Genomic DNA, 56,612 nt, shown 5'->3' with positions numbered 1-56,612 from the left:
CCGCCGTCCTGCGGGTCGAGATCCACGACGAGCACGCGCTGCCCGTGACGGGCGTGCGCGGCCGCGAGCGTGACGGTGAAGGTGGTCTTCCCCACCCCGCCCGCCTCGCTCCAGATCGTGTATGCGATCGTCGCCATGCTCCTTCACTCACCGCGGCGGGGCAAGTATTTTTCGCCAACCCTGCTGGTAATACTGTCCAGTATTACCAACTACAGTCGATAAACCGTATGAAACGATATCTATGCTCGACTGCAAGCAGGTGCCCCGGATCCATCCGTTCGCATTCGGGGCTAGCAATCCAGTACACACTGCGTGAAGGCGTGACAGATACCTTCTCACGCGAGACTCCGTAATCGACCGAACGATTATACCGTACTAGTCCCGATGGCACCCTAATGAGCCCTCCACTTTCCCGCCGCGAGACGCTCGCTCTCGTTTCTACCACAGGCGTCAGTGTTCTCTCCGGGTGTCAAGGGCTAACCGCACCTCTCAGTCGATACACGGCGGACCCGCAGGAGCAAGAGAGGGATACCGAAACGACCGCACTTGTCTACGCCAAGAGTTCGAATGCGTCTTTTCCACGTGACGATGCGTCGTCTCCTAGCGGGTGGGTTCATATCGTCAGTGACGGAGAGTCAGCAGACCTCACGTTCGACGTCCGCTTGTGTAGTTCATTAGAGGATGTCGAACCAGAAGTGATCGATTCAAGCGGAAACGAGTACGTCCTGCGATTCGAGGTCAGTGCCGACCTCAGCGGGAAATCCGTATCTGATGAGTCGACCGGTGGATCGACGTGCGACTCTGTCACCCGACTTACCGGTAGCACAAACGTACCTAGTGATTGGGAAACGATATCGGTACGCGTGAACAATACAGAAGTTCAGCCGGTTGAAAAATCAGGGACGATGCCGGAACTACGGCGACTCCCCGACCCTATACACTTCGAATGACTAGGTACCGTCTAATTTAGAATCCCTTCGGCCGACGTCACCGTCGGACTCCCCTAATCCTGCGAGCGCGCCGACGCCGACTTCGCGGCGGCCGTCGAGGCGGTGCGGTCTCGCATCGAGTGGGGAGACCGCTCCCTCGAACGTTCGACCGCGATGTCCGCCACACCCGCTCGCCGGCCCGGCCGACATCCACGCGTCCGGATCGGACGACACTCGACGAACTCGTTCGGCATCCGACGTCTCCATCGAGACCCCCGTCCGCCCCGTTTCTTTTGTCGCGCCCGGGCTCCTCGGCGTCGACGCGGCGTCCCTGCGACGCGACGCTCCGACCGTCGCCGGCCGGCGGCTCCGTCACCACAAAGTACATACGACTTCTCGATCCCTGTGTACGTATCTCATGAACGCACAGTCCCCGCCAGCGACGATCACGGACGGCGTCGACCGTCAGTCTGCGGTGGCCTAAATGGCGAGTCGCTTCCCCCGAACTGGCCTCCTCGGCGCGTTCCTGGTCTGTCTCCTCCTCGGGTCGAGTGTCGCCGGAGTCGCACCCGTCGGTGCACAACAGGGGGGGAACTCCGGGCAAGTCATCGGCCAACCCGAACTCGACGTCTTCACGAACACGAAGGAGTTCGAACCCGGCACCGAGGCCGAACTCCGCCTCGGCATCTCGAATCGCGGCGACGTCGACCAGGGCGGTCCCTCCCAGTACGAACAGCGCGTGACGACGGCCCGCGGGCTCACCGTCGACGTCCGGGCCGGCTCGGCACCCATCGAGGTGAACACCGGTACCGTCGGCGTCGGGAACGTCCCGACCGGGACGTCGCCCGTCGACCCGATCGGTATCACCGTCTCGGACGACGCCGAACCCGGCACGTATCGCGTTCCGGTCACGCTCTCTTACGCGTACACGCGCGGCGTGAGCTACGACACGTACGGCGCCGAGTACCGCGACTTCGAGCGCGAGGAGACGCAGTACGTCACGATCCGGGTCCGCGACCAGGCCCGATTCGCGGTCGTGAACCGCTCGACGAGCGCGCAGATCGGCTCCACGGGGTCGCTCTCCGTGACGGTCGAGAACGTCGGGAGCCGCGCGGCGAGCGAGGCGAGCGCGACGGCGACCTCGCGGAGCGACGAACTGACCTTCGGCTCCGGGTCGGCGAGCTCGACCGCCCAACTCGGTGCGTGGGAGCCCGGTGAGCGCCGGACGATCGACTACGTGGTCGGGCTCGCGGACGACGCCGCGCTCCGCGAGTACACCGTCGACCTCTCGGTCGATTACACCGACCACAACGGGATCGCGCGCACCTCGGAGACGCTGAACGTCGGCGTCGACCCCCGCGACGAGCAGCGATTCGCCCTCCGGAACGTCTCGGCGTCGCTGCGCGTCGGCGAGGACGGTACGCTCCGGGCCACCGTGGTCAACACCGGCCCCGACCCCGTCCGCGATCCGGTCGTTCGGTTCGCGTCCAGCAACCCGAACGTCCAGGTCGACTCACCCGAGTACGCCATCGGTGACCTCGCGCCCGGCGAGCGTGCGCCCGTGGCGTACGCCGTCGCCGTCAGCGACGCCGCCAGCGCGAGCGTCCAGCAGTTCAACCTCACCGTCGAATACCGCACCGAGCGCGGCGACGTGGAGCGGAGCGACGGCCTGACGACGAACGCGGAGATCGGTGCCCAGCGGGACCGCTTCGTCGTCACGGTCGCCAACGACACGGTCCGAGCGGGCGGATCGCGCGCGCTCACCGTCCGCGTGACGAACAACGGCGACGAACCGCTGACGAACGTCGAGGCGAAGGCGTTCGTTCGGGACCCGCTCGGAAGCGACGACGACGAGGGCATCGTCCCGTCGCTCGCGCCCGGTGAGACCGACGAGTTCACCATCGCCCTGAGCGCCGGCGGGAGCGCGCTCGAAAAACGCTATCCCGTCTCGTTCGACTTCCAGTACGAACTGCCGGACGGCGACACCGAGGTCTCGCAGACGTACACGGTCCCCGTCACCGTCGTCCAGTCGTCCGGCGGCGGCCCCCCGATCGCCCTGATCGGCGGCGTCGTGCTCGTCGTGGCCATCGCCGCGTTCGTCCTCTGGCGGCGCCGGCGGGAGTGATCGATGGATCTCCAGATCGACGCTCAGCGCTACATCGACGCCGTCGACCACTGGATCGTGGACCGACCGCGGACCGTCATCGTCGTCTTCCTGCTCGTCTCGGGCGTCTTCGCCCTCGGCCTCGGCGGCTCCGACACCTCCTCGGGCACCAGTCAGTTCACCGAGGACGTCCCCGCACAGGAGGCCCTCTCCGACGTCAACGCCAACTTCGAGCGCGTGACGTTCGAGCCCGACACGGGAACGACGCAGCTGATCCAGTCGGAAACGAACGTCCTCTCGAAGCCCTCCCTCCTGCGGATGCTCCGCGCGCAGGAACGCCTCCAGTCGAACCCCGACATGCAGGTCGCCGCCACGACGAGCGCCGCCCGGACGGTCGCTCGGACGCTCGACCCCTCCGCGACGACGCTCGACGAACAGATCGACGCCGTCGAGCGGGCGACGCCAAGCGAGATCGACGGCGCGATCGCCGCGGCGGCCGCGGCGAGCCCGGGGTTCGCCGCGAGCCTCAGCACGGACTTCAACGCCCGCTCCGCCTCCGCGTCGGCGACCGTCGGGACCGTCACGCACTCCCTCTCCGCCGAGACCGGGGACGGCGCGGGGACGAGCGGCTCCAGCCCTCTCACCGACATCCAACAGCACGCGGTGTTCATCGTCGACTCCGTCGGCGGCGACATCACGGTGTTCGGGAGCGGCATCCTCTCCGAGGAGTTCGCCGCGGTGATCGGGGACTCGCTCGCCCTCGTCGTCCCCGCGGCGGTCGTGCTCATCCTCTTCTTCCTCGTGTTCGCGTACCGCGATCCGATCGACCTCGGGCTCGGTATCGTCTCGCTGGCCATGGCGATCCTCTGGACGTTCGGGTTCATGGGGCACGCCGGGATCGCGTTCTCGCAGATGCTGATCGCCGTCCCGCCGCTCCTCCTCGCCGTCGGCATCGACTTCGGCATCCACGCGATCAACCGCTACCGCGAGGAGCGCGCCCAGGGGTTCGGCGTGCGCGACTCGATGCGGACGGCGACCGATCAGTTGCTCCTCGCGTTCGTCATCGTCACCGGGACGACCGTCATCGGCTTCGCCGCGAACGCGAGCAGCCAACTCGGCCCGATCCGCGACTTCGGGCTCGTCGCCGCCGTCGGGATCGTCTTCACCTTCTGCATCTTCGGGGTCTTCCTCCCGGCCGCGAAGGTGTCCGCCGATGGCCTCCGCGAGCGCGTCGGCGTCCCCCGATTCGGCTCGCGACCGCTCGGTTCCGAGGAGTCGCTCCTCGGCACGCTCCTCCCCGTCGGCGTCCGGATCGCCCGGATCGCCCCGAGGCTCTTCCTCGCCGTCCTGCTCGTCAGCACCGCCTGGCTCGGCGCGTACGGCTCCGGCGTCGACAGCCGCTTCACGCAGGAGTCCTTCCTCCCGCCCGAGGACAACCCCGATTACTTGGAGTACTTCCCCGAAGCCCTCCAGCCCCGCGACTACACGGTGACGGAGACGACGAACTTCCTCGAAGAGCGCTTCCAGACGGGTGAGGAGGACCTCACGACGGTCTACGTCGAGGGATCACTGACGAACGACGGCGCGCTGGAGTCGATGTGGAAGGCCGGCGACGGGCCACCGGACAGCTTCGTCGTCGACGGCGGCCACGCCCGTGAGACGAGCATCATCACCGTCATCCGCGCGTACGCGGAGCGGGACGACTCGTTCGCGCGACTGGTCGCGCGCAACGACCGGAACGCGAACGGGATCCCCGACGACGACCTGAAGACGGTCTACGACGCGCTGCTCGACTCGCCCGCGCGCGAGCGGGCGCTCGACTACATCACCGACGACTACACGGCGGCGCGCGTCGAGTACGCGGTCGAGGCCGACGCCTCACAGGCCGCCGTCACGGACGACACGCAGGCCGTCGCCGACCGCTTCCGCTTCGAGGCAACCGCGACCGGTAACGTCGTCGTGCTGAAGGCCGTCTCGGACGTCATCGCCCAGTCGGCGTTCATCAGTCTGGTGTTCGCCCTGCTCGGGACGGCCGCGTTCCTCGTCCTGATCTACGGCCTCCTTCAAGGGCGTCCGTCGCTCGGGATCGTCAACCTCGTCCCGATCGCCGTGACCGTCGTCGGCATCGCGGCGACGATGCGCTCCCTCGACATCCCGTTCAACGTCCTGACGGGGACGATCCTCTCCATCGGGATCGGCTTGGGTATCGACTACTCCGCCCACCTCGTTCACCGCTTCGCGGAGGAGTACGACGAGTCGGCGGACGTCTTCGACGCGCTCACGCGGACCGTCCGTGGGACCGGCGGCGCGCTGACCGGGAGCATGCTGACGACCGTCACCGGCATCGGCGTTCTCGCCATCGCCATCACGCCCGTGCTCGGCCAGTTCGGCCTCCTCACGGGACTCTCGATCCTCTACTCGTACCTCGCGTCGCTGATCGTGCTCCCGCCGGTCATCGTCGTCTGGGCGCGGTACGTCGACCGCGGCGACGCCCGGATCACGGGGGGCGACGCGTCGGGAGACGCACCGGCGTCGGGGTGACGGCGCGCGACGGACTGGGACCGCCACCGTCGGCGTCCGACCCGCTTCGCCGCTCAGTCCCCCCTCGCGGCTGTGCCCTTCTCGTCCTCGACGTCCTCGAGGAGCCGATCGCCCAGGAGCCGATCGCCGAACGCGACGACGCAGAGGCCGCCGAGCGCGTCGAAGACGAGGTCGAGGGCGGTGTCGCGCGGTCCGTACGTGACGAGGAGCGGTTCGAGGCCGAACCGGCGGGCGGTCCGGTGGACGGCGTACTCCATCGCCTCCCAGAGCACGCCGAGGCCGAGCGTGGCCGCGAGCACGGTCCGGGTCGTGTCGTGGCCGCGCCGTCGCGCGAACAGGTGCGCGGCCGTGCCGACAAGCGAGGCGGAGCAGAGGTGCGTGAGGTGATCCCACCACCACGTCTCGTCGTAGGGACCGAGCATCCCGATCGCGTGGAGGAGGGAGGCCGCGGAGACCCAGACGCGGTGTCGCGGGCGGACGCTGAGCACCGTCCGCCGCTCGAGCACGTCGGGGAGGAACGTCGCCGCGAACCCGACGAGCGCGTTGACGAACGCGCCCGGGTCGCGCCGCCGGAGCCCGGCGACGGCGACCGCGAGGAGGCCGAGGCGGAGCGCACGGTCGGTCGCGCGCCCGGCGCGCGTCGACGGATCCACAGTCATCACCGATCGCCTCGCGCGCTACGGTATTAACTCCGCGGGTCGACGCCCGTCGGACCGATTGAGTGGTATTACTGACCAAATATACTGCCTACACATACTACCTGGACGCACTGTAAACCGCCCCCCCCTCGTCGCCCGCGCCGCCCGAGCGTCCCCCGGCCCGTCGTTCGCCTCAGAAGTCGTCGAGGCGGCGCTGCGAGTCGGAGAGCGAGTCGTCGTCGGCGTCGATCGGGTCGACGCCGAGGAGCCGCGGGAGGGCGGTGTCGGCGAACGTCAGCCCGACGACGAGCAGGATCGGTGCGAGGAAGAGCCCGTAGAACCCGAGGACGACCGGTCCGAGGGTGTACGCGAGCATCAAGAGCCCGACGTGCGTGTTCTCGCCGCTGAGGATCGGGCGGAGCACGATGTCGGGGATCGTGTCCACGACGACGACGGCGACGACGAGGAAGCCGACGACGTAGACGAGCAGGTCGGTCCGGCCCGTGAGCGCGACCGGGATCGCGGTGATCGCCGCGAGCGGGAGGTAGACGAGCTTCATCCCCACGACGGGAACGAGGCTCGCCAGGCCGGTGAGCGCGCCGGCGAGCGCCGGATACGGCACCTCGACGGCCTCGGGCGCGACGAAGTTGTAGAGGGTGAACGACGCGATGGCGATGAGCGCCACCGCGATGACGTTCAGGAGGTTCCCGAAGAGGACGGCTTCGAGTTCGACGTCCGTCGCCTCCAGGTAGTCCCGGACGATGGCGTCGTCGTCGAAGCGCAACAGCCACTCGCGGAGGCGTCCGCCGTCGATGAGCAGGTAGTAGGTGACGATGATGATGACGAACAGATCGAGGAACAACTCCGAGAGGAGTCCCGTGAGGAAGGCCGCGTGGTCGGTCGCGAAGGTGATGAACGGGCTGAGCTGGCCGGACTGGTAGGCGGTGTAGAGGCCGTCGATGGTGAGCGGCGGGAGGGTGCCGATCCCCTCGAACCACGGGAGGCGCGCCGCGGCGACGTCGAGGAGGGCGTACTCCATGATGAACGAGCGGGCGTCGACGACGAGGAGGACGACCGCGTAGCCGATCAGCAGGACGAGCGGGACGGCCAGCGACGCGAGGACGATCGCCGCGCGCGCCCGAGAGGGGAGGTGGAGGCGTTTGAGCGATTTGTGGTAGCGCCGCGTCGAGTAGTAGAGGAAGACCGAAACGGTCAGCGGCGCGATGAACCGGTACGCGAGGAAGGCCAGGGCGGCGGCGACGAGGACGCCGAAACAGGCGACCACGAGTCGCTTCTCGTTCATGCACGCCCGTCTCGTGCGCGCGTAGTAAAGCGTGGGGCCTAGCGTGCCCGTCGGCCGCCGCGACGGCGTCTCACCGGACTCGAAGGCGCGCCCGTTGGCGCGACCGAGACCCGCGTCGCCGCCGGTCGCCCCGCCGCCCTCCCGCGAACCTCGCATAGTAGGTTCCGCGCGCGGGGTGGGTAAGTGAATAGACGACGGTCTTTCTGGCCGGTGGGTACTCTCTTCGTTCGTCATGCGACTCAAACTCGCCGCCATCGCACTCGGAATCGTCGTCGTCGCCTCCGCCTTCGGGGCGAGCGCGTTCACCACCGCGACCGTGGACCGTGACGCCAGCCTCAACGTCGCCACGGACAGCGGCGGTCTCGTCGGCCTGCAGGCCGGGGACTCCAGCCTCGTCACGACGAGCAGCGACCAGCTCGCCATCGACGTCACGACCGGTACCGCCACGGGCATCAACCCGGACTCGACGCTGACCATCGGGAACGCGACCTCGCCGGCGTTCACCATCACGAACAACTTCGGGAACGCCCACACGTTCAACGTCACGTACGACATGAACTCCGACCCGGACACGAACACGGACAACGTGCAGTTCGAGCTCATCAACAACTCTGGGGGCACCGTCGCCACCGTGAGCGAGGACACTAGCTACGAGGGCGAACTCGCCGCGGAAGAGACGCTCGACGTCGTCGTCACCGTCGACTCGACCGGCCAGACGAGCAACGATTCCCTCACCGGGACGCTGAACGTCACGGCCTAAACGCCCTCACCCGTTTTCGTGCTCCGCACCGTCTCCCTCGCCGCGTTCCTCGTCGTCGCCGCGCTCGTCGCCGCGCCGGCCGGATCGCCGGTGCAGGTGTCCTACGTCTACTCGGACAGCATGAGTCCGACGCTCGGCATCGGCGACGGTTACGTGCTCGTGCCCGCCGGCGACGTCGACTCCGGCGACGTCGTGACGTTCTGGAGCGAGACGCGCGGAGCCTACACGACCCACCGCGTCGTCGCCGAAACCGCCGACGGCTTCCGAACGAAGGGCGACAACAACCCCGTCGCCGATCAGGCCGCCGGCTATCCGCCGGTCCCGCGCGACGCCGTCATCGGCCGCGTGCTGACGTGGAACGATGCGCCCGTCGTCATTCCGCACCTCGGGCGCGCCGTCCGCTTCGTCCACGAGCACGTCGCGCTCCTCGCCGGCCTCGTCGGCCTCGCCGCGCTCCTCGGCCGCGGCCGCGCGACAGGTCGCCCGTCACGACCCGCGAGTGCCCGCTCGGTCCTCGTCCCGCTCCTCTTCGCCGCGGTAGTCGGGACGGCCGGAGTCGTCGCGCTCGGCGGCGTGACGCACGCGGAGACGGTCCTCGCCGTCGAGAACCCGACCGGCACCGGGTCGATCCCGACCGTCGCCACCGGATCGTCGCACGCGCTGAACTACACCGTCGCCGTCCCGTCGCGGCCGTGGACCGACCGCGTCGTCCACACCGCGGGCCTGCGCGACGTCGCCGTCTCCCGGAACGCCACCGCACTGACGGTCTCCGGGCGGATCCGCGCCCCGACCGATCCCGGCGCGGTGCCCGTCGAGGTCGCGGTCCGGCGCTACCCTGCCGTGCTCCCGCACTCGCTCCTCGCCCGCCTCGACGCCATCGAACCGCTGCTCGCCGCCGCCCTCTCCGCGGCCCTCGCCTTCTCGCCCGCCATCGCGCTCGCGGCGTTGATCGACGGCCGCGAACGCCTCCGCGGGTCGCGATCGCGCTGGTGGCGCCTCCTCACGGAGGGGTTCGAGTGAGCCGGCACCGAACCCGCTCGCGCGGCCCCGCCGGTCGCGCCTTCACCGCCGCGCTCGCCATCGCCGTGGTCGTCGCCATCGCTCTCGGCGGCGCGGGGACCGGCGCGTTCGCCACCTCCGCCGTCGACCGCGACTCCGCGCTCCCCGTCGCCGCCGACGAGAGCGGCGTCGTCGGCCTCGACGTGAGTGCGTCCGTGGCGGCGAACGACACGACCCGCCTCGTCACCGTCACGAACTCCCTCGACGCGCCCGCGAGCGCGACCGTCTCGCTCCACGAGAGCGCGCGCGACGACGCCGACCTCGTCGTCGACGGCTCCATCGTCGGCGACTCGGCGACGGTCTCCCTCTCGTCCGGCGCGAGCGAGACCGTGGACGTCCGCGTCGCCTCGAACACGACGCTCGACGCGCTCGCCTTCGACGTCAGCGCGACCGGCGAGCGCGGCGTCACCGTCTCGGCACCCGACCGCTCCGCGACGATTACCACCTGACACACCGTGCTCCCACCCCGACTCAGATACGTGCTCGCCAAGCGCGGCCCGGCCGTCGCGCTCGCCCTCGCCATGCTCGCGCTCGCGGCGTTCGGCGCGGCCGCGTGGACGACCGCCCATCCCCCGACGACCACCGTCACCGATCGCGCGAACGTCCAGCACGTCGCACTCGACACGTCCGGGCGCGCGACCGTGACCGGCGACGGCGCGCTCCACGACCCGGGGACGGTCCTCGAAAACCCCGTCGTCTACCCGCGCGCCGCGCCCGATCTCGTCTTCACGGCGCGGACAGGGAGCGCGAACGCGTCGTTCGCGCGCGTCACGCAGAACGTCACGCTCGTCTACACGGCGACGCGGGACGACGAGACGTTCTGGACGCGCACCGTGCCGCTCGGGTCGAACGCGACGACGGACGCCGCGAACGTCACCACGACCGCGCGGATCGACACCGAGCGCGTCCGCGGACGCCTCGCCGCCTACCGGGCGGCCGCGGGCGACGCCGGGAGCGTCGACGTCGCCGTCAGGACCACGGCTACCTACCGCGTCGCGGGCTACGCGGACTCGCTCTCGGCGAGCGCGCCACTCGCGTTCGGCGACGCGTGGTACGACGTCGAGACCGCCACGGACACCCGACGCCACGATCGGTCGGTCGAGCGAACCGTCGCGGTGCCCGGGAGCTCCCCCGTGCCGCCGTGGGCGCTCGCCGGCGTCGGCGGACTCCTCGCGCTCGCGGCCCTCCTCGTCGCCGCGTGGTATCGCGCGTGGCGGCCCGCGCTCCCGCGTCTCGCCGAGGCCGTCCACCGACACCGCCACGACGAGTGGATCTCGACCGGCCGCGTCCCCGACCCCGGCGACGCGCTCGTCGTCGAGACGGCGACGCTCGAAGACCTCGTCGACGTCGGGATCGACGCGGGCGCGCGCGTCATCCACGACCCCGAGCGCGGTCGGTACGTGGTCGTCACGCCCGCCGCGCACTACCGGTACGACGCGCGCGTCGACGACGACGCGTGACTCACCGCTCGAAGCGGGACCGACCGATAGAAGGCCGCGGCCCGAACAATACGGTCTGGATGACGGACGTGTCCCCGACCCGCCTGATAGTGGTCGACGACGACGAGGCCTACCTCGACCTCCTCGAAACGGCGCTCGAACGGACCGACACGCCGCTCGACGTCACGGCGACGACCGACCCGGCGCGCGTGCTCGACGCCGTCGAGGCCGGAACGGTCGACTGCGTCGTGAGCGACTACGAGATGCCGGCGTCGAGCGGCCTCGAACTCCTCGACGCCGTCCGCGAACTCGACGAACGCCTCCCCTTCGTCCTCCTCACGGGCGTCGGGAGCGAGCGCGTCGCGAGCGAGGCCATCGACGCCGACGTCACCAGCTACCTCTCGAAGCACGCCGAGGAGTCCATCGCGGCGCTCGCCGAGCGCGTCGCCGAGACCGCGACCGACGCCGTCCGCGCGTACTACCGGCGGCGCGCCCTCGACGACCACCTCGCGTTCGTCGAATCCGTCCTCGGCGCGCTCGACGACGTCGTCTACGTCGTCGACACGTCGGGGACGCCGCTCTACTGGAGCGACGCGCTGCGCGACGTCACCGGCTACGCTGACGACGATCTCTCGCACCTCACGGTGTACGACATCGTTCCCGAGGGAGAACACGAGACGCTGACGGCCGCCCTCGACACGGTCCGGGGCGGCGCGTCAGTCACCGTCCGCCTCCCGCTCGCCCCGCGCGACGGCGACCCCGTACCCTTCGAACTCAGCGCCGCACCCCTCTACGGCGACGACGGCGACGTCGTCGGGATCGCCGGGATCGGCCGCGACCTCACGGAGCGCGAGCGCTACGAGCGCGGCCTCGAAGGCCTCCAGCGGACGACGAGTCGCCTCCTCGATGCGGACGACCCGGACGCCGTCGCCGCCGCCGTGACCGAGGCCGCCGAGTACGTCGCTCCGGACGCTTACGGCGTCGTCTACCGACACGATCCCGCGAACGCGACGCTCGTGCCGGCGGCCGCCACCCACGGCGTCGAGGACGAGGACTTCACCTACGACGTCGCGGAAGACGCTCCGGTGCCGCGCGCGTACCGCTCGGGCGACCCGGAACGCGTTCCGACCGCGAGCATCGACGACGACCGGGATCGGGGGCCCGTCGACAGCGTCGCGGCTTTCCCGATCGGTGACCACGGCGTCCTCGTCTTCGGCTTCGACGAGACCGACGACGACGACGCGGCGCGCGCGTGGACGCTCGCCGGCATCCTCGCCGCGAACGCGACCGCCGCCCTCGACCGCCTCGATCGGACCGCGGCCCTCCGCGACCGCGAACACGTGCTCGCCACGCTCCACGCCCGCTCGGCCGAGCTGGCGCGCGCGACAGATCCCGACGCCGTCGCGGAGACCATCGTCGACGCCGCCGGGGGCGCCGTCAACGCCCCCGGGTTCGCGGTCTACCGCTGGGAGGACGCGGCGGGTCGACTCGTCCCCTCGGCCGTCACGGGCGACGTCGACCCCCGCGTCGTGGACGCGACCGCGGACGGCTGGCTCGTCTGGGAGGCGTTCGTCGAGGGTGAGACGACGGTCGCCGCCGACCTCGCGGACGACCCCTCGCGGGCACCGTGGCCGGGCGCGCGGAGTGCCGTCGCGGCCCCGCTCGGCGAGCACGGCGTCTTCGTCGCCGCCTCGCCGACCCCGGACGCCTTCGACGACCGCGACGTCGAGTTCGTCGACCTCATCGTGACGTACGCGACGAGCTCGCTCGAACGCGCCGCCCGCGAGGCCCGCCTCCGGGAGACCGAAGACGAACTCCGCGAGCGCAACGCCGAACTCCAGCGCCTCAACCGTCTCAACCGGGTGATACGCGATATCACGGGCGCGCTCGTCGACGCCGAGTCGCGCGGCGGCGTCACGCACGCCGTCTGCGAGAACCTCGCCGCCGACGACCGCTACGCGCTCGCGTGGATCGGCCGCCGCGAGGGCGGCGAGACCCACGTCGAGGCGTGGGCGGGCGCCGGCGAGTCGTTCCTCGACCACGTCGTCGAACTCGGCACCGAACATCCGCTCGCGGCGACGCGCGCGCGAGACGACACGGAGGCGAGAGCGAGCGCCGGTGTCGAGGGACGGGGGAGTGCAGCGGGCACGGAGTCGGGATCGGTGGGTGGAACGGGATCGCAGCGCGGCGACCGCGTAACCGTCGTCGACGACGTGCTGCGCGATCCCGCGTTCGCGGGTCTGCGCGACGAGGCGATGCGCCGCGGCTTCCGGAGCGCGATCCGCCTCCCGCTTCGCCACCGCGATCGGTGCCACGGCTTCCTCGAACTCTACGCGCGCGTCCCCGGTGCGTTCGGGAGCGAGGAGCGCGACGTCCTCGCCGAACTCGCCGCGCACATCGCGGACGCGCTCGGCGCCGTCGAGCGCACCGAGACCCTCCTCTCCGGGCGATCGCTCGAACTTCGCTTCTCGCTGGCCGCGACCGACGACCCGCTCTTCGCGCTCGCGGAGCGGGCGGGGCGCGCGATCGACGTGACGTCCATCGCCCCGCACGACGGCGGGTGGCTCCTCCACGCGGCGGTCGCGGGCGAACCGACGCAGCTCGTCGAGGCCGCATCGGGACGCGTCGCCGTCACCGACGCCGAGGTCGTTCGCGCGGACGAGGACGGGTCGATGCTCGCCGTCGTCGTCTCCGACTCACCGGTCCTCAGCGCCTTCGCGGACCGCGACGCGACGATCCGCCACCTCCGCGCGACGCCCACCGGGGGGACGATCACGGTCGCGGTCAGCCCCGCGACGGACGTCCGGGCGTTCGCGGACGCGATCCGCGAGCGCCTCCCGAGCGCGGACCTCAGCCGCCGCGCGCCCGCGGGAGACACCGCGGCGAACGCTCTCCGCCACGACCTCTCGGAGATCCTGACGGACAAACAGTTCCAGGCGCTCCGGACGGCGTACGCCCGCGGCTACTTCGAGTGGCCGCGCGAGACGACGGGCGAGGTCGTCGCGGACGACCTCGGCGTCGCCGGGCCGACTTTCCACCAACACCTGCGCAAGGCGCTCGGGCGTCTCCTCGACGACGCCCTCGGAACGCCACCGCGCTGAGACGCGCATCGCGCGCGTTCCGATCGCGGGGCCTTTCACGGCCCGGCGTCTTCCCGGTGTATGAACCCCGAGGACCCCGAGACCCCCGAGGACCCAGCGGACGTCCGCGCGGACTGGGCGGAGCGCGAGGGCGAGTTCTCGCCGACCTACTACGCGCATCTCGGGCCGAACGAGGTGAGCGAGACGATCCGCGACGCCCTCGATCACTACGTCTCGACGGACGCGGCGATCCTCGAAGTCGGCTGTAGCTCCGGTCGCCACCTCGAACACCTCCGCCGCGGCGGCTACGAGAACCTCACCGGCATCGACCTCAACGACGAGGCCTTCGACGTGATGGCCGAGGAGTTCCCCGCCCTCGCCGAGACCGGATCGTTCCGCACCGGCGCCATCGAGGACGTCGTTCCCGAGTTCGACGACGACGCCTTCGACGTCGTCTACTCCGTCGAGACGCTCCAACACGTCCACCCGGACGACGCGTGGGTCTTCGAGGACCTCGCTCGCGTCACGTCCGATCTGCTCGTCACCGCCGAGAACGAGGGCAACGGCCCCCAGCGGGGCCGCGACGGCCGCGAGGTGAGTTACGTCAACGACGACTTCCCGCTCTACCACCGGGATTGGAAGGCGATCTTCGGCGATCTCGGACTCGCACAACTGCTGTGCGAACCAACGAAGCGCGACACGATCCGCGTCTTCCGCGCGCCCTGACGGATCGGCGGCGATCGAGGCGGGCGTGCGTTTTTTCGCCGCGCGCGCCGACGGGTCGGTATGGCCGGCGAATCCACGCGCGTGCTCGAACGCGGCGACGACGCCCCGGCGTTCTCCCTCCCGGGCGTCGACGGCGAGACGTACGACCTCGACGACTTCGCGGACGCCGAGGCGCTCCTCGTCGTCTTCACCTGCAACCACTGCCCGTACGCGCGGGCGAAACACCCCGCGCTGAACGCCATCGCGGCCGACTACGACGACGTCGCGGTCGTCGGGATCAACCCGAACGACGCCGACGCCTACCCCGCCGACTCCGTCGACGGCATGCGCGAGGAGGTCGAGTCGGGCCGGATCGCCTACGACGCCTACCTCCGCGACGAGTCGCAGGACGTCGCGGCGGCCTACGGCGCGGTCTGCACGCCGGACCCCTTCCTCTTCGCGCGCCGCGGCGACGCCTTCGAACTCGTCTACCACGGTCGGCTCGACGACGCACTCACCCCCGACGCGGACCCGTCCGGCGAACCCGGCTTCGAGATGCGACAGATCATCGACGACGTCCTCGCTGGCGAGGCCGTCGACGCCGGCTTCCGGCCGTCGCGCGGCTGCACGATCAAGTGGCGCGAGGGGAACGAACCCGACTACTGGGAGGCGCTCTGAGCGACGCCTCGACCCCAGACCTGTCGACAGCGAACTATTGACGAGAAGGTGATGATTGGGGTGGAGAAATCGACCTCGAAGCGCGCGTCCGTCGTATCGGCTATCACCTCTGGCGTACCGGAACCTCGACGGCGGTGGCCGGCACTACGATTTCCCCCTCGATACGACGTCGACGCCGCGGCCGTCGATATTTGTCGAGCATCTATCTGCCTTCTCGTTCAGTCGGGCGGCCGACATCGATCGGCGGCGCCAGCGACGTGCGGCGCCCGGCCGCGGGTGTGGGCGCCGGCGACGCGAGCCGACCTGCTCTGGTCTCGGCACGCCGTACTTAATTACGCTCGGTACGAAACGAATCGAAGCTTTATCGGGCTCGTGACGTCACCGTCCGGACGGGACATGTCGTCTGAGACATCGCACATCACGCGGCGAACCATCCTCCAAGCGACCGGCGCCGCGCTCGCCGGGCTCTCGGCGGCGGGTGCCGCGAGCGCCCGCGACACGCCGTGGACCGTGGCGGAGACGCCGACCGATCGAACGCTCTACGACGTCGCGTACACCGACGCCGGGGCTCACGCCGTCGGCGGCGCCGGGACCCTCCTGTCGCGGACGGCGACGGGGTGGCAGCGGGTCCTCGACGGGGGACCGACTGGCAACGGGAACGCGCTCTACGGTGCCGACGTGACCGACGACGGGAAGCGACTCTGGTTCGTCGGCGCGTCCGGCGCGATCGGGGAGTACGACGTCACGACGGGTTCCCTCCGTGACCATTCGGCCCCGATGGACGTGACGAACAACTTCAACGACGTCGCTGTCACCGGCGACGCCGGCGCCGCGAACGTCTACGTGGCCGGCGACTCGGGGAAGCTCTACTACAGCTTCGAGAACGGCGAATCCGAGACGTGGGAGTACGTCACCCCGGCGAGCGGGTCGAACATCAACGCCGTGGACTTCCACGGCGATCGGCGCGGACACATCGTCGACGGCAACAAGACGGTGCTCCACACCCGCGATGGGGAGACGTGGACGAAGATCGGTCTCGCCGACGCGAACGTCAACTTCTACGGCGTCGACAGCGACGGCCCCGACGACGTCCACGTCTCCGGCGGCGGCGGGATGGTGTTCCACTGGGACGGCGCCGAGTGGACGCCGAGCGACACGGGCGACGCCGACCTGCGCGACGTCGAGGTGAGCGCGGGCGGCGCCGGGCTCACCGTCGGCGGTGGCGGGGCGCTGTACGACCTTACCGACGGGACGTGGCGCCAGCAGTCCACGCCGACGGGCGCGAACCTGAAAGCCGTGACGAGAGGACCGACCGACATCGCCGTCGGCGCCGGGGGTCTCGTCGTCGAGCGCCGGACGTAACGGCACGGAAGGACATATACGTCGACCGGGTGTAGGTGCTCGCGATGACACAGGAGCCGGCGACCGTCACGCGCGTCGAGTTCGACATGGAGTGGCCGCCGGGCCACGTCGCGATGTACGTCCTCGACGGCGCGGAGACGATCCTGTTCGACGGCGGCGTGCCGCCCGAGCGCGTCGACGGGGCGTCGTTCGCGGAGCGCAGCGGCTACGGGCTCGACGAGATCGACCACGTCTTCCTCACGCACCCCCACCCCGATCACATCGGCCACCTGCGTGCGGTCGTGGCGGCCGGCGATCCCGTCGTCCACGCGCCGCTCACCGCGAGCGACCGCCTCAGACGCCCGCCCGAGGTCGTCGCCGAGCGGACGAGTCAGACCATCGCCGCGAGCGGGGCCGACGCGGACACGCAGGCGACGATGCGCGACGAGGAGCGTTCGATCCGCGACCGCATCCGGCGCGATTTCCCCCTCGACGCGGTCGACGACTGGGTCGTGGACGATCAGCGTCTCACCGTCGGCGATCGGGCCGTCGACGCCGTCTGGACGCCGGGCCACCAGGCCGATCACCTCTGCTACGTCACCGACGTGGGCGGCGAACGCGTGGCCTTCTCGGGCGACATCGCCATTGAGCCGTTCCGCCCCGCGCTCCTCAACGACCGTCTCGACCTCGAACGCCATCGCGCGGTCGCGGACTACCGCCGCTCGCTCGACCGACTCGACGGCCTGACGATCGATCGCGTTTATCCCGGTCACGGTCCGATCCACGAGGCGTTCGAGGCGACCCTCGAACGCGACCGTGGAAGCCTCGAACGCCGTCTCGCGGGCGTTCGAGACGTCCTCGCCGACGGTCCGGCGACCGCCGTCGACGTCGCGGACGCCGTCGTCGGCGACCACGACCTCGTCTATCTCTTCCCCGAGGTCCTCGCCGCGCTCTGCGATCTCGTCAACCGCGGGGTCGCCGTCCGCGAGGACGGACCGAACGGGGAGCGCTACCGCCTCGTCTGACGCCCGTCCGGTCTCACCACTCCCCCTCGAAGAGCGTTCGGTACTGATCCACGCGCTCGTCGTCCGGTGGAGCGGTGACGAGGGCGACCGCGACCATGACGACGGCCTGTGCGACGAGCACGGGGATGACGGGGAGGAACCCGACCGTGAGGCTACCCGGGAGGACCCCGAGGTGGAACGCCCAGAGACCGACGAAGCCGAGGACGAGCCCCGTACCGCTCGCGGCTTCGGTCACCCGCTCGGAGTAGAACCCGCTCACGATCGGGAGGAAGGTGAGCGCGTAGCCGCTGAACGCGAAGATCGTCGTGTCGATGATGGACTCCTTGGTGAGGAGGGCGGCGACGTACGCGACGGCGAGGATGGCGACGATGAACCCGCGCGTTGCGAACACCTCTGTCCGTTCGTCGATGTCCGTGAACGGACGGAGGACGTCCTCCGTGAGCATCGTCGCGAGCGTGAGCACTTGACCGTCGAGCGTCGACATCAGCGCGGCGAGGATGCCGGCGAGCGCCAGACCGACGAGCCACGTCGGGAAGTTCGCCTGGATGAGCGTCGGCAGGATGAAGTCCGGATTGGCGATGTCGGGGAACTGCCCGAGCCCCCAGAACCCGAGCATCACGGCCGGTCCCCACGAGAGGAGAATGGCGATCGGATAGACGACCGCCGTCCGACGTAGTTGCTTGCTCGATCGGCTCGTCATGTACCGGATGAACAAGTGCGGGAGGATGAACGTCTCGATGGAGACCATCACCGCGACCGAGAGGTAGGTCTTCCACCCGAGCGGTGGGAGTCCGGCGCGGTTCACGAGTGCGGGGTTGACGTCGAGAGTCGCGCGCGTCGCCGCCTCGAACCCACCGAGCTGTTCGGGAATGACGATCGCGAACCCGACGAGCGCGACGACGAAGACCGTCCCCTGAAACGCGTTCGTCCACCCCGTTCCCCGCATCCCACCGGTCGAGACGTACACGAGAACGACGAGCGTCACCGCCAGCCCGCCGAGCCAGTAGGGAACGGCGCCGCTCGTGAGTTGCTCGAAGGCGATACCGCCTCCCTGGATACCGACGAGGAGGTACGGCACCGTCCAGAACGTGAAGACGAGCATCGCCAACACGCCGAGGGTCGAGGACTGGAATCGGTGGTTGAGTACCTGTCCCGGCGTGATGTGGTCGAATCGCTTCCCGACGAGCCACACGCGGTGGCCGATGGTCATCACGAACAGCGGGAATGTGAACACGAAGAGACCGACGAAGTAGCCGTACGCGTTCGGTCCGATGTCGTAGGCGAGGCTCGGCGCACCGATCATCACCACCGCGGACATGTTCGTGGCGAACAGCGCCGCGAGGAGGACGAGCGTCCCGAAGGACCGACTCGCCATGAAGTACTCCTCTCGCGAGTCGCCGGTCTTCCGCGAGGCGTACTGTCCGACGGCGAGGACGATCAGTAAGTAGGAGACGACGATTCCGACGATGAGCGTCGTGTCGCCCGCGATCGCGGTCATTCCATCTCACCTCGGGTTCCGTCGACGACGCCGCTCGTTCCCGACTCCGATTTCGCCGTCCCGTCGGGTGCCATTCGATACACCCCGTAGAGGAGGACGACCGCGAGGACGGTGTACGCGAGGTCGTAGGCGAACTGCATCGGAAGCCACCCGAAGAGCAACCCGGCGTCCAGCAACCCGAACAGCTCCGTGAAATGCAACACGACCATCCCGGCGAGCATGACGAGGACCGCGATACTCCGCCGCGAATCGGGGTACCACACGCTGGTTCGAAAGAGCATACGGTACGCTATCCCACACGCATATACATAATTGTTATTGATTGACGTTTCACTAACCGATTAGTTCGTCGCGGGCAGCGGTGAGAGCCGTCCGAGACGGACCGTCCGTCGCGACCGACGTCGTGACGCCAGCCCACCTCGATCCGATCGTGATGGCCGTCGGTGAGCGGCCGAGTCTCCGTCGGAACGCCGTAGGCGGGCTGACCTACGAGGACGGTTCGCTCCGGACCGAAAGGACACGAACGATCGACACGGACCGACGTGATTTAAGAGGACGCGGGCGAACGTTCGAACGCATGAAGTTCGTCACGTTCGACGGCGACAGACTCGGTGTGGTGAGCGAGAGCGGCGACGGCGTCGTCGACCTCACGGATCGCCTCGGCCTGGAGAGCGAGGAACCGCTCGTCGAGTACATGGAGGGCGATTACGACGCGAGCGAGTACGCCGACGCGGACGCCGACTACGCGCTCGACGAGGTCACCATCGAGGCCCCGATCGACCGGCCGGGGAAGGTCATCGCGGCCCCGCTCAACTACGAGAAGCACATCGAGGAGGCCATCGCCGATCGGGACATCACGACCGACGAGTGGTTCTCCATCGAGGACAAGGGGTACTTCCTGAAGGCCCCCTCCAGCGTCATCGGTGCCGAGGAGAACATCGTCATCCCGTTCAACGACCGCCGGATCGACCACGAGGTCGAACTCGGCTTCGTCATCGGCGAGGCGACGAAGGACGTCGACAGCGACGAGGCGTGGGATCGCATCTTCGGCTACACGATCCTCCTCGACATCTCCGTGCGCGGCGATCAGGACCGCTCGAACCGCAAGTCCTACGATACGTTCACCGTCGTCGGTCCGTACGTCGTCACGCCGGACGAGGTCGGCGACCCGCAGAACCTCGACCTCGAACTCGCGGTCAACGGCGAGGTCAGGCAGTCCGCGAACACGAGCGACATGGTCTACACCTGCGCGGACGTCGTGCAGTACGCCTCCATCGGCGCGACGCTCGACGTCGGGGACGTCATCACGACCGGGACGCCCGAAGGCGTCGGGCCGCTGCGCGACGGCGACACCGTCGACGCCGAGATCGAGAACGTCGGCTCCATGACCGTCGGCGTCGAGGAGCGCGACGTCTCCTTCGCCGACGTCGATGTCGAGAAACACGGCACCGAATAGCGCGTCGAGCGCCGCGCGCGTACCGGAACGAGGACGCGGACCGCGACGAAAAACTGCGACTCGACCGCGTCAGGTCGTGTTCTCGCCCTCGGCCTGTGTGCCGCCGTCGCGGACCGCCGAGAAGTACTTCTCCTCGACCGTCGAGCGCTCCAGCGTCCCCGTGTCCGTTCGCGGGAGTTCGTCCGTCGTGACGACGTAGCGACGCGGGCGCTTGAAGTTCGCGAGCGATCCGTGATCGACGCAGAACTGATCGAGTTCGTCGGCTCCGATGTCGCCGCTCGTGGAGACGACGGCCGCGACGACCTCGCCCCAGTGCTCGTCGTCGAGCCCGACGACGCCGACGTCCTCGACCTCGTCGTGTTCGAGCAGGGTCTGCTCGACCTCTTGAGGATAGACGTTCTCCCCGCCGCTGAGGATCATGTTGTCGACGCGATCGACGATGTAGAGGTAGCCGTCCTCGTCGACGTCCGCGACGTCGTGCGTGCGGAGCCAGCCGTCGACGAACAGGTCCTCCTCGGCCTCGGGGTTGTTGAGGTACCCGTCGCACATCCCGTCACACCGCGCGAGGATCTCGCCCGTGCCGCCGGGCTCGACGACGGCCTCGGGGTCCGGGTCCTCGTCCGGCGGGACGGAGTCGACCACGCGGAGCTCCCACGCGTAGGACTCCTTCCCGACCGTCCCTGTGTGCTCGTCCTGTACCTCGGGGTGGGCGTACGCGAGGTTCGGACCGCCCTCGGTCATCCCGTAGCTGTTGTAGACGTTCTCGGTGAGGTGTTCGGCGGCGCGCTCGACGAGACGCGCACTGACGACGGCGCCGCCGGTCCGGATGTAGTCGAGCGTGTCGATGTCGAGGCCGAGGTCGGCCTGGCGGTCCGCGAGGACGTTGAGCTGGGTCGGGACCGCGAGCATCCCCGTGACGTCGTGTGCGGCGACGAGCTCGAGCGCCTCCTCCGGTTCGAAGGTGGGCTGGATGACGAGCGTCGCGCCGGTGAGGAGGTGGGGGAGGATCCACGCGTCGGCCGTCACCATGTGGTACCACGGCGTCGTCACGAGCGCGACGTCCGTCGGTTCGAGGCTCATCTCCATGACGACCTGCGTCGCGCCGAGCCACATCGACTCCTGATCGAACGACACGGCCTTCGGCCGGCTCGTCGTCCCGCTCGTGTAGAAGACGCCGTACTCGTTCGTGTCCGCGCGCTCGACGACGCGCTCGGTCGCCGCCGCCCCGACGAACTCGTCGTAGGACACGACGCGGCCGCCGGCGAGCGAGGCGTCGCCGGCGTGAATCGCCAGGTCGAGGTCCGCCCGCTCCGCGACGTCGAGCGCCAGATCTGCGTTCGCGTCGTCGAAGAGGAGCGCGCCGACGTCGGCGTCGTCGACCATCCGGACGAGCTCGTCCACTCCGGCGCGGTACGGGAGCTGGACGTTGCCGCGCCCGCGCTTTTGCCCCGCGAGCATCGACACGACCGTCTCGATACCGTTGAGCGCGAGGGTCGCGCACCGCCGCTCGGGGATCCGCTCGTGGACCGCGTTGGCGAGGCCCGTGCTCTCGCGGTCGAGTTCCGCGTACGTCCGCTCCGCGCCGCTCGCCGTGACGAGCGCCGTTTCCCCGCCGTAACACCGCACCGTTCGTTCGAACCCATCGATGTAGTTCATTTTCTTTAGCTATGGTCCTATCCACGACGATTGTACATAATTGTTCGGGTACACGCACAGAGGTCGAATCCGATCGCCGTACCGCGATTGATCGACACCGTCGACCTACGTTCGCTGTGAGGAAACCGTTTCGCCCGATCGTGGGTCCGCCCCGCCGCGCGTCGCGTACGGGATTTACACGGATATGCTCGTAAGACCGGACGGGGTTCCTCGACCTCACGCGCGAGAAGTCGGAATTTCGCTTCGGTATTCGCTCATAGGGAACACAATTTCGGTCGGGCGGCGAAGGTCCTAAATGCCTCCCCCGACCTGTGTTTGGCATGGAATCGAACGAATCGGGGGTCGAGACAGTCGGGTCGGACGAGACGTTGTTCGCCATCGTCGAACAACTACGTGAGCGCGACGGCGCCGGCGTCACCGAACTCGCCGAGAATCTCGGTCTGGCGAAGAGCAGCGTCCACAAGCACCTGCGGACGATGGTCGATCACGGGTACGCGGTCAAGCGCGACGGGACCTATCACGTCGGCTTGGAGTTCTTCCGCGCCGGCGAGTACGCCCGTGATCGATACGACATCTACCGCGCGGCCAAGACCCCCATCGACGACCTCGCCGCCGAAACCGGCGAGATGGCGTGGCTCATCGTCGAGGAGAACGGCCGCGCCATGTACCTCTACGGGTCGCGGGGCGACTCCGAGGTCAGCGTCGAGACCATCGTGGGGACGTGGCGCCTGCTCCACGTCAACTCCGGCGGGAAGGCGATCCTCGCGCACCTCCCCGACGACGAGGTCGATCGGATCATCGATGCGCACGGGCTTCCGGCGCACACGGAGAACACCGTCACCGACCGGGCGGAACTCCACGCGGAGCTCGATCGGATCCGCGAGCGCGGCTACGCCGTCAACCGCAGCGAGGACCTCCACGGGATCCACGCGATCGGGGCTCCCGTTCGCCACGACGGGGCCGTGCGCGGCGCGCTCGCGGTCGCCGGGGCTGCCCGCCGCCTCGCCCGCGACGACCGCGAGGCCGACCTCGCGGAGCGTCTGCTCACCGCGACCGACGACGTCGAAGTCAACCTCGCCTACCGGTAACCCCACGCCGCGCACGGCGGTCCGTCCCGGCGGCACGCTTTTGGTCCTCGGTCTGTCACCACCACCCATGGCGGAGTTCGACAACATCTACAGCGAGTCCGACCCGTTCGTCCGCGCGCACTTCGACTGCCTCGACTGCGGCGGGAAGCTCTGGGAGTACGCCATCCAACGGCGCATGGTCTGTGAGGACTGCGGCGCGCTCTTCGACTCCGACGACGTCTTCGACGCGCAGGTGGAGGCGTAAGTCGACTCGCACCCCGATCCGTCACCGCGCCCCGATCTTTATTATCGATGATGCAATAGATACGGTATGGCCCAGCCGGAGTCACGGGAAGATCCGGAGGATCTCCTCGAGTTGAGCGACGACACGCGGAGCCTCCTCGAAGCGAACGACCTCCGACCGCTGTGGGAGGTCGAGGACGACCTCGGGAACGAGACGGCGGACCTCGAGGCCGACATCTGGAAGTGGGAGGACATCCAGGCCGCGATCGACGGTATCGAGCGCGACGTGCCGATCGCCGACCTCCCGCCGGGGTTCCAGCGCCGCGTCGCCGTCCCCCTCAACACCGGCGGCTACAACAACGCCATCTCGAACACGATCTACGTCGGCGTCCAGACCGTCTCGCCCGGCGAGACCGCGCCGTCGCACCGGCACTCCGCGAACGCCCTCCGCTTCACCATCGACGGGAACGAGGATATGAAGACCGTCGTCGCCGGCGAGGAGTTCCCGATGCGCGACGGCGACCTCATCACGACCCCGCAGTGGGAGTGGCACGATCACGTCAACGACTCCGACGAGACCGCGACGTGGCTCGACGTCCTCGACCTCCCGCTCGTCCTCGACTCGTTGAACACCCGACAGGCCTTCGAGAACCACGAACTCGAACGCCAGCCGGTGACGAAGTCGCAGGGTTACTGGGAGTCCCAGTACGGCCGCGCGCGCCCAACGGAGTCCACCGAGGAGAGCGACATCCCCGGCCCCTTCCGGGGGAACCGCGAGGCGACGCCGCCGTATCGCTTCAGTTGGCAGGACACCGTCCAGACGCTTCGCCAGCGCGCCGAGAACGACGATCCCGACCCTCACGACGGCTACAGCGTCTCCTACGTCAATCCCGCGACCGGGGCCCCGCCGCTCTTTCCGACGATGTCCTTCCGCGCGCAGCTCCTCCAGGCGGAGACCGACCCCCACTTCCACAACACCGTCGACGTCTACTTCGTCATCGAGGGCGAGGGCGTCACCCACATCGACGACGAGGCCTTCGAGTGGAGCGAACGCGACATCTTCGTCGTCCCCCGCGACGCCATCCACCACCACGAGCCGGACGACGAGGCCATTCTCCTCGGCATGACCGACCGGCCGGTCTTCGAGTCGTTCAACCTCTACGCGGAAGCCGAACCGCGCTGACGACCGGCCGCTCGCGGTTCCTGTTCTCTCGTACACCGTCCTCGATCTCCGGCCTCGGCGCGTCGAATCCGTGTTCCGGCGTCTCGAAACGGGAACCTCTATCACCACCCCGAGAGCGAGCGCCCGTCCTGCCGCCGCAACGCCGCGTGTCGGGCCCGAGCGATCACGCCGCTCCCCTCCGGTCGACCGTCGCTCTCCTCGAATGCGTGGCCTCAACCTGGCTGTTTGAGAGTTCTACAAACGAGATCGAGTGATTTTGAGGACGAGTCGGAGTCTGTCGAGGAATGAGTCTCCCGTTGAGGAGAACCTGATCAAATCTCGATTAGTATCGTTCGTATGCGAGATACACGGTGCGCTCTCGGCCCGTACTGTCCGTGTACGTCACTGGGTCTTCGTCGGGTTCGGCGTCGGCCTCGGATTTGAACGGGGAGACCCAGAACGGCCAGTGCGTGATATCGATGGCAGCGTGAACGCGCTCGTGGAATCCCGCGCTCGCTCGCGTATCGTCCGTGAGCTCCGCCAGAATTTCCTCGACGCCCGCGTGGAAGGGCTCTAAGACGTGGTCTCGAATCCGCTGCCATTCCGGTATCGGCGCTCCGGCCGTGAATTCGTCGAACGTGAGTTGACTCTCGAGCGTGGTGACTTTCTGCATCGTCCGATTGTGCGAGGAGCTGTGCGGGACTTCCTCGCGCTCGCTGAGTCGGGCGAAGCGTCGGCGCTCGGAGGTCGCACTCGCGTTCGCCATGTTCAGGTAGCCTTGGCGTTCGAAGTAGGCGTCGGGGGCGTACTTCGCGTTACTCGCGCGGTCCGCCGTGAACTCTTGGAAACCGAGTTGGGTTGCCTCGCGGACGGCATCCGTGATGAGGTCCTCACTCACTCTCGTCCCCTGGATATCCTCCGGGTCGAGCGAGGGGGCTTCGTCCTGGATGATGTCGTGTTCGACGCAGACGTCGCTAATCTCGTCGGCGAGGTCGTGGAGGAGGCCTCGGTCGGCGAGGGTGAAGCGAGTGCGTTTGTTGTGGCTAATGACTGGCTGGCTGATCGGTTTGGGGAGTCCGAAGCGGAGGTAGATGTAGGTGGCTCCCTGGAGGCGGCGTTCGACTTCGGACTGCCCGAGGTCGAGGGCGTCCATGTAGGGGAAAGTCCGGACCATGGGTGAGGTCGAATGTCGCGCGTGCAGGTTCGTCGTAGCCGTCGAACCAGTCGGGATTGATGTCGAGGTTGGCGATGATGCGGGTGATGTGGTCGTGAATCCTGTAGAGGTCCGTCGTCTGGGCGCGAATCTCGCCCGGGGCGTCCGCGCTTGAGTCAGCGACTGGCAGAGGCGCGGAGCCACGGGCTCGTTACACTCGGGATGAACCCGGGTGAGACGTCAGTCCGGAACGAGTACCGAATCACGACGCGTGGTGAGCGCGTGGTGCGGCGGATGGATCGGCAGGGGATTACGCACGCGTGCCAGACAATTACTCGATTATACGCACCGGATCGGGGAGGAAATGGATGGGTTGTCTGAGTGGGTGACGACGCGCCAAGCGGAACTCGCCCGCCTCGACGATCAGCCCGCGTATGTGGACGCGTTCGGCGAATCAGTCACGATTCCAGTCGATGAGGAGGCCGAGTACGATGACGAATTCATGAGTCAATCCGGTGGCGGCCCAGATGACGACGATGGATCGGCGTAACAGTTCTCAGTAGTTTGTGTCCCGTTCAGACGCATCATCACTTGTGTCGCTGGCTCTCACCCCAGATTACCGCGGACTGGTAATCGTTATGTAGGGAGTGCTTTTTCGGCGAGTTGGGTGATCGCCTAACATTTGGTGGGGGTGGTGATTTTTTGGTGGGGGTCCCAGTAAGCTGGCATTTTTCGATTCCATAGCGTAATGATGTATCAACCAAATGCTGGTGACACTGTGTCTGATCTGGCTGGATACGGAGGGGGATTTCCTTGGAGCGTAGGCCGGTCTGAACTGCCAGTCCTTCAGTGGCGGGAGGGGACACTCCGGCGGATGGAGGAACACGATGGCTGAATCTCACTCGCCTATCTCTGGAGAGAGTGACAGTGGTCGTCCTGCCCCGTCGTTTGAAAACTGGTCGTGGGAGTGGCTCGAATACTTGGCACGGTCACCGAAGCGAATCCGTGTTCTGCATGTACTTGATGAGAATACGCACCGGAAAGGCGAGCTCTCTGATACCCTCAATATTCCACGGTCAACGTTGCTTCGGACCCTCAGGGAGATGAGAGAGTATGGATGGGTGATAGAACGACAGAACGGCCTGTATGAGATCACGCTGGCAGGGAGCGGGATCGTCGATATGTTTGAGGAATTTTACAGGCAGCTTCACTCGATCGCTGGTCTCACCAAGCTTGAGCAAGTGCTCCCCTTGAAACTCACCGACTGCCCAGAATTCCGTTCACTCTTACAGGGGGACATTGGATATGACGAAATTAGTACGTATGTCTCAACGGCCGATTCGCCATACGAGCCAATGAGGCAATTCGCTGAGGAACTCCGTTCGACCGACGTGGAATGTCTGTTTCTTGGAGTTGCAAACCCATTCTACAGTGACGCTCTTGAGAGAGCACTCGAAAGTGATTCAATTTCATCACTTATCGTCTCTCGAAATGTTGTGAATGAGCTTTCACGGATAAATACTTTCGACAATATTCGGGTCGAAAGGAGTGACTTGACGACTATTACGGAAGACCAATTTAGGTATAATGGATTCACTACCGCGCAGAATGTGGTTATTGAGGGGTTGAATGAGGATGATCTGATGACTCAAGTTGTGGTTGAACTATCCCTCACAGTAGACATAGTTAGAGAGTGGTTTGAACACATTGGCTCCACTCTATAGTAATATCCAGAAGCATCTACCCACACTTGTCTCAATATCTCTGCGTGCCGGCGGAATACAACTGTTTTCGGTTGGCGTTCATCTGTAGAAGCCGGTGCTTAGATTGACGGGTGCTCACACCTCTCGGAGATAGGCACTTGACCCGGTGAAGAAACCCACCTCGTATCGAGGTGTTCAGTTCTGCAAATAAGCGTTCGGCTGGGAACTCCGCAAAAACTTCCAGATTCTACTATAGTAAGTTGAAGACGTGCCCTTTCCATCTCGCTGCTATACAATTGCGCCCAAATCATCGAGGTTGACAAATGTACATTCTGGAGTAAGTGCAAGTTCAAGGATGAAGAAGACATCTGCTACTTTGATAGTGAAAAACTGGCTGTTATATTGGGTTCCGCCGGGACGGCGAAGGTCACCATACCGTTCCCGAATGAGCGTCTCCGAAACCGTCGTGAAATGGCAGGCAAAAAGTGACCCTCTCCTGATTATGTCGTCCCACCGTGGCTTGATGGACAGGCAGGCCGATGGCATGGCCCATGCTCGAACGCAGGAAAACCCGCGACGGGGGCCTCTCCGCCGTCTCTCCGAGATGAACAGGATGTACGGTGCAAGCGGATACTGCGTCTATTCGGACGCCGAATACGCCGCCCCCCCTTATGGGACCGACGTATCGTGCATGAACCCGGAATCGACTCGCTGGACCAGTTCGGCAGGCCAGAAGTTACCAGCGGGGATGTGGGACCGGGCTGTTGTCCCACGTTGGAATCCTCGCGCCTCAGCGCGGAGGGGATGTCACCCAAATGCGAGTATCTCGGCTGCGGTCACCGTGACGTCTAGAGTCGTAACCAGCCAAGCCGAAGCGCCGACTCCAACAAGACCGAGGGCCTCTTTGATGAGTTGCTTGTTCTTGTTCCAGAGATCGTTGGCGAGTTTGGTAGCAGATACCGTAGATGGTTCGTACGTCAGACAATAGCCACCGCCCACACAGGCTTCAGCCCCGTTGGTTGAAAATCTCATGTAGGGGCATTCAGTCACGGGATCGAGTGCTAACTCCATGCTAGCTTCGAAGCCCTTAGAAACTTCGACATTCCCACTGGAGATCTTAACCTCAGGACCTTTTCCGAAGTCCTGTGAGACATGAGGACCGTAGAATGTGTATCCATTACAGGACACTTCTCCCCACCCTTGTGCAGTTGTAGAAGCACAGAAGTTTGGGACGTCCGGGATGCCTTTCACACACCAGTTGAATGGAAGTGCGCTGGGGATCGTGGGGAGCCAGGATGGGAATCCTTCGGTTGTAACCGTGCTGTTTGGCTGATTCTTCTGAATGTAGTTATTCGCCTTCTCCTGAAGGGTAGCGGTTACAGCCTTCTGCTGGGTGGGCGAAAGCGTTGTCGAGGAGTGTTTGTTACTTGCAGCTGCTGCTCCGCCAACGGAGCTGAGAACGATTCCAGCGGTAGCTCCGGAACCGAGTAGTTTGAGGACCTTGCGCCGGTTCGTATATGGTTTGTTTTTATCTCCCATACATGCGGATTAAACTTCTGTCGGATAATGTACTTACCCACCAATATATCTCGTATCGAGGGATAATTCATACTCTCCCAAGAACCATGCCGTAGTACTTCTACACTCAATAGAATCTCAAGGCTTGATAGAACCCAGAGTCTGGTAGCAACCATGTAGTGATTACAATCACCCGTGAATTTTTTATTGTCCTCCTATTGAAAGATAAGTATGGCATGTGCCCTTCACCTATTTGGCGCATCTCACTTAGATCGGTATTCAAGCATCCAAGAAGAGATAGAATGCCGGGTTACTGAAACTGATGCAGAGGCAATCTGCATCGAAGCCCCAGAAGAACGGATTCAGATCAAATACTGGCTACTCACGCTCCTCCGACTTCCATTAGTCATTACGGGATTCGCAATGATTGGCTTCGGTCAACTTGCACTGTTTGCCCTTTTCGCTCGGAGCGTATTTCCGGGGGAAGTCCGCGCTGCTCAAGAAGTCCATACTGATCAAGGAATTCCGCTCCACAAGGTTGACCCGCATTTTCAACGCTACTTCTCAGCGGGAGGTCTCTGGTTCATCATTGTTAACTGGGTGATTCTGATCGGCATAGCCATTGTCTTCTCGCCGATTCAGGTGGCAGTAATTTGCATTCTCGCAAACATTGGGTTTTGGTTCCTTCGAGGGATTGGCCAAGTCTCGGAGCGGATAGCAGTGATTATTGCGGTTCCCGCCTGCATCATCGTGTATATTGCACTATTCCAGATTACTTCGATCTTACTCGTATTCGTCGTGTTTTTCACCGGGATTGCTACCCTTGTCATTGCTGCTAAGCTAACGGGTGCGGAACGTACTGATGAAATGATTTCGAAGACGAAGACTTCAATGGTAGAAAACGAGTACAAGAACGTACTCTACGTTACGGGCCAAGGGCGGATATCAACTCTCCGAGATCGCATAACTAATTTGAGTGACATCGAAATTGGATCGGTATGGCTCAAAGACCGTTTCGAAAATGGCGAACTCGAACAACCTACTCCTGACAAATGACAATCCATAATCCTGTCCTCAGGATTATCCGCGGAAGAATTCCCACAGTTTCAGCCGTGAGAGGAAAATTAAGAACTAGGAACTCAGAATTCATTATCATTCAATAGGAGCCAGAAACTGTAATGTCAAATCGGTCCTCCACGACGCAGCCCATAGGAGTCCTCGCTGTGGCAGTCCTCCTCGTGAGTGCGGGATGCGCCTCAGAGGGTCCACAATACCCACGTCGACACAGGCGAACACCTCCAGTACTGGGCACTCGGCAAATTCGACAGCGTCGTTGTCCCACGGTCCACGTGTTCAACCCTTGAAGGCAGACATCTATAGTAATATGTCTATACCCCTGCTGGAAACTATCTGAATATGACATCAAGATCAGCCTTTTACATCAGTCTAATCGTTGCCAGCCTTCTCTTCATTGGCGGAGCGGGATACGTGGCGTTCCAAGTGCATCAGGCAGACACCGCAGCTACGACACCCGGAACAATTCATTCAGCGTCAGTCGCACAAACACGGACGATTAGCTATCGCCCGTATCAGAATTACCGCGCGAACGTCACCTACTCGTATCTCGTACGTGGCCACCAATACACGGGCCACACGGTTTTCCCGGGGCACTATGCGGCGTTTGCAGTCGCTAAGCCAATTGCAAATGTCGCAAATCAATACCACTCTGGACAATCTGTCACCGTCTACTACCGGCCGTCGAACCCAGAGAGTTCGTATCTGATTCTTCGATACGCGTTCATACCCGGATTTGTTGGAATGATGGTTGCGCCGTATATTGCGGCGAGCGTACTCACACCAGGCTTCGAATGGTTCAGTATCATTAAGGAAGCTCTTTCAGAGTCTAGCACGGAGTCGGTATATTCACCGGATAACTCATCGTGGGGATCGCAGAGCAACGAGGATAGTGAATCGTGGGACAATCCCACGTCTCTCAACGAGGCTACCTCGCCACAGGGGTCTGCCAGCGATGTTATTGCATTTGAGGTGACCGGGTGGCTGGAATGGGTTGTGTGGGGTGGCGCAACCGCCATCGCACTCTCTGTCGTGGGTCTCTACTTGCTGCTCTCGACCGCCCAGTACAATCAGACCGCTTACCTTGGAGCGGTAGTCGCCATTATCCTGCCACTTGCCCGGGCAGCAGTGAAGTACCAACTGACCTAGCACGATTCTCTTTCTGTCTGTAGGTCGATAAAACTATCAGATATCCCATGCACCAACTGAAAGATTAATTGACGTGTCCGCTCCACGTTGAATAGCCGAAGAACCTCTCTTATCTCCCGAAGCGAAAATGGTCGCGTGGAGCCAGATGGTGAACGCCCTGACGAGCGTCGCCGTCCGCTCGTTCTTCCAAGCTTTTCTAACCCCCTGTCATAGCACTCGCTGAGCAGGTCTGCGAGCATCCTAGTTGATTATCCTAACGAACGGCTTACTTCTCAAACTGACTTAACTAGACAGTTCCCCTGGAAACTATATCTTATTGGTTGGTTACTTCACCAAATGAGATGTCTCATGCTATGGCTAATACCACTGCGTAAACTGATTATTGACTAGTCCATCACTTTACCTATGGCCCAACAGTTTCGATTTAGACAACCAAAATACACTGGAGAGAACAGATGCCTTCCCTGTACGACGGTTAATTCGGTAATCGGCCTTGTAATCGTGGCGGGATTGGCAGCTATTGATCCGATTCTCGCCATCGTCGTATTGACGTTTGAGGGACTCTTAATCTATTATCGCGGGTACTTGATCCCTGGCACTCCCGAACTCACGAAGCGATACATGCCCGCGTGGATGCTCAAACTCTTCGGAAAAACCCCTGTCGAAGAACGACTCCTGACACATACCCAACATGAGGAACCAGCTATCGACGCGGACCAGCTGGACCCAATTGTAGTCTTAGCAGAGGCTGGTGTAGCTACTGAGACTGCGGATGGAACGGACGTCACACTTACATCCTCCTTCCAGAATCGACTCAATCAACAAGAGTTCGCTGCACCCACCGAAGACGCGGAAGAGATCTTCACAGAGCTCTTTGATAGTGTCACAATCGAGGACACTGACGCATCCATCCACCACCTTACACGTTCGGGCGGTAGAGTCATTCTAACGTGGCCGTCACATGCAGCAATGCTTGGTGACGCAAAAATAGCACAGGCACTCGCCGAGACTGATACCCAATTCACCGAGCGAGACGAGATGAACCAACTCCAACTCGTCCAGAGCACGCGCACGCTATTAGAGACCTGCCCGGCCTGCAATGGCTCACTGAGCTTTTCCCAGGAAGAACGGGAAACGTGCTGCCAAACATACACGGCAGGCGTCCTCTCCTGCGACGCCTGTGACAGCACTTTCCTAGAAGTGAATGAATCCGCACTCGACGACGCCGCCACAGCATAATCACAACTCGGAAGATAATGAGCCTGTAAGCAGCGATATTACACTCGCTTCTGTGGTTGTCTACGGAAGGACACCGGGTCCGCAGACTGTCTGATGTGCTCGTATTGCTCCTCCGCCCAGCGCAGGGCTGCATCAGTATCGTTGACCAGGATCCCACGAACACCACTCTCCCCGAACACGAGTACGCCGACGTGATCGTGGTCAGCAATCCAGAGCCCGAACGTGTCGGGAACATCGGCAGTGTAGAAGGAGATTGGCGAATCCGTGACAGCCTCGTGAATGAGGTCTGAGAAGTGCGCACGCAGCTGCTCGAAGAGAGACATGGGGACGACGAGTTCGATGCGTGGATCGTCGCTGATGAGAGCGTTCTCATAGAACGATTCGACATGTGCTGCGAGGACACGCGGAGTGAACATCCGAAAGCGCGTCGCGTCCCTCGCGGCGTCTAATAGGACTTGCATGACGTCCTCTTGAATTATCCCATCCGTGGAGTGGACGTCTGCATCGATGAGGATCGAACAGTCGAACGCGGTTTCATCAGTCGGCATATCGACGAATGAAGCGGCTTTTCGCAGGTCTCGTAACTGTTCACGATATCGTTGATGGAGCGCGAAGGCGCAGTGACCGTAGACAGTCAGATGCCATTCTCCATCTCGATAGACGACTAATCCGGCGTTCTCCAAGTTCCGCGTGACGCTATCGAGTGTCGACCGAGAGATCTCAACCGCTGGGAGGAGCTCCTGCTTCGTACTTGGATGCGCTTCGAGGGCTTGAAGGACGTTGTAGCGGTCGTGGAGGAGCTTGATTACGTCACGGGGGTGAGCCATTTCGCCTACTAGTTGGAAGTCCAATCAATTAATCATATCTACGATATCGAGTGCGTATAAGCCCCACCTTCCCGGGCCACAATATCGAGAAGCACGCGACGGAATTGGGCTAGAAGCCGCAGTCGTCTTGGACGTCGCCGATTGGGGTATTTCGAGGGCACCGACTTCACGGGCGTTCTCGTAAGCTTCGTAGAAGGCCGTCCACGTCCGACTGATATGCTCCGTCTCGGGGGACGGTTTGCTACGCCTCGCGCTATTGTCCGTGAAACGAGACTAATCCCCTAGGATGTCCAGATGCCAACCGAGAGAGAGAAACTGTTAGAGGAGAGGTGGTTTGTAGAAATCCAAACAGCCAGGTTGGCATGGCCCACCCGACGGATTTGATATAGCTACATATACTTTATAGAGATTCGGCCGATATGCGACCCACATCGTCTTGCACGGTTGTCTGACTGCGGACAACGGTACAAGACAACTACTAAGTCACTTGACTGTCTCTCGCTACCTACCGGGATCGGCCGGCTTGAACGCCGGCCACCCCACCGCTTCCGCCATGACCGATCGCTACTCGACGATGGATCGCGCCGACTGCGCCGCCTTCCTCCGCGAGACCGTCGTCCCCGAGATGCGCGCCGATCCGGACTGCGATCGCCGCCCGGACGACGAACCGCCGACGTACCGCTGGCTCAACGGGCGTTACCCCGGCCTCGTCAAGCACCTCCAGCGCGCCTTCGACGCCTCGCCCGCTTCGTTCTACCGCGAGCGAGTGCTCGCGGACGACGCGGACGACGCGGACGACGGCTACGACTGGGGACTGCCCGACGACGACGCCGCCGCGCGCACGCGCGAGCGACTCGACGCGCACTTGGAGGAACTCCGCTATCGGGGCCATCCCGAGACGACGATCCGCCCCTATCGCTCCCGCCTGAAGAAGTACGTCCGTCTCTACTGCGACCTCCACGGGCCCGACGTCCTCGACGGACTGCGTGACGAGTCGCGGCGCGCCGCGGAGATCGACCGCGCGTTCGCCGTCTGCAAGGTGCTCGACCGGACGCTTGAGACGCCCGCCGCGCGGCGCAAGTACGTCGAGGACGTCAGACGCTTCTACCGCGAACTCCACGACGCGGGCTACGTCAGCTACAACCCCATGCGGCGGATGGAGACCCGCCTCGGCCTCGACGTTCCCGAGTGGGACAATCCCGCGCTCGCCGCCGCGGACGTCGAGGCGCTCTGGGACGCGGCCGACTCGGCCCGCGAGCGCGTCCTCGTCGTCGGCCTCTGCGGGTGGGGGTTGCGCCCCTCCGAACTGGCCGCGCTCCACGTCCGACAGGTCGTCCTCGATCCCGCGGACGACGACTACCCGTACCTCGACTTCCGCGACGGCGACCGGAAGAACGGTCCGGGAACGGTGGCGATGCTCGCCGGCGACGCGGTACTCGACCGCCGTCTCGACGGGGTCGCCGACCGCGAGGGGTGGACGGGGTACGTCTTCCCCTCCGACGCCGCGACGACCAGGCACGTCCACGTCGACACCCTGCGCCGGTGGTTCGCCGACCTCGTCGAGCGGGCGGGTGTGACGGTCCGCGACGAACCCCCGACGCCGAAGTACGGGCGACGGTTCTGGTACGCGCGCTACGGCGAGGCCGTCGTCGAGGTCGCCGAGCGCTTCACGCCGGTCGCGGAGGCACAGGGATCCGCTGACGCCTCCGTCGTGATCGAGAACTACCTGAGCGAGGCCGACCGACGGATGCACCTCCGGCGGGTCATGGCGAAGTCGCTCGCCGACCTCTTCGACTGACCTGCGTTCGATCCGATCGCCCCCGCGCCGGTTCTTGCACACTTTCGACGCCGGCATCTCACACGGATAATCATAGACTTTATCTTCTTCTACCACGATCTTTCGTTCAGTATGACCTCGAGAGACGGCGTGCTGGGACGACGCGCGTACCTGAAGACGAGCGGTGTCGCTGGCGTCGCGGGACTGACTGGACTGGCCGGCTGTACCCTCGGCGGCGGTGGCAACGGCGAGAGCGGCGGGAGCGGTGGCGGGGGGAGCGACACGATCACCATCGGTGGGACCGTCCCCCGGACCGGCCAGTTCTCCTCGCTGGGCGAGGACCTCGAACAGGGGTACCGGATCGGCGTCGACTTGATGAACCAGAACGGAGGGATCGACGGGCAGACGGTCGAGCTCATCCTCGAAGACGACGAGAGCGACCCGAAGAAAGTCCGCTCGAACCTCCAGTCTATCACCAGCGACAACGACGTCGACATGCTCTGGGGGAGCTTCTCCAGCCTCCTCGTCACGGCCGGGAGCGCCTTCGCCGAACAACAGGAGATCCCCTTCGTCGGCACGGCGTTCGCCTACATGGCACCCCACATCGAGAAGAACTACCGGTGGACCTTCGCGCCGATGGCGAAGTCGCGCGACGTCGCCACCGCGACCGCCGGCATGCTCGGAATGCTCCCGGACGACCAGCAGCCGACGAACATCGGGATCTGGGAACCCAACACGGGCTGGGGCGAAGAGCAGTCCAACTACTGGGACGACGCGCTCTCGTCGGCCGGCTACGATATCGTCCTGCGCAAGAAGTACAGCCTCGGGACGCAGGACTTCTCCACGCTCATCTCCCAATCGAAGAGCGCGAACGTCGAGGTACTGCTCTCCGTGCCGACGCCGCCCGGCGCGATCACCGCGATGAAGCAGATGAAGTCGAACGACTTCTCCCCGAAAGCCGTCCAGTTCGTCCGCGGCGCCGACCCCAACGCTTTCTGGTCGGCACTGGGCGCCACCGGCGAGGGCGTCACGATGTGTCCCGGCTGGGTTCCGGGTCTCACGGGCAACGGCAACGATACCCTCCAAGAGCTCCACGCCCGGGCCTACGACTACCCCGACGACAAGCTGTTGCCGGTGATGGTCGGCTCCTCGTTCAACGTCGCGCAGGTCGCCGATCAGGCCTTCCGCGCCGCCGGCTCCACCGACCCCGGCGCGCTTCGAGAAGCACTGCGAACCACGACGTTCGAGACCGTCCTGGGGACCTTCGGTTTCGAGGACAACGGGCTCCCCGAGGAGGGCCAGCTCACCGCGCCGATCGGTCAGTGGCGCGAGGGCGGCCAACACCTCGCCTACCCGGACACCGAGGGCGACGCGGCCGTCGACTTCGAGTACCCGCTGACGCCGTGGAGCGAGCGCTGACGCCGGCATCCTCGCGGCGATGAGCCGGACGCAGTCGTGGGTCGCCGCTCTTCTCGGCGCCGCCCTCGCGGCCGGCGTCGCGCTCGCGGCTCCGATGCCGACCGCCCAGGCGCGCGTCCTCGCCATCACCCTCTTCGCCATCGTCGCTTGGATCGCCGCGCCCGTCCCGCCGTGGGTGACGGGCCTCGCCGCCATCGGTCTCATCGGGGTGGCACAAACGCCGGCGCTCGCCCTCTCCGGTTTCGGTTCGCCGGCCACGTGGCTCATCGTCTTCGGTCTCGTCGTCGGCGAGGCGACGCGCCGTAGCGGCCTCGCCACCGCGACGCAGACGTTCGTCTTCCGGCACCTCGACGTCGCCGGCGCGGACCCCCGCGGGCTCTACTACCGGCTGCTCGCCCTGCTGTGCGCCGTCGCCCTCGCGTTCGCGCTCCTCCTGCCGGCCGCGCTCGTCCGGGTCCTCATCGCCATTCCCGTCCTCGTCGCGATCGGGACGGTCTTCGAGGACCGACGGCCGCGACTCGGCGTCTTCTTCGCGCCGCTGTTCGCCACCTACTACGGCGCGTCGGGGATCCTCACCGCGAACCTCCCGAACGTCATCATCACGGGGATCGTCGAATCGGTCGCCGGCGTCTCGATCACGTGGAGCGAGTGGTTCGTCTCGCTCTTTCCCGTCATGAGCCTCGCGCGCGTCCTCCTCATCTTCGCGGTCGTCGGCGTCCTCTATCGACCGTCACCGGACGCCGCGCTCTCCCCGCCGTCGGCCGCGGACGGCGAGACGGGCGACGCCCGGCGGATGCTCTGTCTGCTCTTCGTCGGCGTCGCCTTCTGGGCGAGCGACGCCGTCCACGGCCTCCATCCGATGTTCGGCGCGCTCCTCGTCGCCGTTCTCGCGCTTCTCCCCCGCGTCGGCGTCATGGACTACGGGGCCGTCGAGGACGTCGACTTCTCCGTCGTCTTCTTCGTCGGTGCCGTCTTCGCCATCTCCGCCGCCCTCGCCGAGACGGGGTTCACCGAGACCGCCGCGAACGCCCTCCTCCGCTTCATCCCCGCGGACGCGCCGAGCGCCGTCGTCCTCGGCTGCGTCTTCTTCGTGACGCTCGCGCTCACCTTCGTCATCGAGGGCGTCGCCGTTTCGAGCGTCCTCACCCCGATCCTCGTGACGTTCGCCGCGAGCGCCGGGATCCCCGTCGACCACGTCGCGTACGTCGAGGCGAGTGCGCTCGCGACCTTCTTCTTCCCGTATCAGTCCGCGGTCCTCGTCGTCATCCTCCGCGCCGACCTCGTCGAGACCCGAGACGTCATCCGCACCGCCTCGCTGCTCTCGATCGCCACCGTTCTCGTGCTCCTCCCCGCTGAGATCGGGTACCTCACGCTCTGAGACGTTCGGCCCCTCGGGGACGGCGAGTATGTGATCGGGGCGTGGCCGGGACGGGGGTTTTTGTCGCTACACGACCCAACGTCGAACGATGTCGTCACGCACTGTACTCGTCGCCGTCTCGCGCGACGAGAACGACGCGATCCGCGTCAGCGAAACCGTCGAACGGCTCTACGACGCCGACGAGGTCGAGGTCGGACTCGTCCACTGCTTCACGGAGAACCCCGAGGGCGCGAGCGCCGCTCAGCTCTCCTCGGTCAGGCACGCTAGCGAGCGCCTCGAAGCCGCCGGCTTCGACGTCGAGATCCACGAGCGAAGCGGCGACCCCGCCTCGGAGGTGTTGGAGGCGGCCGTCGAGATCGGCGCCGACCTCGTCTGTCTGGGCGGCCGCCGGCGCTCCGCGGCGGGCAAGGTGATGTTCGGGAGCACCGCGCAATCGGTCCTCCACGACGCAGACCGACCGGTCGTCCTCGCACCCGGCCCGACGTAGCGGCGCGGGCGACGAAGCGGACAGCGGGCCGACCTGCCGTGCACCGACTTTCGACGCTCCGCGTCGGGGTCGCGCCCTCGGCTCAGATGAGGTCGCGGAGGTTCCCCGCGTAGACGTCCTCGCGCGCCGCCTCGTCGAGGTGCGTGTTCTCGACGGCCTCGATCGTGAGCTCGACGGTCTCGCGACCGCGCTCGGGACTGAACGGGTAGTCGGTTCCGAAGAGCACGTTCCCCGAGCCGAAGAAGGACGACGCGCAGTCGATCGCGGGCGCCGAGCCCGACACTGCGGTGTCCGCGTAAAAGCGCTCGAAGTACGCCTCGGCGGGCTTCGAGAGCTCGGCGGCGTTCTCGTGGAAGCCCGCGTAGTTCTCCGGGTAGTTCTGGCGCTGGCGGTAGAACATGGCGATGCGCTCGCCGTAGAACGGGACCATCCCGCCGCCGTGGTGCGAGACGAGTTCGAGGTCCGGGAACTCCTCCATCACGCCGCCGAAGACGAGCCGCGAGAGCGCGAGCGTCGTATCGAACGGCCAGCCGAAGAGCCGATGCTCCATGTACTCGGAGGCCCAGTCGTACCACTTCCAGAGCTGGGGATGCATCCACAGCGGCGTGTCCGTCGCGGCCGCGCGCTCGAACAGCGGTCGGAACGCGGGATCGTCGAGCGGTCGGCCGTCGATGTTCGAGAACATCTGCACGCCGACCATCCCGAGGTCCTCGACGCATCGGTCGAACTCCACCATGAACGCCTCACTGACCTTCGGGATCGTCCCCACGGGGATGAACTCCTCGTGCTCGTCGGCGAGCCGCCGGATCTCGTCGTTGGCGAGCTTTGTGATCTCCAAAGCGAGGTCGTGTTCCATCCCTTGGAACATCGTCGGGAGCGCGAGCGTGATGATCTGCTTGTCGACGCCGTAGTCCGCCATGTCGACCTTGCGCTGCTCGATGTCCCAGAGGAAATCGGGGCGGCCGTCGAGACCCTGGAAGCCGAACTCCTCGGTGATCGTGTCGAAGAACTCCTCCGTCAGCACGTGGGTGTACCCGTCGATGATCTCCGGCATACGTCACGCTAAACCCAACGCGGCCATAGTTCTTTGGCTCCGACGCGGCGTCGCGGCGACACGCGTATCGTCGGATCCTGCAACGCCGGGCGCCATCGCCGTCGGGGCGTCGTCGAGCCCTACTCGTCGGGGTACGCGAGCCCGTCCCAGCCGGGGCCCTCGCCGACGAACTGGTGGTTCGTCTCGCCGCCGATCTCGGACTCGTTCCACTCGATCGGGTCCCAGTCCGGCTCGAAGTTGAGGTAGCCCGGGCCGGCGAAGAACTCGATGCAGAGCCCGCTCGCCGGGTCGGAGACGTAGAGGTAGTCCGCGCTCGTGATCGCGTGCTTACCCGGCCACGCGTCCGGCTCGATGCCGTGCTCGGCGAGCACCTTCCCGGCCTCCCAGAGGTCGTTCAGGCTGTCGAGGTGGTAGGCGAGGTGGTGGAACTGGGGGTCGCTCCCAGCGGGTTCGCGGTGGATCGCGAAGTCGTGCGGGAGCGGCGTGACGGAGAACCACCAGCCCCACGTCTCGTCGTCCTCGGTCAGGTACTTCTCGTTGAGCTGGAAGCCCAGCTCGTCGTGGAGCCAGTCCGCGTGCGCCGGCGAGACGCTGTCCTGCACGTGCGCGTGGTCGATACGCCGCGGGGAGATGCGGTTACCCGAGGCCTCGCTGTAGACGCGGTTCTTCAGACGCGAGCGCTCTCCCTCGGGCGCGGGCGGCTTCTTGACGTCGTAGTAGAACTCGAAGGGGTGACCGAACTTCTCGACGCGGATCGCCTCGCCCTGCCCGGTCTCCTCGCCGGCCTCGACGTACGTCACGTCGTCGCCGTTCGCCTCGAAGGACTCGGCGAGGTCGTCGACGGCCTCCGGCGTCTTCGTGCGGAAGGCGATGTGGTCGACGCCGGTCTGCCCGGAGTCGATGACGGCGAGGGTGTGGTGCTCCCAGTCGCGCAGGCCGCGGAAGTACGCGACGCCGTCCTCGCGCTCCGTGAGCTTGAGCCCCAGCACGTCGCGGAAGAACCACACCGACTCGTCGAGGTCCGTCGTGTGCGTCGCGACGTGTCCGAGTTTGGCGATCGGGGACTCCCACCGATTCATTCGATGCCCCCGCGAAGCGGCCGCGCGGTCGTTCCCCTGATCGTGAACGGATCGCTCCTCACGTCTGTGTTCATCTATCACAGTAGTTCCGACGATCTATAATAAATATTGTGTGTGCGTCGTGAGCGCGAAGCGGCCGAACCCGATCGATTTATCATCGCCGCTCGTGTCCGCCCGGGCATGGACGTGCTACACAGCGCCCTGTGGGTGTCGGACCTCGAATCGACGCTTGAGTTCTACGAGACGGAAATCGGCCTGACGAAATTGAACGAGTTCGAGGGCGGCGACGGCGCGACGAACGTCTATCTCGAAGGCGACAACGGCGTCGTCCTGCAGTTCAAGCACCACCCCGATCGTGACAACGACGAGCCGATCGAGCCGACCGCGCTCGATCACCTCGCCTTCGGCGTCGACGACGTCGACGCGACCGTTGAGCACCTCGTCGAGGAGGCGGACTGTACGCACGTGCGCGGTCCGCTCGACTCCGAGGGCGCGAGCGCGCGTATCGCCTTCATCGAGGACCCGAACGGCTACGGGATCGAACTGATCGACGACGACGCGTTCGACGACTGAGGCGGACGCCTCAGTCGTCGGCTTCGACGGCGGTTCCCCGTTCTTCCGCGAGGCGCTCCGCGACGTCCGTGATGAGGTCCTCCTGTCCGCCGACGACCTCCATCTCGCCGAGTTCGACGAGGATGTCGCGCGGGTCGACGCCGTAGCGCTTCCCCTCGCGGCGCGCGTGCCGGAGGAAGGAGGAGTAGACGCCCGCGTAGCCGAGCATCAGCGAGTCGTTGTCGAGCTCTGGCATCGTGTCCTCGTCGAGCATCGGCAGCAGGACCTCCTCGGCGGCGTCCATCGTGCCGTAGAGGTCAGGGGTGACGTCGTAGCCCGCGCGTTCGAGCGCGCCGACGAGCACCTCCATCTGGGTGTTGCCCGACCCGGCGCCGAGCCCGCGCAGACAGCCGTCGACGGTGACCGCGCCCTCGTCGAGCGCGGCGAGGGTGTTGCCGACGGCGAGTCCGAGGTTGTTGTGCGCGTGGAAGCCCACGTCGATGTCGAGCTCCTCGACGAGCAAGCCGACGCGCTCGCGCACGCCATCGGGGAGGAGCGCGCCCGCCGAGTCCATGAGGTAGACGACGTCCGCGCCGTACTCCTCCATGAGCTGGGCCTGCTCCAAGAGCGTCTCCGGCGCGGCCATGTGCGAGAGCATCAGCAGGCCGTTGGCCTCCAGCCCGCGCTCTTTGACGTACTCGAAGTGGTCCTGCGAGATGTCGGCCTCGGTCGCGTGCGTGGCGATCCGGCAGATGTCCGCGCCGTGATCGGCCGCCATGTCGAGCTCCTCGACGGTCCCGATGCCGGGGAGGAGCAGGACGGAGAGTTCGGTGTCGGTGAGCTGGGGGGCGACGGTTTCGAGGTACTCCTCCGTCGAGGCCGCGGCCATCCCGTAGTTGATCGAGGAACCGCCCATTCCGTCGCCGTGCGAGACCTCGACGACGTCCATGTCGGCGTCGTCGAGCGCGCCCGCGATTTCCGCCATCTGCTCGGGCGTGAACTGGTGGTCGACGGCGTGCATGCCGTCGCGCAGCGTCATGTCGACGACGCGCGGTGACTCAGTCATCCTGCTCACCCCCGACGGCCGCCTCGGCCTCCCACTGCTCGGCGACGCGCTCGGCCGCACCGAGCGCCGCGCTCGTCATGATGTCGAGGTTGCCCGCGTACGGCGGGAGGTGTTGGCCCTCCCCCTCCACTTCGAGCTGCGTCGTGAGGATCACGGTGTCGCCGAGGTCGAAACCGACGTCGTCCTGATCCTTGACCGTCGGTTCGAGCGTGACCTCGTAGCCCGGGACGTACGACTGGATCTCCGCGGCGATGTCGTCGACGGAGGCCCGGACCTCGTCGACGTCGATGCTGTCCGAGACCTGGGTGTGGACGGTGTTGCGCATCATGATCGGTGGTTCGGCGGGGTTGAGCGTGATGATCGCCTTCCCGTCGTCCGCGCCGCCGACTTCCTCCAGTCCGGCGGCCGTCGTCTGCGTGAACTTATCGATGTTCTGCCTCGTTCCGGGCCCCGCGGACTTCGAGGCGATGTGCGAGACCATCTCCGCGTACTCGACGTCCGCGACGCGGTCGACGGCGTGCACCATCGGGATGGTCGCCTGCCCGCCGCAGGTGACCATGTTGATGTTGTTCGTCTCGCCGAGGACGTCCTCGACGTTCACGACCGGCACCGTGTAGGGGCCGACGGCCGCGGGCGTGAGGTCGATGGCGAACAGGCCGAGCTCCTCGTACACCGGCGCGTTCTGCTCGTGGACGCCGGCGCTTGTCGCCTCGAAGACGACGTCGAACTCGTCGGCGTGCTCGCGGACGCTGTCGATGCCGTCCGTCCCGACGTCGATCCCCTCGTCGACGGCGGCCTGGAGCCCGTCGGACTCCTCCACGGGGAAGATGCCGATCATCCGCTGGAGGTCGACGCGCTCCCCCCGATCCAAGATCTTGTACATCAGGTCGGTCCCGATGTTCCCGGGTCCGACGATGGCCGCGTCTACGGTCATGTATAAGGTATATTTATGAAGCTTTCTCATAAATCTGCCGGTCACGCGAGACGGCTTGCGCGGGACCGGGCGCGCCGGCCGCCCTCGACGGCGACGAGGGACGACTCGGGGACAGCGGTCGGGAGCGGCCCGCGGCGGTGGCGTGGTCGGGTCCGCACGCGAACGCGGCTGGAGGCCGCGCCGTGGTCGGCGCTAGAACGGGTAGCCGCGGTCCTCGCGCTGGACCGACGTCCACTTGACCTCGGTGAACTCGTCGATGATGTACTCGCCGTTGTAGCGGCCGATGCCGGACTCCTTCATGCCGCCGAAGGGCATGTGGGGCTCGACGTTGACCGGCTGATCGTTGACGTGCATCATCCCGACATCGATCTGGTCGGAGACGTCGCGCGCGCGGCCGAGGTCGCCCGAGTGGACCGAGCCGGCGAGGCCGTACTCGGTGTCGTTGGCGATCTCGACGGCCTCCTCGTCGTCGCTGAAGGGGATGACAGGGACGATGGGGCCGAAGTGCTCGTTGCACGCCGCCGCCATGTCGTTCGTGACGTTCGTGATGACGGTCGGCTCGACGAACAGGCCGTCGGCCTCGCCGCCGGTGAGGACCTCGCCGCCGGCCTCGACGGTCTCCTCGACGTACTCCATCATCTGATCGCGCTGGCTCTCGTTGATGATCGGACCGACGACGACGTCGTCGTCATCGACGGGGTTCCCGACCTTGAGCTCCGCCGCGCGCTCCGCGAGGCGCTCCGCGTACTCGTCGTAGACGGACTCGTGGACGATGTGGCGGTTGATCGAGATGCAGACCTGCCCCTGGTTCCAGAAGGAGCCGAAGGTCCCCGCCTCCACGGCCGCATCGAGGTCGGCGTCCTCCAGGACGACGTGGGGGTTGTTCCCGCCGAGTTCGAGCGCGGGGAACCCGAAGTGGTCGACGACGTTCTTCCCGACGATCCGACCGGCCCGCGTCGAGCCGGTGAACGCCATGACGTCGCAGTCGGGGTGGGAGGCCGCCTGGTCGCCGGCGGTCGCGCCCTCGCCCGGAACGACGTTCAGGACGCCGTCGGGGAGGCCGGCCTCCTCGAAGAGGCGCGCGAGGAGCAGGCCGCCGGAGATGGACGTGTCTTCGGCGGGCTTGAGGACCACGCTGTTCCCCGTGGCGATCGCGGGCGCGACCGCGCGGAACGAGAGCTTCAGCGGGACGTTCCACGGCGAGATGACGCCGACGACGCCGACGGGCTTTCGCTCGACGATGTTCTCCTTGCCGGGGATCTGTGACTGCGCGTGGCGGCCGTCGGCGCGATACGCGTACTGCGCGGCGTCGTAGCCGAAGGAGACGGAGCCGCCCCACTCGATGTCCTGCTTGGACTTCGCGCTGCCGCCCTCGGCGGCGAGGATCTCGCGGACCTCGTCCTCGTACTCTTCGAGGAGCTTGGCGACGGTGCGGACGACGGACGCGCGCTCCTCCAGGGGCGTGTTCTCCCACTCGACTTGCGCCTCCTTCGCGGCCGCGAACGCCTCGTCGACGTCGTCGCGCGAAGCCGCGGGGACCTGCGTGATGACCTCGCCGGTGGACGGGTTGGTCACGTCGATGCGCTCGCGCCCCTCTAGGCGGCGCCACTCCCCGTCGATGTAGGCGGCGTTCCAGTCGGCGTCCAGTGCGATCTCGCTTCCCTCCACGGTTGGGGCTGCGTCACTCATCTTCGTGTTCACACGTCGGATCTCACGCATATAGGGATACCGGAAGGAACGGTTCGGGTCGACTGACGCGGACGGTACGATTAAGTAGTGGCTCCGGCCACTGTGCCGTATGGCTCTCAGCCAGTCGGAGCTCGACGAGCTCGCCGACACACTCTACGAGGCGTACGACACCAAAGACCCCATCGAGCCCCTCAGCGACGAGACGGAGTTCACCACCGAGGAGGCCTACGAGGTCCAAGCGCGCGTCTTCGATCGCATCAGCGACGGCGGCACGCTCGGCCACAAGCTCGGTCTCGTGAGCGAGGCGAAACAGGAGCAACTCGGCATCCCCGAACCCATCTTCGCCCCCGTCGTCGAGGAGACCCTCCTCGAGGGGCCGGTCCAGGTCGACGAGATGATCTCGCCGCGGATCGAGGCCGAGATCGGTCTCGTCCTCGGCGAGGACCTCGAAGCGCCGGTCACGCCGCTCGACGTCGTCACGGCCACCGACGCGGTCGTCCCCGTCGTCGAGATCCTCGAAAGCCGCTTCGCCGGGTGGGCCATTCCGTCCGCGCAGGACGTCATCGCCGACCTCACCTCCGCCGGGGGCGTCGTCCTCGGCGAGTCGATGAGGGACCCCTCCGAGGTCGATCTCGTGATGGAGAGCATCGCCGTCTCCGTCAACGGAGAGCTCGAATCCTCCGGCATCGGCGGCGACATCATGGGCAACCCCGCGCGCGCCGTCGCGTGGCTCGTCAACCGCCTCGCCGATCGCGGCGAGAAGCTCGAGGCCGGCGAGCTGATCATGACCGGCGGCATCCCCGCCGCCATCGACATCGAACCCGGCGACGTCTACGAGATCGAGTTCGCCACCATCGGCTCGATCTCCGTCCGCGCCGAGTGACCCCCCTCAGCCGTCGTAGCGGTATTTGAGGTCGAGCGCGAGCTCGTTCGCGGTGCTCTCGACCTCCCCGACGATCGCCTCGTCGAACCCCTCGTTCCCGAGCCGTTGCGTCGGCGCGGAGATGCTGATCGCCCCGAGGATCTCGTCGTCGAGGCGGATCGGCGCGGCGATGCAGGCCAACCCCTCCGTGCGCTCCTCGTGGTCGGTCGCGTAGCCGCGCTCGCGGATCCGATCGAGCTCCGCGTGGAGTTCCGCCCGGTCGGTGATCGTGTTCTCAGTCTCCATGGGGAGCCCCCACTCGTCGACGATCTCGTCGACGCGCTCCCGATCGAGGTACGCGAGGATCGCCTTCCCGACCCCCGTGTAGTGCAGACGGATGCGGTAGCCGACGTGCGTATCGAGGTTGACCGCGTAATCGCCGCGCGCCTGATAGAGGTAGACGCCGCGCCCGTTCTCCTCCGTGACGAGGTTCGTCAACATCCCCGTGTCGGCGGCGAGCTGATCGGCCTTCGCGCGCCCGTAGCGATAGAGCGGCGTTCGCCCGCGGGTGTGTCCGCCGAGCGTGAGGAACTGGAGGCTCAGCCGGTACTCATCGCCGTCCTTCGTGACGTAGCCGTGCTCGCGCAGGGTGCTCAGATGGTTGTGTACCGCTCCCTTGCTCAGTCCCTCGACGCCGACGAGGTCGCGGATCCGCGCACCGTCCGCGTCGCGCAGTCGCTCGATCAGCGCCAGCGACTTCTCCGTCGTCCGAACGGGGTGGTTCGCTTCCTTCGCCATACCGACCTCCAGACGCCCCGCGAGTAAATAGGTTGTTTTCCGTGTGAAAACTTGGGCGGGTTCGCGTCTCAGTTCTCGCCGACCCGCGTGGTCACGGACCCGATGGAGGTGAACTCCGCGGTGAGGACGTCGCCGGCCTCGATGTCGAGCGCGGGCGTGAGCGAGCCGCTGAGCACGAGGTTCCCGGCCTCGATTCGCTGATCCATCTCGTCGAGCGTGTTCGCCAGCCACGCGACGGCGCGCGCGGGGTGACCGAGAACGGCGCTCCCGACGCCCGCGTCCGCGACGGTGCCGTTCCGATAGAGCTTGACGGCCTCGAGCGAGAGATCGAGGCCGTCGACGGGCGTCAGGGTCTCGCCCGTGAGGTAGAGCGCCGAGGAGGCGTTGTCCGCGACCGTGTCCTCGATGTCGATGTCCCACTCGCGCACGCGGCTGTCGATGATCTCCAGGACGGGGAGGACGCCGCGGGTCGCCTCTAACACGTCGAGGTACGTCACCGGCGGCTCCAACGTCTCCGCCATGAGGAAGCCGACTTCGGGTTCCACGCGCGGCTCGATGAGGTCGCCGGCGGGCACTGCTCCCTCCTCGACGAACATCGTGTCGAGCAGCCGCCCGAAGTCGGGTTCGTCGACGCCGAGTTGGGTCTGGATCCCCTCGCTCGTCAGTCCGACCTTGTGGCCGACCACGGACGCGCCGTCCGCGACGTGGCTGTCGACGACGCGGGACTGGATCGCGTACGCGTCCGACACGTCGAAGTCGTACTCGTCCGTCAGCTTCGCCACCGGCTCGCCGCTCCGATACGCCTCGTACAGCGACGCCGCGATGTCGTCGATGGTCCGATCGTCGAGTGTCACGATCTATCAGAGACCCGCCGTCCGCAAATACGTTTGTGGTCGCGTCCGCGACAGTGCGTTTTCTCATCCAAAACGATTCTCGGAGCCAATTCATTACGGGTATATCTATGTAAAAGACGGCCGTCGGTGCCGCGATCCGACGGCTCGAACCCGGTATCGCGGCGTTCGTCTGTCGATCCCCGGATCGACGACCGCTGGCGTTTTCTCCTACAAAACGACTCGTCGCCGTTCCGATCGGCACGTCGCCGTCGCTCCTCGCACGGTCGGGGTGGACACGAACACGGACGCGGCGAAAAAGCGACCGCGAGCGCGGGTCGACGAGCGGCGGGTCTCAGCCGCTGGTGGCGGCGTCGTCGCTCTCGTTCCGCCCCGCGACGTACGACTTGAGGGAGCCGTAGATCCCGTCGGGGAGGAAGATGACCACGAGAATGATGATGACGCCCTCGACGGTCGTCGCCAGACCGCCGAGCACGCTCGTCAGCCCGTTGTCGATGACCATGAAGACCACCGTCCCGAACAGCGGACCGGCGACCGTCCCCATCCCGCCGAGGATGACGATGACGAGCGTATCCACGGTCCACGTCACCGCGAGCGTCGAGGTCGGATTGATGTAGAGGGAGTTCAGCGCGTACGCCGCCCCCGCGAGACCGGCGATGAACGCCGAGATGAGGAAGGCGTACATCTTGTAGCGCAGGGGGTCGACGCCGAGACCGCTCGCCGCGGTCTCGTCGTCGTGGATCGCGCGCATCCCGAGGCCGAGGCGGCTGTTCACCACGAGGTAGACGCCGACCGTGGCCAGCGCCGCGACGACGACCGTGAGGAGATACGTCGGGATCTCGCCCATCCCGGCGTTGAGGTAGTATCCGGTCGACCCGCCGCTGATCGAGCGCTTGTCCGTCAGGACGAGGCGGATGATCGCCGCGAGCGCGAGCGTCCCGATGGCGAAGTAGTGTCCGCGCAGGCGGAACATCACGGGCCCCGTCACGAGCGCGACGAGCGCCGCGCCGACGCCCCCGAGGACGAGCGCGACGATCGGATGCGAGAGCGGGAAGGGGATCGCGGGGAGTCCCGCGGCCGCCGGCGTCGTGAGCCACGCGGCGACGTACGCCCCGAGGCCGAAGAAGGCGGCGTGCCCGAGCGAGATCTGCCCGGCGTAGCCCGCGAGCAGGTTCCACGAGACGCCGAGCATCAGGAAGACGAGCGCGGTCATCGCCAGCCCCGTGTAGTACGGCGTCGTCACGAACGGGACGACGAGCATCGCCGCGAGCACGACGAGCGAGGCCGCGACGGTCCGCTTCGAGGACGGGACGCCGAGCGTGAAGCGCTCGGTCCTCATTCGCCACCACCCCCGGTTCCGAAGAGCCCCTCGGGCTTCAGCAGGAGTACGAGCAAGAAGATGGTGAACGTCATCACGTCGCGGTAGCTCCCGCCGAGGAACAGCGCGGTGACGTTCTCAGCCGTGCCGAGGATGACGCCGCCGACGAGCGTCCCGATGATGCTTCCGACGCCGCCGAGGACGACCACGGCGAAGGACTTCAGGAGGTACGACCAGCCGACGTAGGGGTCGATCGGGAACAGCATCGAGAGCAGCGACCCCGCCGCCCCGGCCAGCGCCGCGCCGACCCCCATCGTCAGCATGTAGATCCGGTCGGTGTCGATCCCGACGTACCGGGCGGCCGCCCGGTTCTGCGACGTCGCGCGGATCGCGTGCCCCGTCGAGGTGTATTCGAGGAACAGCCACGTCAGGACGACGAGCAGGACGGCGACGACGAACGTCACCGTCCGCGACGGGGAGAGCAATACCGGACCGAGGTCGATCCCGCCGATGCCGAGCGTCAACTCGGTGGACTGCGCGTCCGAGCCGAGGAAGTGCTGGCCGAGGTTCTGGAAGACGAGCGCGACCCCGAACAGCACGAGGATCGGTTGCTCGATCCCCTCATCGACGACGCGTTCGAGCAGGGCGCGCTGGAGAACGATCCCGATGACGAACAGCACGAGCATCGCGGCGAGCATCCCGACGAGCGGTGAGAGGCCGGCCATCGTGAACAGGACGATGGCCACGTAGCCCCCGAGCATCAGCAGATGTCCGTGTGCGAGGTTGACCACGTCCATGATTCCGAAGATGAGCGAGAGCCCCAGCGCGGCGAGCGCGTAGATCCCGCCGAGGAGGACGCCGTTACTGACCGTCTGTGCGAGGAGGTCGATTGATACCATGAGTTCGTTGGGTGGTGTCGGTCTGCGTGGTGAGTCGGCGGTACTGCGGGCGGTCCGCGGTCGCGGACGTGGGTTCCGGCGATGTTCGCGGTGCGTATGGTGGGTTCACGTACTACTCACCAAGATAGGAGGCCTCGACGCGCTCGTCGCCCGCGAGCTCCTCGGCGCTCCCGGAGAGCTCGATCCGGCCGCTCTTGAGGACGTACCCCCGGTCGGCGACGCGCAGCGCGTTGTGGATGTCCTGCTCGACGAGGAAGACGGTCGTCCCCTGCTCGTTGATCCGCTGGATGGCCTCGAAGACGTCGTCGACGAGCACGGGGGCGAGCCCGAGACTCGCCTCGTCGAGGAGGAGGAGGTCGGGCTCGCTCATCAGCCCGCGCCCGATGGCGAGCATCTGCTGTTCGCCCCCGCTGAGCGTCCCGGCGCGCTGGCCCGCGCGCTCTTCGAGTCGCGGGAAGATCTCGTAGACCCGTTCGAGGTTCTCCCCCATCGCCCCGCGGTTCGTGTACGCCCCGAGTTCGAGGTTTCGTTTGACCGTGCTGTCGGCGAAGATCTCGCGGCCCTCGGGGACGTGCGCGATCCCCCGTCTGACGGCCTCCTCGGGGGCGATCTCGGTGATCGACTCGCCCCCGTAGACGATGTCGCCGTCGAGTGGCGAGAGCACGCCGCAGATGGTCTTCAGGATCGTCGTCTTCCCCGCACCGTTCGCGCCGAGGAGCGCGACCGTCTCCCCGGCGTCGACGGAGAAGTCCACGTCCCAGATGACGTGGATGTCGCCGTACGCCACGTCGAGGTCCGTGACGTCGAGAAGGGCCATCTACGCCTCGCCCCGCGCCGGGCCCTCGCGCCCCGCGCTCGTCCCGAGGTAGGCCTCGATCACCTGTTCGTCGCTCTGGATCTCCGTCGGCGTCCCCTTGGCGATGAACTCGCCGTTGTTGAGGACGAATACGCGCTCGCTGACGTTCATCAGCGCCCGCATCACGTGGTCGATGAGGAACACCGTCTTACCGCGCTCCTTGATGTCGCCGATGAGGGAAACGATCTCCTCGGTCTCCTCGGGGTCGAGGCCGCCCGCCACCTCGTCGAAGAGGAGGATGCCGGGGTCGGTTGCGAGCACGCGCGCGATTTCGAGGCGTTTGAGCGCGCCGACGCTGAGTTCGGTCGGCGTCTCGTGGGCGCGCTCGGCGAGGCCGACGAACTCCAGTGCCTCGTACGCCCGTTCCTCGACGTGCTCCGGGCGTCGACCGCCGAACTCGGCACCGACCTCGACGTTCTGGAGGATCGAGAGGTTCTCGAACGGGCGGACGATCTGGTGGGTCTTCACGAGCCCCTCGTGGCAGATGTCGTGGGGCGTCCACCCCGTGATGTCCGTCCCGTCGTAGCGGACGCTCCCCTCCGTCGGCGCGTGCGACCCGGTGATCACCTTGAACAGCGTGGACTTCCCGGCCCCGTTCGGACCGATCAGTCCGACGGTCTCCCCCTGCTCGATCTCGAACGAGACGTCGTCGAGCGCGACGATCCCGCCGAATCGCTTTGTGACTCCACTACAGTTCAACAATGACATGGACTATCGTGAGAATATGGTTTCCCCAGTATAAACCTATCCCACTCGTGGTCGATCGATCATGTCGTTTCTCGAATCGTGGAATCGTACGACCGGCCCGGTGCGATGAGAGAGCAGTCGATTTATCGAAATGTATCGTGATGTGTGTATTCGATTTATCTCACGAGCTCGTGCCACGTCGATCGGACTGGCCGCGTCGGGTCAACCTCGGCCTCCCGACCCGATTGACGATCGCGGTGACGGGGGCTCTCACCTCGTGTCGGACCGTGAAACGACTCATTCCGGATCGCGGTTCTTCGAGAACCGATCCCGCTCTCCGGCGCTCCGCGCTCTCGACGACTGACTGTGGTGTCGAACTCACTCTCCTCGACTATCTCATTTTCATCAACTATATCTGTAATTTTCTTAGATTAGTAACTATATGTACTACCGTATTCGACCGGCGCCTCGCAGGCGCTCGCGTCGTCGCTCGCGGACGGCCCGCCCCGCGGTGCGTCGGTGGTCCAACGTTTATGCGGCCGGCCGCGTACGGGTCCGTATGAGCGACGGTAGCGACGGCGGCGACGGTGACGGTGACGGCCCGCAGTGGCGGGTGATCGGCGAGGAGCGCCGCTCCGGGCCGCTCACGATGGCGCTGGAGGAGGTGGCGGCCGAGACGGCCGTCGAGGGCGGTCCGGCGACCGTCCGCGTCTACCGGTGGCCGGACACCCTCTCCCTCGGCGTCGCGCAGGACGCGGCGAGCGTGGACTGGGCGTCCTGTCGGCGCGCCGGGATCGACGTGACGCGCCGCCAGACGGGCGGCGGCGGCATCTATCACGACGCCGTCGGCGACATCTCGTACAGCGTCGTCGCGCCGAGCGACGCCGTCGCCAGCGACCTCTTGGAGAGCTACCGCGACATCTGCGGGCCGATCTTCGACGCGCTCTCGGACCTCGGCGTCGACGCCGACTTCGTCGGGGAGTCCCGGGACGCGATCTACGACCCCGCCTGCTACCTCCGCGGGCTCAACCCCGCCCACGACGTCGTCGGCCCCGACGGGCGGAAGCTCAGCGGAAACGCGCAGTACCGGCCGCTCGACGCCGTCGTCCAGCACGGCTCCATCTCGTTCACGCGACGCGCGGAGCGCCACTGCGACTGCTTCGACGCGGCCCTCGACCCCGACGCGTTCCGCGAGCGCGTCGGCGCGATCGACGACTACGCGGACGTCACGCGCGGGGACGCCGTGGACGCCCTGCTGTCGTCGCTCGCGTCGTGGGCGGACGCCGACGAGGGGTCGTGGACCGCGGCCGAACTCGACCGGGCGCGCGCGCTCGCCGACGCGAAGTACGGCGCCGAATCGTGGGTGCGCCACCGCGAGGGGTGATCGAACGGAGACAGGTATTAGTAACTCTCCGTGTTCGGTGGAGGCATGGAGTCTCGCGCGCGGAAGCCGGATTGGCTACGGATCCGTCCGCCCGGCGGCGAGCGGTTCGCGGAGATCGAGGGCGTCCTCGACGATCACGACATCACCACGGTCTGCGAGGAGGCCAGCTGTCCGAACCGCAGCGAGTGCTGGAGCGGCCGCGACGGCCCGGGGACGGCGACGTTCATGCTGATGGGGCGTCGCTGCTCGCGCGGCTGTAACTTCTGCGACGTCGCCACGGGCGGCATGGAGCCGCTCGATCCCGACGAACCCGCCGAGGTCGCCGCCGCCGTCGCGGAGATCGGTCTCGACTACGTCGTCCTCACGTCCGTCGACCGCGACGACCTCGACGATCAGGGCGCGGCGCACTTCGCGCGGACCGTCCGCGAGATCAAGCGCCGCGACCCCTCCGTCCTCGTCGAGACGCTCATTCCCGATTTCCGGGGCGAGGAAGCGCTCGTCGGCCGGATCGTCGACGCCGGCCCGGACGTGATCGCGCACAACGTCGAGACCGTCGAGCGCCTCCAGCGCCCGGTCCGCGACCCCCGCGCGGGCTACGCGCAGTCCCTCTCCGTCCTCCGGCAGGTCGAGCGCGAGTCGGACGTCTACACGAAGACGTCTCTCATGCTCGGCGTCGGCGAACGCGACCACGAGGTGTACGAGACGCTCGTCGACCTCCGCGACGCCGGCGTCGACGTCGTCACGTTCGGCCAGTACCTCCAGCCCTCTCCGAGCCACCTCGACGTCGAGACCTACGTCCACCCCCACAAGTTCGAGACGTGGAAGGCCGTCGCGGAGGAGGAACTCGACTTCCTCTACTGCGCGAGCGGCCCGATGGTCCGCTCGTCGTACAAGGCGGGCGAGCTGTTCGCGTCGGCGCTCATCCGCGACGGCGCGTCCGTCGCCGAGGCCCGCGAACGCGCCGAGCGCGCACGTACCGACTGATACGATACCGTACCGGAGATCCCGGCCCGACCGCCCGAGATCCCCACCCGACGCTCCAAACCTTTAGGGCGGCTCGCGCGGTCGTCTCGGCCATGCTGCAGCGCGACTTCACGCTCATAGACGTCCTCGACCGCGCGGACACGCTGTTCGCCGATCGGGCTGTCGTGACCGCTCGTCCGGACGGGAGCCGCCACCGCTACACCTACGGCGACGCCGCGGACCGGATCGCCCGCCTCGCGGGCGCGCTCGACGACCTCGGCGTCGGTTCGGACGCCCGCGTCGGCACCCTCGCGCGCAACCACTACCGGCACTTCGAGCTCTACTTCGCGCCCGCCTGCTCCGGGCGGAGCCTCCACATGGGTAACGTTCGACTCCCCGAAACGGACCTCGTCGAGACGATCCGGGACGCTGGCGACGAGGTGCTGTTCGTCGACCCCGCGTTTCTCGATCGCGTCGAGGCGGTCGCGGACGACCTCGACACCGTCGAGCGGTACGTCGTCCTCGCCGAGACGGTTCCCGAGACGACGCTCGACCCCGTCGTGGCGTACGAAGACCTGCTCGCGGCCGGGTCGCCCGACTACGACTGGCCGGCGCTCGCGGAGGATCGGGAGTGTGGGCTCTGCTACACGACGGGGACGACCGGTCGACCGAAGGGCGTGACGTACACCCACCGCGCGCTCGCCCTCCACACGATGATGAACGGGCACGTCGACACGTACGCGATCGGCGCGCGCGACACCGTCTGCCCCGTCGTTCCGATGTTCCACGTCAACGCGTGGGGGTTCCCGTACGCGGCGGCGTTCGCCGGCGCGGACCTCGTCCTCCCCGGTCCGCACACGGACCCCGGGCCGCTCGCCGCGCTGCTCGCCGAGGAGGGCGTCACGGTCGCCGCCGGCGTTCCGACCGTCTGGCGGCGTCTCGCCGCATACCTCGACGAGACGCCCGCGGCGGACATCGACCCCGTGGAGCGCCTCGTCGTCGGCGGCGCGTCCGTCCCCCCGTCGCTCGTCCGGAGCTACGACGACGCACACGACGTCACGGTCCAGCAGGGGTGGGGGATGACCGAGACGTCGCCGCTCGGCCTCCTCACGCCGCTCGATCCGAGTCCGGGCGACGACGCGGCGCCGCGGACGACGGACGGCCGCCCGGTTCCCGGCATCTCCGCGCGCGTCGTCGACGAGGACGGGATCCGGGTCGCCCGTGACGGCGAGGCGATGGGCGAGCTCCACGTCCGCGGGCTGTGGGTGACCGAGGGATACGCCTCGCGGACGCGCGACGTCGAGTCGCCGCTCACCGACGACGGCTGGCTGCGCACGGGCGACGTGGCGACGTGGGACGCCGACGGCTACGTCGACGTCGTCGACCGCACGGACGACCTGATCAACTCGGGCGGCGAGTGGATCTCCAGCATCGAACTGGAGGACGAACTGATGGCGCACGGGGACGTCGCCGAGGCCGCCGTGGTTCCGGTCGCGGACGAGACGTGGGGCGAACGCCCGCTCGCGGTCGTCGTGCCCCGCGGGGACGATCTCCCGGAGACGGACGCGCTCGACGCGCACCTCCGGGCGTCGTTCCCCTCGTGGTGGCTCCCCGATCGGTACGTCGTCCGCGAGTCGATCCCGCTGACGACGACCGGGAAGTTCGATAAGCGGGCGCTCCGCGAGCGGTTCGGGGACGCGGACGCCCGCGCCGACGACTCGACCGCCGGCGACGCGTAGGGGGGCAAGATTCACGGTCCTGCTGGCCGCAGAACGGGCATGGCGGTTCTCACCGCGGTCGACGGCGAGTCGATTCCGAGCAACCCGGTCCGCGAGGGCCAGACGTTGGCCGATCGCTTCGAGGAGCCACACGTCGTGTTGCACGTGATGCCCCAGGACGTCTTCGAGGAGTTCCGCGGTTCGACCGGGAGCGGCGGCGCGCCGTTCGCGTCCGCGGCGTCGTACGGCGACGGTGACGGTGCGGTCGGCGGCGGGCGCGGCGGGGAGTACACGGTCGAGGACGCGGAGCGCCACGCCCGCGGGGTCGCGCGTGACGTCGTCGAGGGGACGTTCGACGACGCGGCCGACCGGAACGTCGTGATACAGGGGCGCGTCGGCGACCCCGTCGCGGAGATCCTCGCCGAGGCCGACCGCCGCGACGCCCGCTACCTCGTCATCGGCGGTCGCAAGCGGACGCCGGTCGGGAAGGCGCTCTTCGGGAGCACGACGCAGTCGATCCTCCTCGACGCCGATCAGCCCGTCCTGACCGTCATGTCGGAGGGGTGAGCGACCGACAGAGCTAACCCGCACGGACTTGTGCCATCGTTTATGACAGTACGGGACTTACGCCGCTTCGAGTCGTCGCTCGATGCGGCCGGCGTCGCGGCGACCCGCGTCGACGCGGCCGACGTCGCCGACGCGCTCGACCGACTCGTCGAGACGCCGGCCGTCGGCGTCCCGCTCGGCATCGACGGCGTCTCGCTGGACGAGACGGTCGTCGACCTGCCGCCCACCCCTCGTCTCCTCAAGACCGCACGGACCGGCGTCACGCCCGTCGCGGCCGGCGTCGTCGAACACGGAACGTTCGTCCTCCGGAGCGACGCGGACGGGACCGAGCCCGTGAGCCTCTATCCGCCGACCCACGTCGGCGTCCTCCGCGCGAGCGACCTCCACGCGGACTTCACGGCCGCGTTCGACCGACTGGACGGGACGCTCGCCGAGGGCGGGAGCGCGATCCTCGCCACGGGCGCGAGCGCGACCGCCGACATGGGGGAACTCGTCCACGGCGTCCACGGACCCCGAACCGTCCACGCCGTGATCGTGGAGGACCGCTGAGATGAGAGACGAGTCGACACGCGCCGCCACGGCCGCGCACATCCGCGACCTCCTCGAAACGGAGGGCGACGCCGTTCACAAGAACACCACCCACCTGAACCGGGTGCGCTACGAGGCGAACGCGGCCGGCGGGGACATCGACGCGCTCCGATCGGAGGCGCGCGCGATCAAGGAGGAGGCCATCGAGCGCCTCCCGGAGCTCGTCGAGCGGGTGCGCGAGCGCGTCGCGGCGAACGGCGGACGGGTCTACGTCGCGGACGACGCCGCGGACGCGAACGACTACATCGAGCGCGTCTGCGCCGACGCGGACGCGGACTCCGTGGTGAAGTCGAAGTCGATGACCACGGAGGAAATCGGCGTGAACGACGCCCTTGAGGC

General features: G+C 66.4%; 52 protein-coding genes (2 of these 52 only partly in view). 32 read left to right on the top strand and 20 right to left on the bottom strand.

Annotation, left to right across the window (positions count from 1 at the left end):
- Positions 1-137: the 5' portion of a ParA family protein gene (locus IEX91_RS03975; RefSeq protein WP_188877236.1), read on the bottom strand. It extends 748 nt beyond the left edge of the window; only the first 137 of its 885 coding nucleotides appear in the window; the start codon lies at positions 135-137; the stop codon falls past the left edge of the window.
- A gap of 1,276 nt (positions 138-1,413) precedes the next feature.
- On the opposite strand from IEX91_RS03975, the gene IEX91_RS03970 reads away from it, so the two are divergent.
- Positions 1,414-3,054, top strand: coding sequence for a COG1361 S-layer family protein (locus IEX91_RS03970; RefSeq protein ID WP_229772778.1), 1,641 nt, complete (start codon positions 1,414-1,416; stop codon positions 3,052-3,054).
- Positions 3,055-3,057: 3 nt separating this feature from the next.
- Positions 3,058-5,574 carry an efflux RND transporter permease subunit gene (locus IEX91_RS03965; protein WP_188877235.1) on the top strand — a complete coding sequence of 839 codons (2,517 nt, stop codon included), beginning with the start codon at positions 3,058-3,060 and terminating at the stop codon, positions 5,572-5,574.
- 53 nt (positions 5,575-5,627) lie between these two features.
- Here the strand turns inward: IEX91_RS03965 and IEX91_RS03960 are convergent, their stop codons facing one another.
- A complete protein-coding gene (locus IEX91_RS03960) occupies positions 5,628-6,233 on the bottom strand; it encodes a hypothetical protein (protein ID WP_188877234.1) in 606 nt (201 codons plus the stop codon).
- Between the two features lie 172 nt (positions 6,234-6,405).
- Positions 6,406-7,515: an AI-2E family transporter gene (locus tag IEX91_RS03955; RefSeq protein ID WP_188877233.1), complete on the bottom strand. Its 1,110-nt coding sequence runs from the start codon at positions 7,513-7,515 to the stop codon at positions 6,406-6,408.
- A gap of 232 nt (positions 7,516-7,747) precedes the next feature.
- On the opposite strand from IEX91_RS03955, the gene IEX91_RS03950 reads away from it, so the two are divergent.
- The 9 genes from IEX91_RS03950 to IEX91_RS03910 all read left to right on the top strand — a co-directional run bounded on the left by IEX91_RS03950 (position 7,748) and on the right by IEX91_RS03910 (position 17,602).
- Positions 7,748-8,275, top strand: a complete 528-nt coding sequence (locus tag IEX91_RS03950) for a hypothetical protein (RefSeq protein WP_188877231.1) — start codon at positions 7,748-7,750, stop codon at positions 8,273-8,275.
- A gap of 18 nt (positions 8,276-8,293) precedes the next feature.
- Positions 8,294-9,295, top strand: coding sequence for a signal peptidase I (locus tag IEX91_RS03945; protein ID WP_188877229.1), 1,002 nt, complete (start codon positions 8,294-8,296; stop codon positions 9,293-9,295).
- Positions 9,292-9,783: a hypothetical protein gene (locus IEX91_RS03940; RefSeq protein WP_188877228.1), complete on the top strand. Its 492-nt coding sequence runs from the start codon at positions 9,292-9,294 to the stop codon at positions 9,781-9,783. The genes IEX91_RS03945 and IEX91_RS03940 overlap by 4 nt, the downstream gene beginning before the upstream one ends.
- Before the next feature lie 30 nt (positions 9,784-9,813).
- Positions 9,814-10,794: a DUF5305 family protein gene (locus IEX91_RS03935; RefSeq protein ID WP_188877227.1), complete on the top strand. Its 981-nt coding sequence runs from the start codon at positions 9,814-9,816 to the stop codon at positions 10,792-10,794.
- An 89-nt stretch (positions 10,795-10,883) separates the two neighbouring features.
- Complete coding sequence (locus IEX91_RS03930) at positions 10,884-13,874, top strand: GAF domain-containing protein (RefSeq protein WP_188877225.1); 2,991 nt, start codon at positions 10,884-10,886, stop codon at positions 13,872-13,874.
- A gap of 60 nt (positions 13,875-13,934) precedes the next feature.
- Complete coding sequence (locus IEX91_RS03925; protein WP_188877223.1) at positions 13,935-14,579, top strand: class I SAM-dependent methyltransferase; 645 nt, start codon at positions 13,935-13,937, stop codon at positions 14,577-14,579.
- Between the two features lie 60 nt (positions 14,580-14,639).
- The gene (locus IEX91_RS03920) at positions 14,640-15,236 is read left to right on the top strand and encodes a thioredoxin family protein (RefSeq protein ID WP_188877222.1); all 597 of its coding nucleotides are present in this window, start codon (positions 14,640-14,642) and stop codon (positions 15,234-15,236) included.
- A gap of 396 nt (positions 15,237-15,632) precedes the next feature.
- Positions 15,633-16,598 (top strand): WD40/YVTN/BNR-like repeat-containing protein, encoded by a 966-nt coding sequence (locus tag IEX91_RS03915; RefSeq protein ID WP_188877221.1) that lies wholly within the window; start codon positions 15,633-15,635, stop codon positions 16,596-16,598.
- 44 nt (positions 16,599-16,642) lie between these two features.
- Positions 16,643-17,602, top strand: a complete 960-nt coding sequence (locus IEX91_RS03910) for an MBL fold metallo-hydrolase (RefSeq protein WP_188877219.1) — start codon at positions 16,643-16,645, stop codon at positions 17,600-17,602.
- A gap of 13 nt (positions 17,603-17,615) precedes the next feature.
- Here the strand turns inward: IEX91_RS03910 and IEX91_RS03905 are convergent, their stop codons facing one another.
- A complete protein-coding gene (locus IEX91_RS03905; protein ID WP_188877218.1) occupies positions 17,616-19,100 on the bottom strand; it encodes a sodium:solute symporter family protein in 1,485 nt (494 codons plus the stop codon).
- Complete coding sequence (locus tag IEX91_RS03900; RefSeq protein WP_188877217.1) at positions 19,097-19,381, bottom strand: hypothetical protein; 285 nt, start codon at positions 19,379-19,381, stop codon at positions 19,097-19,099. The genes IEX91_RS03905 and IEX91_RS03900 overlap by 4 nt, the downstream gene beginning before the upstream one ends.
- 296 nt (positions 19,382-19,677) lie before the next feature.
- On the opposite strand from IEX91_RS03900, the gene IEX91_RS03895 reads away from it, so the two are divergent.
- Positions 19,678-20,556 (top strand): fumarylacetoacetate hydrolase family protein, encoded by an 879-nt coding sequence (locus tag IEX91_RS03895; protein WP_188877216.1) that lies wholly within the window; start codon positions 19,678-19,680, stop codon positions 20,554-20,556.
- Between the two features lie 69 nt (positions 20,557-20,625).
- Here IEX91_RS03895 and IEX91_RS03890 read toward each other — a convergent pair whose 3' ends face one another.
- The gene (locus tag IEX91_RS03890) at positions 20,626-22,212 is read right to left on the bottom strand and encodes a class I adenylate-forming enzyme family protein (protein WP_188877214.1); all 1,587 of its coding nucleotides are present in this window, start codon (positions 22,210-22,212) and stop codon (positions 20,626-20,628) included.
- 320 nt (positions 22,213-22,532) lie between these two features.
- Between IEX91_RS03890 and IEX91_RS03885 the strand changes: the two genes are divergently transcribed.
- The 3 genes from IEX91_RS03885 to IEX91_RS03875 all read left to right on the top strand — a co-directional run bounded on the left by IEX91_RS03885 (position 22,533) and on the right by IEX91_RS03875 (position 24,705).
- On the top strand, positions 22,533-23,300 hold the full coding sequence (locus IEX91_RS03885) for an IclR family transcriptional regulator (RefSeq protein WP_188877213.1): 768 nt from the start codon (positions 22,533-22,535) through the stop codon (positions 23,298-23,300).
- A 67-nt stretch (positions 23,301-23,367) separates the two neighbouring features.
- The gene (locus IEX91_RS03880) at positions 23,368-23,544 is read left to right on the top strand and encodes a hypothetical protein (protein WP_188877212.1); all 177 of its coding nucleotides are present in this window, start codon (positions 23,368-23,370) and stop codon (positions 23,542-23,544) included.
- A gap of 66 nt (positions 23,545-23,610) precedes the next feature.
- Positions 23,611-24,705: a cupin domain-containing protein gene (locus IEX91_RS03875; protein WP_188877210.1), complete on the top strand. Its 1,095-nt coding sequence runs from the start codon at positions 23,611-23,613 to the stop codon at positions 24,703-24,705.
- 322 nt (positions 24,706-25,027) lie between these two features.
- Here the strand turns inward: IEX91_RS03875 and IEX91_RS03870 are convergent, their stop codons facing one another.
- On the bottom strand, positions 25,028-25,858 hold the full coding sequence (locus IEX91_RS03870; protein ID WP_188877209.1) for a hypothetical protein: 831 nt from the start codon (positions 25,856-25,858) through the stop codon (positions 25,028-25,030).
- Between the two features lie 253 nt (positions 25,859-26,111).
- Here IEX91_RS03870 and IEX91_RS03865 point away from each other — a divergent pair, with 253 nt between their 5' ends.
- Together IEX91_RS03865 and IEX91_RS03860 are read left to right on the top strand one after the other, a co-directional pair.
- Complete coding sequence (locus IEX91_RS03865; RefSeq protein ID WP_188877208.1) at positions 26,112-26,387, top strand: hypothetical protein; 276 nt, start codon at positions 26,112-26,114, stop codon at positions 26,385-26,387.
- 337 nt (positions 26,388-26,724) lie between these two features.
- Positions 26,725-27,561: a hypothetical protein gene (locus IEX91_RS03860; RefSeq protein WP_188877207.1), complete on the top strand. Its 837-nt coding sequence runs from the start codon at positions 26,725-26,727 to the stop codon at positions 27,559-27,561.
- Between the two features lie 786 nt (positions 27,562-28,347).
- Here IEX91_RS03860 and IEX91_RS03855 read toward each other — a convergent pair.
- Positions 28,348-29,079: a hypothetical protein gene (locus IEX91_RS03855; RefSeq protein WP_188877206.1), complete on the bottom strand. Its 732-nt coding sequence runs from the start codon at positions 29,077-29,079 to the stop codon at positions 28,348-28,350.
- Between the two features lie 210 nt (positions 29,080-29,289).
- On the opposite strand from IEX91_RS03855, the gene IEX91_RS03850 reads away from it, so the two are divergent.
- The 3 genes from IEX91_RS03850 to IEX91_RS03840 all read left to right on the top strand — a co-directional run bounded on the left by IEX91_RS03850 (position 29,290) and on the right by IEX91_RS03840 (position 32,520).
- Entirely contained in the window at positions 29,290-30,114 is an 825-nt protein-coding gene (locus IEX91_RS03850; RefSeq protein WP_188877205.1) for a hypothetical protein, read from the top strand.
- A gap of 360 nt (positions 30,115-30,474) precedes the next feature.
- Complete coding sequence (locus IEX91_RS03845; RefSeq protein ID WP_188877204.1) at positions 30,475-31,281, top strand: DUF3592 domain-containing protein; 807 nt, start codon at positions 30,475-30,477, stop codon at positions 31,279-31,281.
- Positions 31,282-31,686: 405 nt separating this feature from the next.
- Positions 31,687-32,520 carry a hypothetical protein gene (locus IEX91_RS03840; RefSeq protein ID WP_188877203.1) on the top strand — a complete coding sequence of 278 codons (834 nt, stop codon included), beginning with the start codon at positions 31,687-31,689 and terminating at the stop codon, positions 32,518-32,520.
- Positions 32,521-32,558: 38 nt separating this feature from the next.
- Here the strand turns inward: IEX91_RS03840 and IEX91_RS03835 are convergent, their stop codons facing one another.
- A complete protein-coding gene (locus IEX91_RS03835) occupies positions 32,559-33,347 on the bottom strand; it encodes a helix-turn-helix transcriptional regulator (protein WP_188877202.1) in 789 nt (262 codons plus the stop codon).
- Between the two features lie 553 nt (positions 33,348-33,900).
- Here IEX91_RS03835 and IEX91_RS03830 point away from each other — a divergent pair.
- From IEX91_RS03830 to IEX91_RS03815, 4 genes are all read left to right on the top strand, one after another.
- A complete protein-coding gene (locus IEX91_RS03830) occupies positions 33,901-35,145 on the top strand; it encodes a tyrosine-type recombinase/integrase (protein WP_188877201.1) in 1,245 nt (414 codons plus the stop codon).
- A 111-nt stretch (positions 35,146-35,256) separates the two neighbouring features.
- The gene (locus tag IEX91_RS03825) at positions 35,257-36,543 is read left to right on the top strand and encodes an amino acid ABC transporter substrate-binding protein (protein WP_188877200.1); all 1,287 of its coding nucleotides are present in this window, start codon (positions 35,257-35,259) and stop codon (positions 36,541-36,543) included.
- Positions 36,544-36,562: 19 nt separating this feature from the next.
- Positions 36,563-37,921 carry an SLC13 family permease gene (locus tag IEX91_RS03820; protein ID WP_188877199.1) on the top strand — a complete coding sequence of 453 codons (1,359 nt, stop codon included), beginning with the start codon at positions 36,563-36,565 and terminating at the stop codon, positions 37,919-37,921.
- A gap of 88 nt (positions 37,922-38,009) precedes the next feature.
- Positions 38,010-38,408: a universal stress protein gene (locus tag IEX91_RS03815; RefSeq protein WP_188877198.1), complete on the top strand. Its 399-nt coding sequence runs from the start codon at positions 38,010-38,012 to the stop codon at positions 38,406-38,408.
- An 82-nt stretch (positions 38,409-38,490) separates the two neighbouring features.
- Here the strand turns inward: IEX91_RS03815 and IEX91_RS03810 are convergent, their stop codons facing one another.
- Both IEX91_RS03810 and IEX91_RS03805 read right to left on the bottom strand, forming a co-directional pair.
- Positions 38,491-39,462, bottom strand: a complete 972-nt coding sequence (locus tag IEX91_RS03810) for an amidohydrolase family protein (RefSeq protein WP_188877197.1) — start codon at positions 39,460-39,462, stop codon at positions 38,491-38,493.
- A 119-nt stretch (positions 39,463-39,581) separates the two neighbouring features.
- On the bottom strand, positions 39,582-40,541 hold the full coding sequence (locus IEX91_RS03805; protein ID WP_188877196.1) for a VOC family protein: 960 nt from the start codon (positions 40,539-40,541) through the stop codon (positions 39,582-39,584).
- Positions 40,542-40,721: 180 nt separating this feature from the next.
- Between IEX91_RS03805 and IEX91_RS03800 the strand changes: the two genes are divergently transcribed.
- Complete coding sequence (locus tag IEX91_RS03800; RefSeq protein ID WP_188877194.1) at positions 40,722-41,114, top strand: VOC family protein; 393 nt, start codon at positions 40,722-40,724, stop codon at positions 41,112-41,114.
- 10 nt (positions 41,115-41,124) lie between these two features.
- On the opposite strand, the gene dmpG is transcribed toward IEX91_RS03800, so the two are convergent.
- The 3 genes from dmpG to IEX91_RS03785 all read right to left on the bottom strand — a co-directional run bounded on the left by dmpG (position 41,125) and on the right by IEX91_RS03785 (position 44,782).
- Positions 41,125-42,159 carry a 4-hydroxy-2-oxovalerate aldolase gene (gene dmpG / locus IEX91_RS03795; protein ID WP_188877193.1) on the bottom strand — a complete coding sequence of 345 codons (1,035 nt, stop codon included), beginning with the start codon at positions 42,157-42,159 and terminating at the stop codon, positions 41,125-41,127.
- Complete coding sequence (locus IEX91_RS03790) at positions 42,152-43,093, bottom strand: acetaldehyde dehydrogenase (acetylating) (protein ID WP_188877192.1); 942 nt, start codon at positions 43,091-43,093, stop codon at positions 42,152-42,154. Before IEX91_RS03790 ends, dmpG begins: the two co-directional genes overlap by 8 nt.
- Positions 43,094-43,285: 192 nt before the next feature.
- Positions 43,286-44,782: an aldehyde dehydrogenase family protein gene (locus IEX91_RS03785; protein WP_188877190.1), complete on the bottom strand. Its 1,497-nt coding sequence runs from the start codon at positions 44,780-44,782 to the stop codon at positions 43,286-43,288.
- A 109-nt stretch (positions 44,783-44,891) separates the two neighbouring features.
- On the opposite strand from IEX91_RS03785, the gene IEX91_RS03780 reads away from it, so the two are divergent.
- A complete protein-coding gene (locus IEX91_RS03780; protein WP_188877189.1) occupies positions 44,892-45,665 on the top strand; it encodes a 2-keto-4-pentenoate hydratase in 774 nt (257 codons plus the stop codon).
- A gap of 6 nt (positions 45,666-45,671) precedes the next feature.
- Here the strand turns inward: IEX91_RS03780 and IEX91_RS03775 are convergent, their stop codons facing one another.
- From IEX91_RS03775 to IEX91_RS03750, 6 genes are all read right to left on the bottom strand, one after another.
- Positions 45,672-46,442: an IclR family transcriptional regulator gene (locus tag IEX91_RS03775; protein ID WP_188877187.1), complete on the bottom strand. Its 771-nt coding sequence runs from the start codon at positions 46,440-46,442 to the stop codon at positions 45,672-45,674.
- Positions 46,443-46,510: 68 nt separating this feature from the next.
- Positions 46,511-47,296 (bottom strand): 2-keto-4-pentenoate hydratase, encoded by a 786-nt coding sequence (locus tag IEX91_RS03770; protein ID WP_188877186.1) that lies wholly within the window; start codon positions 47,294-47,296, stop codon positions 46,511-46,513.
- 331 nt (positions 47,297-47,627) lie between these two features.
- The gene (locus IEX91_RS03765) at positions 47,628-48,632 is read right to left on the bottom strand and encodes a branched-chain amino acid ABC transporter permease (protein ID WP_188877185.1); all 1,005 of its coding nucleotides are present in this window, start codon (positions 48,630-48,632) and stop codon (positions 47,628-47,630) included.
- The gene (locus tag IEX91_RS03760) at positions 48,629-49,510 is read right to left on the bottom strand and encodes a branched-chain amino acid ABC transporter permease (RefSeq protein WP_188877184.1); all 882 of its coding nucleotides are present in this window, start codon (positions 49,508-49,510) and stop codon (positions 48,629-48,631) included. Before IEX91_RS03760 ends, IEX91_RS03765 begins: the two co-directional genes overlap by 4 nt.
- 112 nt (positions 49,511-49,622) lie before the next feature.
- Positions 49,623-50,327, bottom strand: coding sequence for an ABC transporter ATP-binding protein (locus tag IEX91_RS03755; RefSeq protein WP_188877183.1), 705 nt, complete (start codon positions 50,325-50,327; stop codon positions 49,623-49,625).
- Positions 50,328-51,074 carry an ABC transporter ATP-binding protein gene (locus IEX91_RS03750; protein WP_188877182.1) on the bottom strand — a complete coding sequence of 249 codons (747 nt, stop codon included), beginning with the start codon at positions 51,072-51,074 and terminating at the stop codon, positions 50,328-50,330.
- Between the two features lie 538 nt (positions 51,075-51,612).
- Here IEX91_RS03750 and IEX91_RS03745 point away from each other — a divergent pair.
- The 6 genes from IEX91_RS03745 to IEX91_RS03720 all read left to right on the top strand — a co-directional run.
- Positions 51,613-52,437, top strand: coding sequence for a lipoate--protein ligase family protein (locus IEX91_RS03745; protein WP_188877181.1), 825 nt, complete (start codon positions 51,613-51,615; stop codon positions 52,435-52,437).
- 45 nt (positions 52,438-52,482) lie between these two features.
- Positions 52,483-53,421 carry a lipoyl synthase gene (gene lipA / locus IEX91_RS03740; RefSeq protein WP_188877180.1) on the top strand — a complete coding sequence of 313 codons (939 nt, stop codon included), beginning with the start codon at positions 52,483-52,485 and terminating at the stop codon, positions 53,419-53,421.
- Between the two features lie 92 nt (positions 53,422-53,513).
- The gene (locus IEX91_RS03735) at positions 53,514-55,139 is read left to right on the top strand and encodes a long-chain-fatty-acid--CoA ligase (RefSeq protein WP_188877178.1); all 1,626 of its coding nucleotides are present in this window, start codon (positions 53,514-53,516) and stop codon (positions 55,137-55,139) included.
- 39 nt (positions 55,140-55,178) lie between these two features.
- Positions 55,179-55,685 (top strand): universal stress protein, encoded by a 507-nt coding sequence (locus IEX91_RS03730; RefSeq protein WP_188877177.1) that lies wholly within the window; start codon positions 55,179-55,181, stop codon positions 55,683-55,685.
- Positions 55,686-55,727: 42 nt separating this feature from the next.
- Positions 55,728-56,234 carry an LUD domain-containing protein gene (locus IEX91_RS03725; RefSeq protein WP_188877176.1) on the top strand — a complete coding sequence of 169 codons (507 nt, stop codon included), beginning with the start codon at positions 55,728-55,730 and terminating at the stop codon, positions 56,232-56,234.
- Between the two features lies 1 nt (position 56,235).
- Positions 56,236-56,612, top strand: partial view of an LUD domain-containing protein gene (locus IEX91_RS03720; protein WP_188877175.1) — the 5' end (the start) only. 1,849 nt of this gene lie beyond the right edge of the window; 377 of the gene's 2,226 nt are visible here — the first part of the coding sequence; its start codon is at positions 56,236-56,238; its stop codon lies beyond the right edge, outside the window.

The organism is Halarchaeum nitratireducens, from assembly GCF_014647155.1.
In the GTDB taxonomy this organism is placed as follows: Archaea; Halobacteriota; Halobacteria; order Halobacteriales; family Halobacteriaceae; genus Halarchaeum; species Halarchaeum nitratireducens.
Note: the sequence above shows the minus strand (reverse complement) of the source record. Positions and strands in the feature narration are given on the sequence as shown.

What these genes read in the sequence shown, in the direction of transcription:
- IEX91_RS03965 (WP_188877235.1), top strand. Translation starts at nt 3,058, where the DNA reads ATGGATCTCCAGATCGACGCTCAGCGCTACATCGACGCCGTCGACCAC.
- IEX91_RS03765 (WP_188877185.1), bottom strand. Translation starts at nt 48,632, where the DNA reads ATGAGGACCGAGCGCTTCACGCTCGGCGTCCCGTCCTCGAAGCGGACC.
- lipA (WP_188877180.1), top strand. Translation starts at nt 52,483, where the DNA reads ATGGAGTCTCGCGCGCGGAAGCCGGATTGGCTACGGATCCGTCCGCCC.
- IEX91_RS03880 (WP_188877212.1), top strand. Translation starts at nt 23,368, where the DNA reads ATGGCGGAGTTCGACAACATCTACAGCGAGTCCGACCCGTTCGTCCGC.
- IEX91_RS03870 (WP_188877209.1), bottom strand. Translation starts at nt 25,858, where the DNA reads ATGGTCCGGACTTTCCCCTACATGGACGCCCTCGACCTCGGGCAGTCC.
- IEX91_RS03830 (WP_188877201.1), top strand. Translation starts at nt 33,901, where the DNA reads ATGACCGATCGCTACTCGACGATGGATCGCGCCGACTGCGCCGCCTTC.
- IEX91_RS03800 (WP_188877194.1), top strand. Translation starts at nt 40,722, where the DNA reads ATGGACGTGCTACACAGCGCCCTGTGGGTGTCGGACCTCGAATCGACG.
- IEX91_RS03905 (WP_188877218.1), bottom strand. Translation starts at nt 19,100, where the DNA reads ATGACCGCGATCGCGGGCGACACGACGCTCATCGTCGGAATCGTCGTC.
- IEX91_RS03900 (WP_188877217.1), bottom strand. Translation starts at nt 19,381, where the DNA reads ATGCTCTTTCGAACCAGCGTGTGGTACCCCGATTCGCGGCGGAGTATC.
- IEX91_RS03725 (WP_188877176.1), top strand. Translation starts at nt 55,728, where the DNA reads ATGACAGTACGGGACTTACGCCGCTTCGAGTCGTCGCTCGATGCGGCC.
- IEX91_RS03860 (WP_188877207.1), top strand. Translation starts at nt 26,725, where the DNA reads ATGGCTGAATCTCACTCGCCTATCTCTGGAGAGAGTGACAGTGGTCGT.
- IEX91_RS03755 (WP_188877183.1), bottom strand. Translation starts at nt 50,327, where the DNA reads ATGGCCCTTCTCGACGTCACGGACCTCGACGTGGCGTACGGCGACATC.
- IEX91_RS03815 (WP_188877198.1), top strand. Translation starts at nt 38,010, where the DNA reads ATGTCGTCACGCACTGTACTCGTCGCCGTCTCGCGCGACGAGAACGAC.
- IEX91_RS03910 (WP_188877219.1), top strand. Translation starts at nt 16,643, where the DNA reads ATGACACAGGAGCCGGCGACCGTCACGCGCGTCGAGTTCGACATGGAG.
- IEX91_RS03885 (WP_188877213.1), top strand. Translation starts at nt 22,533, where the DNA reads ATGGAATCGAACGAATCGGGGGTCGAGACAGTCGGGTCGGACGAGACG.
- IEX91_RS03735 (WP_188877178.1), top strand. Translation starts at nt 53,514, where the DNA reads ATGCTGCAGCGCGACTTCACGCTCATAGACGTCCTCGACCGCGCGGAC.
- IEX91_RS03810 (WP_188877197.1), bottom strand. Translation starts at nt 39,462, where the DNA reads ATGCCGGAGATCATCGACGGGTACACCCACGTGCTGACGGAGGAGTTC.
- dmpG (WP_188877193.1), bottom strand. Translation starts at nt 42,159, where the DNA reads ATGACTGAGTCACCGCGCGTCGTCGACATGACGCTGCGCGACGGCATG.
- IEX91_RS03960 (WP_188877234.1), bottom strand. Translation starts at nt 6,233, where the DNA reads ATGACTGTGGATCCGTCGACGCGCGCCGGGCGCGCGACCGACCGTGCG.
- IEX91_RS03955 (WP_188877233.1), bottom strand. Translation starts at nt 7,515, where the DNA reads ATGAACGAGAAGCGACTCGTGGTCGCCTGTTTCGGCGTCCTCGTCGCC.
- IEX91_RS03750 (WP_188877182.1), bottom strand. Translation starts at nt 51,074, where the DNA reads ATGTCATTGTTGAACTGTAGTGGAGTCACAAAGCGATTCGGCGGGATC.
- IEX91_RS03790 (WP_188877192.1), bottom strand. Translation starts at nt 43,093, where the DNA reads ATGACCGTAGACGCGGCCATCGTCGGACCCGGGAACATCGGGACCGAC.
- IEX91_RS03820 (WP_188877199.1), top strand. Translation starts at nt 36,563, where the DNA reads ATGAGCCGGACGCAGTCGTGGGTCGCCGCTCTTCTCGGCGCCGCCCTC.
- IEX91_RS03835 (WP_188877202.1), bottom strand. Translation starts at nt 33,347, where the DNA reads ATGGCTCACCCCCGTGACGTAATCAAGCTCCTCCACGACCGCTACAAC.
- IEX91_RS03915 (WP_188877221.1), top strand. Translation starts at nt 15,633, where the DNA reads ATGTCGTCTGAGACATCGCACATCACGCGGCGAACCATCCTCCAAGCG.
- IEX91_RS03805 (WP_188877196.1), bottom strand. Translation starts at nt 40,541, where the DNA reads ATGAATCGGTGGGAGTCCCCGATCGCCAAACTCGGACACGTCGCGACG.
- IEX91_RS03925 (WP_188877223.1), top strand. Translation starts at nt 13,935, where the DNA reads ATGAACCCCGAGGACCCCGAGACCCCCGAGGACCCAGCGGACGTCCGC.
- IEX91_RS03780 (WP_188877189.1), top strand. Translation starts at nt 44,892, where the DNA reads ATGGCTCTCAGCCAGTCGGAGCTCGACGAGCTCGCCGACACACTCTAC.
- IEX91_RS03875 (WP_188877210.1), top strand. Translation starts at nt 23,611, where the DNA reads ATGGCCCAGCCGGAGTCACGGGAAGATCCGGAGGATCTCCTCGAGTTG.
- IEX91_RS03920 (WP_188877222.1), top strand. Translation starts at nt 14,640, where the DNA reads ATGGCCGGCGAATCCACGCGCGTGCTCGAACGCGGCGACGACGCCCCG.
- IEX91_RS03970 (WP_229772778.1), top strand. Translation starts at nt 1,414, where the DNA reads ATGGCGAGTCGCTTCCCCCGAACTGGCCTCCTCGGCGCGTTCCTGGTC.
- IEX91_RS03760 (WP_188877184.1), bottom strand. Translation starts at nt 49,510, where the DNA reads ATGGTATCAATCGACCTCCTCGCACAGACGGTCAGTAACGGCGTCCTC.
- IEX91_RS03895 (WP_188877216.1), top strand. Translation starts at nt 19,678, where the DNA reads ATGAAGTTCGTCACGTTCGACGGCGACAGACTCGGTGTGGTGAGCGAG.
- IEX91_RS03730 (WP_188877177.1), top strand. Translation starts at nt 55,179, where the DNA reads ATGGCGGTTCTCACCGCGGTCGACGGCGAGTCGATTCCGAGCAACCCG.
- IEX91_RS03840 (WP_188877203.1), top strand. Translation starts at nt 31,687, where the DNA reads ATGGCCCAACAGTTTCGATTTAGACAACCAAAATACACTGGAGAGAAC.
- IEX91_RS03850 (WP_188877205.1), top strand. Translation starts at nt 29,290, where the DNA reads ATGGCATGTGCCCTTCACCTATTTGGCGCATCTCACTTAGATCGGTAT.
- IEX91_RS03845 (WP_188877204.1), top strand. Translation starts at nt 30,475, where the DNA reads ATGACATCAAGATCAGCCTTTTACATCAGTCTAATCGTTGCCAGCCTT.
- IEX91_RS03950 (WP_188877231.1), top strand. Translation starts at nt 7,748, where the DNA reads ATGCGACTCAAACTCGCCGCCATCGCACTCGGAATCGTCGTCGTCGCC.
- IEX91_RS03775 (WP_188877187.1), bottom strand. Translation starts at nt 46,442, where the DNA reads ATGGCGAAGGAAGCGAACCACCCCGTTCGGACGACGGAGAAGTCGCTG.
- IEX91_RS03855 (WP_188877206.1), bottom strand. Translation starts at nt 29,079, where the DNA reads ATGGGAGATAAAAACAAACCATATACGAACCGGCGCAAGGTCCTCAAA.
- IEX91_RS03785 (WP_188877190.1), bottom strand. Translation starts at nt 44,782, where the DNA reads ATGAGTGACGCAGCCCCAACCGTGGAGGGAAGCGAGATCGCACTGGAC.
- IEX91_RS03825 (WP_188877200.1), top strand. Translation starts at nt 35,257, where the DNA reads ATGACCTCGAGAGACGGCGTGCTGGGACGACGCGCGTACCTGAAGACG.
- IEX91_RS03745 (WP_188877181.1), top strand. Translation starts at nt 51,613, where the DNA reads ATGAGCGACGGTAGCGACGGCGGCGACGGTGACGGTGACGGCCCGCAG.
- IEX91_RS03890 (WP_188877214.1), bottom strand. Translation starts at nt 22,212, where the DNA reads ATGAACTACATCGATGGGTTCGAACGAACGGTGCGGTGTTACGGCGGG.